This window comes from Streptomyces herbicida, from assembly GCF_032656585.1.
Classification (GTDB): Bacteria; Actinomycetota; Actinomycetes; order Streptomycetales; family Streptomycetaceae; genus Streptomyces; species Streptomyces herbicida.
On sequence record NZ_JAUYWJ010000028.1, the window covers coordinates 56924 to 113339 of the forward strand.

At 70.9% G+C, this 56416-nt stretch carries 54 protein-coding genes, 1 pseudogene and 2 riboswitches (2 of these 57 cut by a window edge); of the genes and pseudogenes, 15 read left to right on the forward strand and 40 right to left on the reverse strand.

Going from position 1 to position 56416, the window contains the following annotated elements; genetic code table 11:
* The 9 genes from gatA to Q8A52_RS41000 form a co-directional block, all read right to left on the reverse strand.
* A protein-coding gene (gatA, locus tag Q8A52_RS40960; RefSeq protein WP_316761689.1) for an Asp-tRNA(Asn)/Glu-tRNA(Gln) amidotransferase subunit GatA crosses the window boundary here: on the reverse strand, positions 1-691 show its start. The gene continues 803 nt to the left of window position 1, outside the view; 691 of the gene's 1494 nt are visible here — the first part of the coding sequence; the start codon lies at positions 689-691; the stop codon falls past the left edge of the window.
* Between the two features lie 4 nt (positions 692-695).
* Positions 696-992 (reverse strand): Asp-tRNA(Asn)/Glu-tRNA(Gln) amidotransferase subunit GatC, encoded by a 297-nt coding sequence (gene gatC / locus Q8A52_RS40965; protein WP_007384860.1) that lies wholly within the window; start codon positions 990-992, stop codon positions 696-698.
* A 95-nt stretch (positions 993-1087) separates the two neighbouring features.
* Complete coding sequence (locus Q8A52_RS40970; protein WP_316761700.1) at positions 1088-1594, reverse strand: cupin domain-containing protein; 507 nt, start codon at positions 1592-1594, stop codon at positions 1088-1090.
* A gap of 131 nt (positions 1595-1725) precedes the next feature.
* Positions 1726-3990 carry a putative bifunctional diguanylate cyclase/phosphodiesterase gene (locus Q8A52_RS40975; RefSeq protein WP_316761703.1) on the reverse strand — a complete coding sequence of 755 codons (2265 nt, stop codon included), beginning with the start codon at positions 3988-3990 and terminating at the stop codon, positions 1726-1728.
* Positions 3991-4249: 259 nt separating this feature from the next.
* Entirely contained in the window at positions 4250-6445 is a 2196-nt protein-coding gene (gene ligA, locus Q8A52_RS40980; protein WP_316761706.1) for an NAD-dependent DNA ligase LigA, read from the reverse strand.
* Positions 6446-6460: 15 nt separating this feature from the next.
* Positions 6461-7468, reverse strand: coding sequence for a methionine synthase (locus Q8A52_RS40985; RefSeq protein WP_316761709.1), 1008 nt, complete (start codon positions 7466-7468; stop codon positions 6461-6463).
* 33 nt (positions 7469-7501) lie between these two features.
* A complete protein-coding gene (locus Q8A52_RS40990) occupies positions 7502-7879 on the reverse strand; it encodes a hypothetical protein (protein ID WP_316761712.1) in 378 nt (125 codons plus the stop codon).
* 25 nt (positions 7880-7904) lie between these two features.
* The gene (locus Q8A52_RS40995) at positions 7905-8603 is read right to left on the reverse strand and encodes an SDR family oxidoreductase (RefSeq protein ID WP_316761715.1); all 699 of its coding nucleotides are present in this window, start codon (positions 8601-8603) and stop codon (positions 7905-7907) included.
* Between the two features lie 7 nt (positions 8604-8610).
* Positions 8611-9150: an LOG family protein gene (locus tag Q8A52_RS41000; RefSeq protein WP_316761718.1), complete on the reverse strand. Its 540-nt coding sequence runs from the start codon at positions 9148-9150 to the stop codon at positions 8611-8613.
* 50 nt (positions 9151-9200) lie between these two features.
* On the opposite strand from Q8A52_RS41000, the gene Q8A52_RS41005 reads away from it, so the two are divergent.
* Both Q8A52_RS41005 and Q8A52_RS41010 read left to right on the forward strand, forming a co-directional pair.
* Positions 9201-9548, forward strand: a complete 348-nt coding sequence (locus Q8A52_RS41005; protein WP_316761719.1) for a DUF427 domain-containing protein — start codon at positions 9201-9203, stop codon at positions 9546-9548.
* Positions 9549-9585: 37 nt separating this feature from the next.
* A complete protein-coding gene (locus tag Q8A52_RS41010; protein ID WP_316761722.1) occupies positions 9586-10380 on the forward strand; it encodes an alpha/beta fold hydrolase in 795 nt (264 codons plus the stop codon).
* On the opposite strand, the gene mnmA is transcribed toward Q8A52_RS41010, so the two are convergent.
* Positions 10381-11511, reverse strand: coding sequence for a tRNA 2-thiouridine(34) synthase MnmA (mnmA, locus tag Q8A52_RS41015; protein ID WP_316761725.1), 1131 nt, complete (start codon positions 11509-11511; stop codon positions 10381-10383).
* Positions 11512-11570: 59 nt separating this feature from the next.
* Here mnmA and Q8A52_RS41020 point away from each other — a divergent pair, with 59 nt between their 5' ends.
* Entirely contained in the window at positions 11571-12230 is a 660-nt protein-coding gene (locus Q8A52_RS41020) for an N-acetylmuramoyl-L-alanine amidase (protein WP_316761727.1), read from the forward strand.
* Between the two features lie 232 nt (positions 12231-12462).
* Here the strand turns inward: Q8A52_RS41020 and Q8A52_RS41025 are convergent, their stop codons facing one another.
* The 3 genes from Q8A52_RS41025 to Q8A52_RS41035 all read right to left on the reverse strand — a co-directional run bounded on the left by Q8A52_RS41025 (position 12463) and on the right by Q8A52_RS41035 (position 14224).
* Complete coding sequence (locus Q8A52_RS41025; RefSeq protein WP_316761729.1) at positions 12463-13626, reverse strand: cysteine desulfurase family protein; 1164 nt, start codon at positions 13624-13626, stop codon at positions 12463-12465.
* A gap of 119 nt (positions 13627-13745) precedes the next feature.
* Positions 13746-14024 carry a DUF4190 domain-containing protein gene (locus tag Q8A52_RS41030; protein WP_316761731.1) on the reverse strand — a complete coding sequence of 93 codons (279 nt, stop codon included), beginning with the start codon at positions 14022-14024 and terminating at the stop codon, positions 13746-13748.
* 32 nt (positions 14025-14056) lie between these two features.
* Positions 14057-14224, reverse strand: coding sequence for a hypothetical protein (locus Q8A52_RS41035; protein ID WP_316761733.1), 168 nt, complete (start codon positions 14222-14224; stop codon positions 14057-14059).
* 122 nt (positions 14225-14346) lie between these two features.
* Between Q8A52_RS41035 and Q8A52_RS41040 the strand changes: the two genes are divergently transcribed.
* Entirely contained in the window at positions 14347-14979 is a 633-nt protein-coding gene (locus Q8A52_RS41040; protein WP_316761734.1) for a TetR family transcriptional regulator, read from the forward strand.
* 70 nt (positions 14980-15049) lie between these two features.
* On the opposite strand, the gene Q8A52_RS41045 is transcribed toward Q8A52_RS41040, so the two are convergent.
* Together Q8A52_RS41045 and Q8A52_RS41050 are read right to left on the reverse strand one after the other, a co-directional pair.
* Positions 15050-15406 carry a hypothetical protein gene (locus Q8A52_RS41045; protein ID WP_316761736.1) on the reverse strand — a complete coding sequence of 119 codons (357 nt, stop codon included), beginning with the start codon at positions 15404-15406 and terminating at the stop codon, positions 15050-15052.
* Positions 15407-15544: 138 nt separating this feature from the next.
* Positions 15545-16522, reverse strand: coding sequence for a helix-turn-helix transcriptional regulator (locus Q8A52_RS41050; RefSeq protein WP_316761737.1), 978 nt, complete (start codon positions 16520-16522; stop codon positions 15545-15547).
* 100 nt (positions 16523-16622) lie between these two features.
* Between Q8A52_RS41050 and Q8A52_RS41055 the strand changes: the two genes are divergently transcribed.
* A complete protein-coding gene (locus Q8A52_RS41055; RefSeq protein ID WP_316761739.1) occupies positions 16623-17225 on the forward strand; it encodes a TIGR03086 family metal-binding protein in 603 nt (200 codons plus the stop codon).
* Here Q8A52_RS41055 and Q8A52_RS41060 read toward each other — a convergent pair.
* The gene (locus Q8A52_RS41060) at positions 17212-18108 is read right to left on the reverse strand and encodes a thioesterase family protein (protein WP_316761741.1); all 897 of its coding nucleotides are present in this window, start codon (positions 18106-18108) and stop codon (positions 17212-17214) included. The genes Q8A52_RS41055 and Q8A52_RS41060 overlap by 14 nt on opposite strands.
* Before the next feature lie 154 nt (positions 18109-18262).
* On the opposite strand from Q8A52_RS41060, the gene Q8A52_RS41065 reads away from it, so the two are divergent.
* Positions 18263-19492, forward strand: a complete 1230-nt coding sequence (locus Q8A52_RS41065) for an alpha/beta hydrolase (RefSeq protein ID WP_316761858.1) — start codon at positions 18263-18265, stop codon at positions 19490-19492.
* Here Q8A52_RS41065 and Q8A52_RS41070 read toward each other — a convergent pair.
* The 10 genes from Q8A52_RS41070 to Q8A52_RS41115 form a co-directional block, all read right to left on the reverse strand.
* Entirely contained in the window at positions 19401-20057 is a 657-nt protein-coding gene (locus Q8A52_RS41070) for a trimeric intracellular cation channel family protein (RefSeq protein ID WP_316761743.1), read from the reverse strand. The two genes, Q8A52_RS41065 and Q8A52_RS41070, sit on opposite strands and share 92 nt — an antisense overlap.
* Before the next feature lie 47 nt (positions 20058-20104).
* Positions 20105-21496: a M1 family metallopeptidase gene (locus tag Q8A52_RS41075; protein WP_316761746.1), complete on the reverse strand. Its 1392-nt coding sequence runs from the start codon at positions 21494-21496 to the stop codon at positions 20105-20107.
* A 99-nt stretch (positions 21497-21595) separates the two neighbouring features.
* On the reverse strand, positions 21596-22855 hold the full coding sequence (locus tag Q8A52_RS41080; RefSeq protein WP_316761749.1) for an ABC transporter ATP-binding protein: 1260 nt from the start codon (positions 22853-22855) through the stop codon (positions 21596-21598).
* A gap of 14 nt (positions 22856-22869) precedes the next feature.
* Positions 22870-23964, reverse strand: coding sequence for an ABC transporter ATP-binding protein (locus Q8A52_RS41085; RefSeq protein ID WP_316761752.1), 1095 nt, complete (start codon positions 23962-23964; stop codon positions 22870-22872).
* Complete coding sequence (locus Q8A52_RS41090; RefSeq protein WP_316761754.1) at positions 23961-24959, reverse strand: ABC transporter permease; 999 nt, start codon at positions 24957-24959, stop codon at positions 23961-23963. Before Q8A52_RS41090 ends, Q8A52_RS41085 begins: the two co-directional genes overlap by 4 nt.
* Before the next feature lie 110 nt (positions 24960-25069).
* Positions 25070-26869, reverse strand: a complete 1800-nt coding sequence (locus Q8A52_RS41095; RefSeq protein WP_316761756.1) for an ABC transporter substrate-binding protein — start codon at positions 26867-26869, stop codon at positions 25070-25072.
* A gap of 70 nt (positions 26870-26939) precedes the next feature.
* Positions 26940-27947: an ABC transporter permease gene (locus Q8A52_RS41100; protein ID WP_316761758.1), complete on the reverse strand. Its 1008-nt coding sequence runs from the start codon at positions 27945-27947 to the stop codon at positions 26940-26942.
* Between the two features lie 503 nt (positions 27948-28450).
* A complete protein-coding gene (locus Q8A52_RS41105) occupies positions 28451-29230 on the reverse strand; it encodes an enhanced serine sensitivity protein SseB C-terminal domain-containing protein (RefSeq protein WP_408649344.1) in 780 nt (259 codons plus the stop codon).
* A 139-nt stretch (positions 29231-29369) separates the two neighbouring features.
* Positions 29370-30161 (reverse strand): enhanced serine sensitivity protein SseB, encoded by a 792-nt coding sequence (locus Q8A52_RS41110; RefSeq protein ID WP_316761763.1) that lies wholly within the window; start codon positions 30159-30161, stop codon positions 29370-29372.
* A gap of 66 nt (positions 30162-30227) precedes the next feature.
* Positions 30228-30896: an AAA family ATPase gene (locus Q8A52_RS41115; RefSeq protein ID WP_316761766.1), complete on the reverse strand. Its 669-nt coding sequence runs from the start codon at positions 30894-30896 to the stop codon at positions 30228-30230.
* Positions 30897-31072: 176 nt separating this feature from the next.
* Positions 31073-31169: riboswitch (glycine riboswitch) on the forward strand.
* A riboswitch (glycine riboswitch) is annotated at positions 31170-31286 on the forward strand.
* A 38-nt stretch (positions 31287-31324) separates the two neighbouring features.
* Here Q8A52_RS41115 and gcvT point away from each other — a divergent pair.
* The 7 genes from gcvT (at position 31325) to Q8A52_RS41150 (ending at position 38312) form a co-directional block, all read left to right on the forward strand.
* Positions 31325-32443, forward strand: coding sequence for a glycine cleavage system aminomethyltransferase GcvT (gene gcvT, locus Q8A52_RS41120; RefSeq protein ID WP_316761769.1), 1119 nt, complete (start codon positions 31325-31327; stop codon positions 32441-32443).
* Positions 32444-32565: 122 nt separating this feature from the next.
* Positions 32566-32943, forward strand: coding sequence for a glycine cleavage system protein GcvH (gene gcvH / locus Q8A52_RS41125; RefSeq protein WP_316761771.1), 378 nt, complete (start codon positions 32566-32568; stop codon positions 32941-32943).
* A 14-nt stretch (positions 32944-32957) separates the two neighbouring features.
* Entirely contained in the window at positions 32958-34220 is a 1263-nt protein-coding gene (gene glyA / locus Q8A52_RS41130; RefSeq protein ID WP_316761773.1) for a serine hydroxymethyltransferase, read from the forward strand.
* Between the two features lie 100 nt (positions 34221-34320).
* Positions 34321-35688, forward strand: coding sequence for an L-serine ammonia-lyase (locus Q8A52_RS41135; RefSeq protein ID WP_316761776.1), 1368 nt, complete (start codon positions 34321-34323; stop codon positions 35686-35688).
* Between the two features lie 164 nt (positions 35689-35852).
* Entirely contained in the window at positions 35853-36833 is a 981-nt protein-coding gene (locus tag Q8A52_RS41140) for a phosphatidylinositol-specific phospholipase C domain-containing protein (RefSeq protein WP_408649345.1), read from the forward strand.
* A gap of 93 nt (positions 36834-36926) precedes the next feature.
* Positions 36927-37484 carry a GH25 family lysozyme gene (locus tag Q8A52_RS41145; RefSeq protein ID WP_316761781.1) on the forward strand — a complete coding sequence of 186 codons (558 nt, stop codon included), beginning with the start codon at positions 36927-36929 and terminating at the stop codon, positions 37482-37484.
* A 150-nt stretch (positions 37485-37634) separates the two neighbouring features.
* On the forward strand, positions 37635-38312 hold the full coding sequence (locus Q8A52_RS41150; protein WP_316761784.1) for a Crp/Fnr family transcriptional regulator: 678 nt from the start codon (positions 37635-37637) through the stop codon (positions 38310-38312).
* 3 nt (positions 38313-38315) lie between these two features.
* On the opposite strand, the gene Q8A52_RS41155 is transcribed toward Q8A52_RS41150, so the two are convergent.
* From Q8A52_RS41155 to Q8A52_RS41180, 6 genes are read right to left on the reverse strand one after another with little or no spacing between them, the layout of a single operon-like run.
* The gene (locus Q8A52_RS41155; RefSeq protein WP_316761787.1) at positions 38316-40001 is read right to left on the reverse strand and encodes a hypothetical protein; all 1686 of its coding nucleotides are present in this window, start codon (positions 39999-40001) and stop codon (positions 38316-38318) included.
* The gene (locus Q8A52_RS41160; protein ID WP_316761790.1) at positions 39998-41134 is read right to left on the reverse strand and encodes a protein phosphatase 2C domain-containing protein; all 1137 of its coding nucleotides are present in this window, start codon (positions 41132-41134) and stop codon (positions 39998-40000) included. Before Q8A52_RS41160 ends, Q8A52_RS41155 begins: the two co-directional genes overlap by 4 nt.
* A gap of 1 nt (position 41135) precedes the next feature.
* Entirely contained in the window at positions 41136-41816 is a 681-nt protein-coding gene (locus Q8A52_RS41165; protein ID WP_316761793.1) for a vWA domain-containing protein, read from the reverse strand.
* 51 nt (positions 41817-41867) lie between these two features.
* A complete protein-coding gene (locus tag Q8A52_RS41170) occupies positions 41868-43715 on the reverse strand; it encodes a vWA domain-containing protein (RefSeq protein ID WP_316761796.1) in 1848 nt (615 codons plus the stop codon).
* Positions 43712-46054, reverse strand: coding sequence for a hypothetical protein (locus tag Q8A52_RS41175; protein WP_316761797.1), 2343 nt, complete (start codon positions 46052-46054; stop codon positions 43712-43714). The genes Q8A52_RS41170 and Q8A52_RS41175 overlap by 4 nt, the downstream gene beginning before the upstream one ends.
* On the reverse strand, positions 46051-46926 hold the full coding sequence (locus Q8A52_RS41180) for a hypothetical protein (RefSeq protein WP_316761800.1): 876 nt from the start codon (positions 46924-46926) through the stop codon (positions 46051-46053). The genes Q8A52_RS41175 and Q8A52_RS41180 overlap by 4 nt, the downstream gene beginning before the upstream one ends.
* Before the next feature lie 276 nt (positions 46927-47202).
* Here Q8A52_RS41180 and Q8A52_RS41185 point away from each other — a divergent pair, with 276 nt between their 5' ends.
* Positions 47203-49140 carry a beta-N-acetylglucosaminidase domain-containing protein gene (locus Q8A52_RS41185; RefSeq protein WP_316761802.1) on the forward strand — a complete coding sequence of 646 codons (1938 nt, stop codon included), beginning with the start codon at positions 47203-47205 and terminating at the stop codon, positions 49138-49140.
* A gap of 16 nt (positions 49141-49156) precedes the next feature.
* Here Q8A52_RS41185 and Q8A52_RS41190 read toward each other — a convergent pair whose 3' ends face one another.
* From Q8A52_RS41190 to Q8A52_RS41200, 3 genes and pseudogenes are all read right to left on the reverse strand, one after another.
* Entirely contained in the window at positions 49157-49819 is a 663-nt protein-coding gene (locus tag Q8A52_RS41190; RefSeq protein WP_316761803.1) for an NADPH-dependent F420 reductase, read from the reverse strand.
* Between the two features lie 218 nt (positions 49820-50037).
* On the reverse strand, positions 50038-50250 hold the full coding sequence (locus Q8A52_RS41195) for an EF-hand domain-containing protein (protein ID WP_316761805.1): 213 nt from the start codon (positions 50248-50250) through the stop codon (positions 50038-50040).
* A gap of 59 nt (positions 50251-50309) precedes the next feature.
* A pseudogene (locus Q8A52_RS41200) lies at positions 50310-51139 on the reverse strand (helix-turn-helix domain-containing protein).
* Between the two features lie 49 nt (positions 51140-51188).
* Between Q8A52_RS41200 and Q8A52_RS41205 the strand changes: the two are divergent.
* Positions 51189-51830 (forward strand): GNAT family N-acetyltransferase, encoded by a 642-nt coding sequence (locus tag Q8A52_RS41205; protein ID WP_316761806.1) that lies wholly within the window; start codon positions 51189-51191, stop codon positions 51828-51830.
* Positions 51831-51850: 20 nt separating this feature from the next.
* Here Q8A52_RS41205 and Q8A52_RS41210 read toward each other — a convergent pair whose 3' ends face one another.
* The 5 genes from Q8A52_RS41210 to Q8A52_RS41230 all read right to left on the reverse strand — a co-directional run.
* On the reverse strand, positions 51851-53035 hold the full coding sequence (locus Q8A52_RS41210; protein ID WP_316761808.1) for a YncE family protein: 1185 nt from the start codon (positions 53033-53035) through the stop codon (positions 51851-51853).
* Complete coding sequence (locus tag Q8A52_RS41215; RefSeq protein ID WP_316761811.1) at positions 53035-53832, reverse strand: polysaccharide deacetylase family protein; 798 nt, start codon at positions 53830-53832, stop codon at positions 53035-53037. The genes Q8A52_RS41210 and Q8A52_RS41215 overlap by 1 nt, the downstream gene beginning before the upstream one ends.
* Positions 53833-53912: 80 nt before the next feature.
* Positions 53913-54416: an ATP-binding protein gene (locus Q8A52_RS41220; RefSeq protein WP_316761813.1), complete on the reverse strand. Its 504-nt coding sequence runs from the start codon at positions 54414-54416 to the stop codon at positions 53913-53915.
* Positions 54417-54719: 303 nt separating this feature from the next.
* Entirely contained in the window at positions 54720-55487 is a 768-nt protein-coding gene (locus tag Q8A52_RS41225; protein ID WP_316761815.1) for an enoyl-CoA hydratase/isomerase family protein, read from the reverse strand.
* A gap of 78 nt (positions 55488-55565) precedes the next feature.
* Positions 55566-56416 carry the 3' portion of a L,D-transpeptidase gene (locus Q8A52_RS41230; RefSeq protein WP_408649343.1) on the reverse strand. Its footprint extends 394 nt past the window's final position, so 851 of the gene's 1245 nt are visible here — the last part of the coding sequence; the start codon falls outside the window, past its right edge; it ends in the stop codon at positions 55566-55568.

A 56416-nucleotide genomic window follows, 5' to 3' on the forward strand; every position in this document is an offset into this window, starting at 1 on the left:
TGACCTCGTGCAGCAGCGCCGCGTCCAGGACCGTACGGGCACAGGGCCCGCCCTGGTCGAGGGAGGACGAGAAGGCGACCATGCCGAAGCGGGAGACCGCGCCGTAGGTCGGCTTCACGCCGACCGTGCCGGTGACGGCGGCCGGCTGGCGGATGGAGCCGCCGGTGTCGGTGCCGATGGCGAGCGGGGCCTGGAAGGAGGCGAGCGCGGCGCTGGAGCCGCCGCCGGAGCCGCCGGGGATCTTGGTGAGGTCCCAGGGATTGCCGGTCGGCCCGAAGGCGCTGTTCTCCGTCGAGGACCCCATGGCGAACTCGTCCATGTTGGTCTTGCCGAGGATGACCACGTCGGCGGCCTTCAGCCGCTTGGTGAGCGTCGCGTCGTACGGCGGGATCCAGCCCTCGAGGATCTTCGAACCGACGGTCGTCGGAACGCCCTCGGTGGTGAAGATGTCCTTGAGCGCGAGGGGAACGCCGGCCAGCGGGCCGAGCTTCTCCCCCCTCGCCCGCTTCTCGTCGACGGCACGGGCCTGTGCCAGGGCGCCCTCGCGGTCGACGTGCAGGAAGGCGTGCACCTTCTCGTCGACGGCCTCGATCCGGGCGAGGTGGGCCTCCGTGACCTGGACCGCCGTCAGCTCGCCGGAGGCGATCTTCTCGGCGGTCTCGGCGGCCGTGAGCTTGATGATGTCCGTCATTGGATCAGTCCTCCCCCAGGATCTGCGGCACCTTGAAACGCTGCTGCTCCTGGGCCGGGGCGCCGGAGAGCGCCTGCTCGGGGGTGAGCGAGGGACGGACCTCGTCCGCGCGCATGACGTTCGTCAGCGGGAGCGGGTGAGAGGTCGGCGGTACGTCTTGGTCGGCGACCTCGCTGACGCGTGCGACCGCGCCGATGATGTCGTCCAGCTGGCCTGCGAAGTGTTCGAGTTCTTCGGGCTTCAGCTCCAGACGCGCCAGCCGGGCGAGGTGGGCGACCTCCTCGCGCGTGATGCCAGGCATGCAGCGTTCCTCTGGGGTGAGATTTTGTGGTTCGGGGCTGTGGCTAATCGTCCCAATCCTATGGGGCGGGGTGCCGTGACCGTGAAACGGTTTGCTCAGTGCTCCGGGCCGCGGCGGTGCGCGTCCCAGGCCGGGCTGCGCAGGAAGTGGTTGTCGTACAGGTCCTGCACCCCCAGAAGGCTCTCCGGGGTGGCCTCGCCGAGGGCGATGCGCCGCAGGTGGCGGAAGTACTCGAAGCGCTCGACGCCCGGCGTGATGACGATGAGCAGGTCGGCGTCGCAGCCGGGGACGGCGGCGAAGGCGTGCGGCCTGCCGGGCGGGACGACGACCAGGTCCCCGGGCCCGGCGGTGACGACCTCCTCGCCGGAGAGCAGCTCGGCGGCGCCGTCGAGCACGAAGAACATCTCGGCCGAGCCGTCGTGGCGGTGCGGGGAGGCGCCGTCGGCGCCCTGGGTGAGGGTGACGCGCTGGGTGGACAGGGCTCCGCCTGTGCTGCTGCTGTCGGCCAGCAGCCTGACCGTGCTGGGAGCTCGGCCGACGACCTCGGCCTCCGCCTCCCGGACGACCACGGTCTCGTCGAATTCCGGAACGATCAGGGACATGGCTGGTGGCATCGTCTTTCTGTGCGGGCCCCGTGCCGGCTCTCGTACTGGTCCCGTGCCGGGCTGGGGCCTCTCGTCACATTCCCGTCGTCGCCCGAAGGACGGGGCAGACGGGAATGTGGCGAATGGCCCTAGCCGATCCGCCCCGTGTCGTCCGTGGCGGCCGCCGGGAGGGCTGCCCTCGGACGCTGCCAGCCCCGGGAGCCACGGGCACGCAGCCACGCCGTGGTCTCCTCCGGCGGCATCGCCGCGGCCACCAGCCAGCCCTGCACGGCGTCGCACCCCAGGTCGCGCAGCCGCTCCCAGGTCTCGTCGTCCTCGACGCCCTCGGCGACGACCAGCAGCCCGAGGGAGTGCGCCAGGTCGACCGTGCACCGCACGATCTCCGCGTCCTCCGTGTCCACGGCCAGCCTGGCGACGAACGACCGGTCGATCTTCAGCTCGCTGACCGGCAGCCGGCGCAGATGCACCAGCGAGGAGTACCCGGTGCCGAAGTCGTCCAGGGACATCTTCACGCCGTGCCCGGTCAGCCCGGCGAGGGTGTCGGCGGCCCGCTGCGGGTCCTCCAGCAGGACGTGCTCCGTTATCTCCAGTTGGAGCGCTCCCGCCGGAACGCCGTGCCGGGCCAGGCGCGCGGCCACCGAGCCCGCGAAACCGGGCGTGTGGACGTCGCGCGGGGAGACATTGACCGCGACCGGCACCCGCAGGCCCTGCGCGCGCCACCGGGCGACCTGCGCGAGCGCCGTCTCCAGCACGTACTCCGTCAGATGGGGCATCAGCCCCGAGGACTCGGCGATCGCTATGAACTCGTCCGGCGGCACCTTGCCGCGCTCCGGATGCACCCAGCGGACCAGCGCCTCGAGCCCGGCGACCTGGCCGTCGAAGCGGACCTTGGGCTGGTAGTGCAGCTGGACCTCGTGCGCGTCCAGGGCCCGGCGCAGATCGCCGAGCAGGCCGAGCCGGTCCGGGGTGTTGGAGTCCCGCTTGGACTCGTACACCTCGACGCCCGTGCGGTCCCGCTTCGCCTGGTACATCGCCACGTCCGCCCGGCGCAGCAGCCCCTCGGCGTCCAGGGCGTGGTCAGGGAAGACGGCGACACCCGCACTGGCCTCCAGGACGAGGGTGAGTCCGTCGAGGTCGAGCGGGGAGCTGAGGGCGGCCACCAGGCCGCGGGCGACCCGGGTCGCCGACGTCGTGGAGTCGGCGACGGGCAGTAATACGGCGAACTCGTCGCCGCCGAGCCGGGCGGCCTCCGCGCCGCGGGGCAGTGCCAGCCGCAGCCGGTCGGCTATCTGCAGCAGCAGCCGGTCGCCGGCGAGATGACCGAGCGTGTCGTTGACCGAGCGGAAGCGATCGAGGTCGATGAGCATCAGGGCGGCCCGGGCGCCTATGCGTTCGGCGTCGTCGAGGGCCGTCCATATCCGCTCCAGGAGCCACTGCCGGTTGGGCAGGCCGGTCAGCGGGTCGCGCAGCTGCTCCTCCGCCCGGGCCCGGGCTATCCACAGGGTGGAGTCGAGGGCGACGAGGGGGATGGAGAACAGCGGGAGCAGGACCGGCTGCGCGTCGGCGACCACACAGACCAGCGGCGCGATGCCGAGCAGCGCGACCGCGACCAGGCCCTGTCTGACCAGGGCCGTCCGGGCGACGGTGGGCAGTCCGCCGCCGCGCGGGGCGTGCAGGTACCAGAGCAGACCGCGGGTGACGGCGAGATAGGCGGCCGCGACGAGGACGACCTCGGGGGCGGTGGTGACGGTCCAGCTGCCGGGGTTCCATGGCGACTCGACGGTCGGTACGCGGCCGAAGGCACTCAGCACCAGGGCGCCGGCGCCGATGCCGAGTATGTCCACCGCGCCCTGCAGCACGCCCTGTCGCCAGCGGTTGCGGCGGGCTATGCCGACCAGGACGACGACGGTGAGGCTGACCATGCCGGCGGGCACCCAGCCGTAGAGCAGGAGCACGGCGAGGGTGAGGGCGGCGCCGGAGCCGGTACCGCCCCACCAGCGGGAGCGGCCGAGCATGACCAGGTGGCCGACGATGATGCCGGTCAGCACGGCAAGCGACCAGCCGACCGCACCGGACGGGAAGAGGGCGTGGTTGCCGGTGAACGCCTGCAGGAAGCCGGCGCCCAGCGTGAACCCGGCGGCCGCGACGACGGCAGCGGGCAGCGCGGGCCAGGACAGAGGGCGGTCCTGGTCCGCGCCCGGGAGCGCCGGGGCGGCCTCGATGGCCAGGGGTACGGGGCTGCGCGGGTCCGTCGCGACATGCGGTCCCGCGGCGCGGACCGTCGCGCCCGCCCGCTCCGCGGCACGTCCCGTCCACCGGCTTCCACGCCATGCGCCCACCCGCAGGCGCAGGCGCAGCCGTGAGTCAGGGGCGGCGCTCTCGGTCGGTTCCATTCCCGTCCCTCTCACAGCCGGCGGTGCCCACGCCACGCGGTCCGATGCCCGACGACCATCAACGGCTCCGCGTTGGAAAACCCTTCCCCGTGCTCATCAAGAGCACGGGGATGCCCCGACCGCAGCTGGGCACGGCAGGCGCACATCTCAACAGTAGGCCGCAGAAGGCTTCCACGGGCAGCGGTCGTCTACGGTTGCCCGAATGCGCCCCGGCCACCCGTATGCATCTGATATGCACCGATCGGGTGGCCTTCAACCGCTACTCCCCGGTCGGAAGGGCGACTTCGGCCGCGGCTTCCGGTCCCTGCTCCAACAGGACGCCGAAGCCGGTCTCGTCGAGCACGGGCACCTTGAGCTGCATGGCCTTGTCGTACTTCGATCCCGGGTTCTCCCCCACGACGACGAAAGACGTCTTCTTCGACACCGAACCGGTCACCTTCGCTCCGCGGCTCTGCAGCGCCTCCTTGGCGCCGTCGCGCGTGTAGTTCTCCAGGGTGCCGGTGACGACGACGGTAAGCCCTTCCAGCGGACGCGGGCCTTCCTCCTCGCCGGACGTCTCGTCCTCGAGCGGAACTCCAGCGGCCTTCCACTTGCGGATGATCTCGCGGTGCCAGTCCTCGGCGAACCACTCCCTGAGGGCGGCGGCGATGGTCGGGCCGACGCCCTCGATGCGCGCCAGCTCCTCCTCGCTTGCCTGTTCGATGCGGTCGATGGAGCGGAACTCGCGCGCGAGGGCCTGCGCCGCGACGGGGCCGACGTGCCGGATCGACAGCCCGTTCAGGAACCGGGCGAGCGGCCGCTGCTTGGCCTCCTCGATGTTGGCCAGCAGCGCGAGGGTGTTCTTCTTCGGCTCGCCCTTCTGGTTGGCGAAGACGGTGACGACCTTCTCCTCGCCGGTCTTGGGGTCCCGCTTGGGCAGCCCGCTGTCCGGGTCGAGGACGTACGCCTTGATGGGCAGCAGCTTGTCCACCGTGAGGTCGAACAGGTCGCCCTCGTCGGCCAAGGGCGGCTCGGCAGGCTCCAGCGGCCGGGTGAGCGCGGCCGCCGCCACCTCGCCGAAGTGCTCGATGTCCAGGCACTCGCGGCCCGCGAGGTAGGAGACGCGCTCCCTCAACTGGGCAGGGCAGGTGCGGGCGTTGGGGCAGCGGAGGTCGATGTCGCCCTCCTTCATGGGCCGCAGGGCCGTCCCGCACTCGGGACACTCGGCGGGCATCACGAACTCGCGCTCGCTGCCGTCGCGCAGGTCGACGACCGGGCCGAGGATCTCCGGGATCACGTCACCGGCCTTGCGGATCACGACGGTGTCGCCGATGAGCACACCCTTGGCCTTGACCACTTCCTGGTTGTGCAGGGTGGCGAACTCGACCTCCGAACCCGCGACCGTGACCGGCTCGACCTGGGCGTAGGGCGTGACACGGCCGGTGCGGCCGACGCCGACCTTGATGTCGATCAGCTTGGTGTTGACCTCTTCCGGCGGGTACTTGTACGCGATCGCCCACCGCGGCGCGCGAGCCGTCGAGCCGAGACGGCCCTGCAGGCGGATCTCGTCGAGCTTCACGACCACGCCGTCGATCTCGTGCTCCACCGAGTGGCGGTTCTCGCCGTAGTACGCGATGAACTCCCGTACGCCGTCGAGGTCGTCGACCACCTTGTTGTGCGCGGAGGTCGGCAGGCCCCAGGTCCTGAGCAGGTCGTAGGCCTGCGAGAGACGGGTGAGGCCCTCGTAGCCCTCCAGCGCGCCGATGCCGTGGACGACCATGTGCAGCGGGCGGGTGGCGGTGACCCGCGGGTCCTTCTGGCGCAGTGAACCGGCCGCCGCGTTGCGCGGGTTGGCGAAGGGCTTGTCACCGGCTGCGACCAGGCGCTCGTTGAGCTCGAGGAACTTCTCCATCGGGAAGTAGACCTCGCCGCGGATCTCCACGAGGTCGGGGACGCGGTCGCCCGTCAGCCGGTCCGGGATCTCCGCGATCGTCCGGACGTTGGGCGTGATGTCCTCGCCGGTGCGGCCGTCGCCGCGGGTCGCCGCGCGCGTGAGGCGGCCGTGCTCGTAGGTGAGGTTGACGGCGAGGCCGTCGACCTTGAGCTCGCACAGGAAGTGGTAGTCGGAGGTGCCGACGTCCTTGGCGACGCGCTCGGCCCAGGCGGCCAGTTCCTCGTCGTTGAAGGCGTTGTCGAGGGAGAGCATGCGCTCGCGGTGCTCGACGGAGGTGAACTCCGTCGCGTACGCCCCCGCGACCTTCTGGGTCGGCGAGTCGGGCGTGCGCAGCTCGGGGTACTCCTCCTCCAGCGCCTCCAGGGTGCGCAGGAGTCTGTCGAACTCCGCGTCGCTGACGACGGGAGCGTCCTTCACGTAGTACCGGAAGCGGTGCTCCTCGATCTGCTCGGCGAGCTGCGCGTGCTGCTCCCGTGCCTCGGCGGGCACTGCCGTCTCCGCTTGCTGCTTGTCGCCGGCCACCGTGTTGTCCTCCCGTTACTCTGGGTTGTCCGCGAGGGATCTCGCCGCCCGGACGCACTGGGCGAGAGCCTTGCGTGCGTACGCGGGGGAAGCGCCCGCGAGGCCGCACGAGGGGGTGATGGTGACCGCCTCCGCGAGAAGCCCCGGATGCAGCCCCAGCCTGCGCCACAGCGTCCTGACACCCATGACGCTACCGGCAGGGTCTGACAACGGACCGTCCGTGCCGGGCACGACACCGGCGAACAGCCGCGTGCCGCCTTCCACAGCCTCGCCGATGACCTCGTCGTCACGCTCGGTGAGGAGCGAGAAGTCGAGGGAGACCGCTGCGGCGCCCGTGCGGCGCAGGAGTGCGACGGGCACGTCCGGGGCGCAGGAGTGGACGACGACCGGGCCGGTGCGGTGCACCGCGACGAGGTCGCGAAGGGTGGCCTCGACGACCTGCCGGTCCACGGCCCGGTGGGTCCGGTAGCCGCTGGCGGTCCTGACCTGGCCGCGCAGTACGGCGGTGAGGGAGGGCTCGTCGAGTTGCAGGACGAGCTGGGCGCCGGGGACGCGGCGCTGCATCTCGGCGAGGTGCAGACGCAGGCCCTCGGCGAGGGAGGCGGCGAGGTCGCGGCAGGCGCCGGGGTCGCAGAGGGCGGCCTCGCCGTTCCTCAGCTCGACGGCGGCGGCCAGCGTCCAGGGGCCGACGGCCTGCACCTTCAGCGGCCCCTCGTACCCCTGGGTGAACTCCTCCAGCGCGTCGAGGTCCTCGCCCAGCCAGGAGCGGGCGCGCTTGGTGTCCCGGCCCGGCCGGTCGCCGATCCGCCAGCCGCTCGGCTCCACGCGCGCGTACAGCTCGACGAGCATTCCGGCGGTACGGCCGATCATGTCCGCGCCGGGGCCGCGGGCCGGCAGCTCGGGCAGGAAAGGGAAGTCCTCGAAGGACCCGGTGACGGTCTTGGCGGCCTCCCGCGCGTCGTCACCGGGCATGGACCCGACACCGGTGGCCGCACCGAACCTGAACTGGCTGTCATCGCTCACCCCAGCAGCCTACGTAACCCACCGAGGGGGGCTTCAACGCCGGTGCGCCCCGTGCCGTTCCAGGAAGGCGAGCAGCCGGTCCGGGTCGGCGAGCTCGAGGTTGTTGCGGAAGCGGCCGCGCTCCCAGGCGATGTCGGTCTGCCCGTGGTGACTGCCGCTGCCGATGAACTCGCCGTAGGCGTCCAGCAGGGCGACGGTCAGGCTGCCGTGGCAGCGGCAGATGCCACCCGTGAAGTCGCCGGTCGTGGTCAGGGCGCGCAGCTCGGCGAGCGCGCCGTCGTCGTAGATCTCGGCCAGGACGGTGCGCCGGGCGAGCGGCCCGGCGTCGTCCCCGCCGCGCAGGATCACCGCGGCCTCGGCGCGATCCCAGACGCCCTCCAGCCAGGCGCGGATCTCGTCAGCGCCGCGCATGCCGCCCCCTCCGGACGTCACCGTGTCACTGACCCGGCCGCACCGTCAGGTCGTTGACCTCCGCGTCCCTGGGCAAGTCGATGGCCATCAGGATCGTCGTCGCCACCGACTCGGGGTCGATCCAGCGGGAGGCGTCGTAGTCCTTGCCCTCCTGCTGGTGGACCTTGGCCTGCATGGGGCTGGCCGTGCGGCCGGGGTAGACGGAGGTGACGCGGACGCCGTTGCCGTGCTCCTCGTGGCGCAGGGAGTCGGCCAGGGCCCTGAGGCCGTGCTTGGAGGCGGCGTACGCGGACCAGCCGGCGTGGGCGCTCAGACCCGCGCCGGAGTTCACGAAGACCACGTGGCCGCGGGCGGCGCGGAGCTGGGGCAGGAAGTGGCGGGTCAGCTCGGCCGGGGCGACCAGGTTGACGTTGAGCTGGTGGCGCCAGGACTTGGGGGTGAGGTCCCCGACCTCGCCCAGGTCGACGACTCCGGCGATGTGCAGCAGCGAGTCCACGCGGTCCGGGAGCGTCTGGTGGGAGAAGGCCCAGGAGAGCTTGTCCGGGTCGGAGAGGTCGCCGACCAGGGTGCGCGCCCCCGGGTACTCGGCCGCCAGTTCCTTCGCACGGCCCGCGTCGCGCGCGTGCAGCACGAGTTCGTCGCCGCGCGCGTGCAGACGGCGGGCCACGGCCGCGCCGATGCCGGAACCCGCGCCGGTGATCACATGAGTAGCCATGTGCGCCATGCTCGCATCACTGGACGCCCAGGCTCTCCTCCAGGTACGCCAGCGCGCCCACGGGCTCGTCCGCGAAGAGCACCAGGTCGGTGAGCGGGCGGGGCAGGAAGCCCTCGTCCTCCATCCTGCGGAACTGTTCCTTCAGGCCGTCGTAGAAGCCCTCGGTGTTGAGCAGGACGACCGGCTTGTCCGTGTGCCCGTGCTTCTTCAGTTCCAGGATCTCGGTGGCCTCGTCGAGCGTCCCGGTGCCGCCCACCATGACCACCACCGCGTCGGCCTTCTCCAGCAGCAGCCGCTTGCGCTCGGCGAGGTCCTTGGCGATCACCATCTCGTCCGCGCCGGGCCGCGCCTTCGCCTCGAGGAACTCGACGGAGACGCCGAGCAGCCTGCCGCCCGCCTCCTGGACGCCGTCGGCGACGACCTTCATCAGACCGACGTCGGAGCCGCCCCACACGAGCGTGTGGCCCCCCTTGCCGATCAGTTTCGCGAACTCGCGCGCGGGGCGGGTGTAACGGTCGTCGAGGTCGGCGGCGGAGAGAAAGACACAGATGCGCATGTGGTCAGCCTAGGCGGGAAGAACTCGGGGCCCACGAGTGCTTTCCCGGTATGGCCGATGGACACACGATCACGATCGAGCAGGGCGACCGGCACGTACGCGTGGTGCACGGGGACCTGGTACTGGCGGAGACCCGCCGCCCCCTGGTGCTGCGCGAGACCGGCTGTCCCGTGCGCTACTACATCCCGGCCGAGGACGTGCGCCTCGACCTTCTCACCCCTTCCGACACCCACACCCACTGCCCTTTCAAGGGGACGGCGTCCTACTGGTCCCTGCCGGACGCGCCCGACCTCGTATGGTCCTATCCCGAGCCCAAGGACGGGGTCGCGCAGATCAAGGACCACCTGTGCTTCTACGAAGTGGAGGTCCCCGAGGAGACACGCGCAGCGGTGTCGTGACCGATTAGTCGCGTGCCCGGTGGCAGTCTCCTCTGACATGGACAAGCAGATCATTTCGCGCGACGGCACCCGGATCGCTTACGAGCGCAGCGGGCACGGTCCGGCGGTCGTCCTTGTCAGCGGCGCGATGTCCACGGGCGCCACGGTGGCCCCGCTGGCCGCACGGCTCGCCGGCCGTTGCACCGTCGTCCCGTACGACCGGCGAGGACGCGGCGGAAGCGGGGACACGGAGCCGTACGCCGTCGCCCGCGAGGTGGAGGACCTGGCGGCGCTGATCGAGGCCGTGGGCGGGGACGCGGCGCTCTACGGCATCTCGTCGGGCGGCGCGCTGGCGCTGGAGGCGGCGGCGAGCGGGCTGCCGGTCCGTCAGGTGGCCGTGTACGAGCCGCCGTTCGCCGTCTACGAGGGCGGCGTCGAGGAGCGGGCGGAGTACACGCGGAACCTGACCGAGGCGCTCGCGCAGGGCCGCAAGGGAGACGCGGTGGAGCACTTCCTGCGGCTGACGGGTCTGGCCGAGGAGATGATCCGGGGCGCCCGCCAGTCCCCGATGTGGGCCGACATGGAGGCGATCGCCCCGACGCTGGCGTACGACGACGCGGCGATGGGCGACGGTCTGGTGCCCCGGGAGCGGCTCGCCGCGATCACCGTCCCGGTGCTGGCCCTCGCGGGCGGCGCGAGCCCTTCCTGGCTGCGCGAGGCGGCGCGGGCGGTGGCGGCAGCGGTCCCCGAGGGGACGTACCGCACCCTGGAGGGCCAGACGCACATGGTCGACCCGGACGTCCTGGCGCCGGTGCTGGCCGAGTTCCTGGCCGGTGACCGGACCGACGACTAGCTAGACCGACGCGGCCGCGGCCCTGACCGTCGACGCGATCGTCGCCGAGCCCACCACGCGCGTGCCGTCGTACAGCACGATCGCCTGGCCGGGGGCGACGCCGCGGACCGGCTCGGTGAAGGTGACCCGCAGCTCACCGCCGACCGGCTCCGCCGTCACCCCGGTCTCGCCGCCGTGCGCCCGGAGCTGGGCGGTGTAGGTGCCGGGCCCATCCGGGGCCGCGCCGCACCAGCGGGGCTTGATCGCGGTCAGGGCGGTGACGTCCAGGGCGGCGGCCGGGCCGACCGTCACCGTGTTGGTCACCGGGGAGATGTCGAGGACGTAGCGGGGCTTGCCGTCGGCGGCCGGGGTGCCGATCCGCAGGCCCTTGCGCTGACCGATGGTGAAGCCGTACGCGCCCTCGTGCGTGCCCACCTTGGCGCCGGACTCGTCGACGATGTCGCCCTCGGCCTTGCCGAGGCGGGAGGAGAGGAAGCCCTGGGTGTCGCCGTCGGCGATGAAGCAGATGTCGTGCGAGTCGGGCTTCTTGGCGACCGCGAGGCCACGGCGCTCGGCCTCGGCGCGGATCTCGTCCTTGGTCGTCACCGTGTCGCCCAGCGGGAACAGCGCGTGCGCGAGCTGCTTCTCGTCCAGCACGCCGAGGACGTACGACTGGTCCTTCGCCATGTCGGAGGCGCGGTGCAGCTCGCGGCCGCCGTCCTCGTTCACGATCACCTTGGCGTAGTGGCCGGTGCAGACGGCGTCGAAGCCGAGGGCCAGCGCCTTGTCCAGGAGCGCGGCGAACTTGATCTTCTCGTTGCAGCGCAGGCACGGGTTCGGGGTGCGGCCGGCCTCGTACTCGGCGATGAAGTCCTCGACGACGTCCTCGCGGAAGCGCTCGGCGAGGTCCCAGACGTAGAACGGGATGCCGATGACGTCGGCGGCGCGGCGGGCGTCGCGGGAGTCCTCGATGGTGCAGCAGCCCCGCGCTCCGGTGCGGAACGACTGCGGGTTCGCGGAGAGAGCGAGGTGGACGCCGGTCACGTCGTGGCCCGCTTCGGCCGCGCGGGCGGCGGCGACGGCGGAGTCCACGCCGCCCGACATGGCGGCGAGGACGCGGAGGGGACGGGTGCGCTGCGGGGTGTCAGTCATAGCCCTTCCAGAGTACGGGGCGCGGGAACCGGAGCCCGCGAGTATCCGTTGACGACCACATGGGGGCGACACAGGCGGGTGCGGCGAGCGGCGACTCGGATCGGCGGCCGGGGCGGCGGGCCCTGCTCGTCGGGGGTCTTGCGGCAGCCGTCGGGACTGCCGCGCTGGCCCGGGACGAGCTCTCCCATCTGTGGTGGCGGCTGCCGGGCGTGGAGAAGTCACGGGTCGAGGGCGCGGTGGACTTCCGGGGCGCGCGGTGGGTGGCCGCCTCCCCGGCGAACTACCGACGGGCGGACCGGCCGGACGACTACCCGGTCGACCGGGTGGTCGTCCATGTCACGCAGGGCGACTACAGGACCGCGGTGAAGGTCTTCCAGGACCCGGCGCACAAGGCGGCGGCGCACTACATCGTGCGCAAGGACGGGCGGGTCACCCAGCTGATCCGCGAGCTGGACGTGGCGTTCCACGCGGGGAACCGGGAGTACAACGAGCGGAGCGTCGGCATCGAGCACGAGGGGTTCGTGGAGCATGCCTCGTCCTTCACGGACGCGATGTACGCGTCCTCCGCGAGCCTGACGGCCGCGGTATGCCGTCGGTACGGCATACCGGTGGACCGGGAGCACATCATCGGGCATGTGGAGGTACCGGGGACGGACCACACGGATCCGGGGCGGTACTGGGACTGGGACCGGTACCTGAGGCTGGTGCGGCGGGCTTGAGTCCGTGTGGCGCACATCACACGGGGCCGAGCGGGCTCCGCGCCTCATGTGTCCGTTGCGTCCCTCACCCCGGCCGCAACCTGCGGCACGTCAACTTGGCTTTCTTTCCAGACAGTCGAGCAAGATCACCGCTCACGGCGGCTCCACAGCCCGCCCGGCTCTTCCTCAGGTTCGGCCCAGATTCCACACAGCGCCGGCGCAAGTTCCTCGGCGGCGCGGTCGGACGACACCCCTAGGTCAGGCCCGCCGCCCGCGCCCGTTCCACCACCGGGCCGATCGCCCTTGCCACCGCCTCGACGTCCGCCTCGGTGGAGGTGTGGCCGAGGGAGAAGCGCAGGGTGCCACGGGCCAGGTCCGGGTCGGTGCCGGTGGCTAGGAGGACATGGCTGGGCTGGGCCACGCCGGCCGTGCAGGCGGAGCCGGTGGAGCACTCGATGCCCTGGGCGTCCAGCAGCAGGAGCAGGGAGTCGCCCTCGCAGCCCGGGAAGGTGAAGTGGGCGTTGGCCGGGAGGCGGTCCACCGGGTCGCCGCCGAGGATCGCGTCCGGAACCGCCGTACGGACTGCCTCGATCAGGTCGTCCCGCAGGGCGCCGATCTCCCGGGCGAACCACTCGCGCTGCTCGGCGGCGAGCCGGGCGGCGACCGCGAAGGAGGCGATCGCCGGGACGTCGAGGGTGCCGGAGCGGACGTGGCGCTCCTGACCGCCGCCGTGCAGGACGGGGACGGGGGTGTACTCACGGCCGAGAAGGAGGGCCCCGATGCCGTACGGGCCGCCGATCTTGTGGCCGGAGACCGTCATCGCGGCGAGGCCGGAGGCGGCGAAGTCGACGGGGACCTGGCCGACGGCCTGGACCGCGTCCGCGTGCAACGGGACAGCGGACTCGGCGGCGACATCGGCGAGTTCACGGACCGGCATGACCGTGCCGATCTCGTTGTTGGCCCACATGACCGTCGCCAGGGCGACGTCGTCGGGGTTGCGGTCGATCGCCTCGCGCAGGGCATCCGGGTGCACCCGGCCGTAGGGGTCGACAGGGAGGTACTCGACGGTGGCGCCCTCGTGTTCACCGAGCCAGTGCACGGCGTCGAGAACCGCGTGGTGTTCGACGGGGCTGGCGAGGACACGGGTTCTGGCCGGGTCGGCGTCGCGGCGGGACCAGTACAGGCCCTTGACCGCGAGGTTGTCGGCCTCGGTGCCGCCGGAGGTGAAGACGACCTCGCTGGGGCGGGCGCCGAGCGCTTCGGCGAGCGTCTCGCGGGACTCCTCGACCGCACGGCGGGCCTTGCGGCCGGACGCGTGGAGGGAGGAGGCGTTGCCGGTGACGCTCAGCGCGGCGGTCAGTGCCTCTGCCGCCTCCGGGAGCATCGGGGTCGTCGCGGCGTGGTCGAGGTAAGCCATGGTGAGCCCGATTCTACGGGCCCCTTGATGGCGGCCCGGCGGGCAGGCCGGGCGATGTCAGCGGCCGTGCCCCGTCGTCCTCGGGGCGTCAGCCGTTGGTCAAGGTGCGTTCTCCGGGCTCACAGGCTCCACGAAACCGTGTTGGACACCTCCATGGCGACCACCAGGACCACGAGGTCGGCCACGCCCAGCGCGAGGCCGAGATACGCGCGGCCGCGACGGGCCGTGCCGCGCCACAGGGCGACGCCCGCCAGGACGAGGGCGATGGGGCCGAGGAAGACGTTGAGGACGAGAAGGCCGAGGAGGCCCAGGATGAAGGACGCCACGGCCATGCCGTCGGCGTCGCGCGTGCCGGAACGGGTGTCGGGGCGACCCGTGGCCGGTGCGGTGAGTTGCATGATGCTCAGCTCCTGCAGGTCGGTGCGGACGGTCAGTTGGCCGATGAGTGACGACGTCGGCCGTGGCGCTCGCGCAGCGCGAAGATGCCGAGCCAGACGGCGATGCCGGCGGCCACGGCGAGGCTGAGGGTCAGCGGTGCGTGGGCCACGGTGCCCAGCACCACACCGAACAGCATGAGCGCGGCGACAAGGAACAGCATGGGATTCGATCCCCCCTCCATGAAGTTTCGGTGAACGGTTGTAGTAACAGTTGTTCACTGACTTTGAGTCTAGCGCGTCCTACGGCTTTTCAATTCCAGAGAACAGTTGTTAACTGGATGACATGAGTCACACCCTCGGCATCCGGCAGGCCCAGAAACAGAAGACCCGGCAGGCACTCCTGGACGCTGCGTTGGGCCTGTTGGAGGGGCAGAGCCTGAGCAGCCTGGGCCTGCGCGAGGTCACCCGGGCCGTCGGCGTCGCCCCGACCGCCTTCTACCGGCACTTCCGCTCCACCGCGGACCTCGGCGTGGCCCTCGTCGACGAGGCGCTGGGCAGCCTGCACCCGATGGTGCGGACCACGGTGTCCACGGCCGGTGACAGCGACGAGCGCATCATCCGCGCCATCCGTCTGATCGCCCGGCACGTGGAGACGCACCCCGCCCACGTCCGCTTCATCGCCCGCGAGCGGCACGGCGGCGTCCAGCCGGTGCGGGAGGCCATCCGGGCCCAGCTGACCAGGTTCGCCGAGGAAGTGCGGACCGAGCTGGCCAAGGACCCGGAGGCGGTCGGCTGGACCGACGACGACCTGCTGATGCTCGCGCACCTCTACGTCGACCAGATGCTCATCACGGCCTCCCTGTTCCTGGAGGCCCTGGAGGCCTCGGCCTCGCAGGAGGAGCAGGAGCGCGTCGCCCAGGTCGCGGCCCGGCAGCTGCGGCTGATCAGCCTCGGCCGGCGCCACTGGCTGGACTGACCCCGGCACAGCGGCAGGGGCGGCGCGCCCCTTCACCGAGCGCGCCGCCCCTGCCGTACGGAATCCCGTCTCAGCCCTGCTGGGCCTGCTGCCCCTGGCCCGGCCGAGCGCCGCCCGGACCGCCGCAGCCGCCCTGGCCGCCACCCGGTACGCCCTGACCGCCGCCCGGGCCACCGCTCGGCATGCCCGAGGGGAGGCCGGTCGGGGTGCCGCTGGGAAGGCCGGTCGGCCTGCCCGAGGGTGCGCCGGACGGGGCGCCGCTCGGGCGCCCCGACGCACCGCCGGAGGGCATGCCGGACGGCGCCTGGCAACCCTGCTGCCCGGAGGTACCGTTCGAGGACGACGAGTCGCCCGAACCGCACGCGGTCAGCAGCAGCGGGGACAGCGCCAGCAGGGCGACGGCGGGGACGAGGCGTGCACGCTTCATGAGACAGCTCCACGGATGCTGAGGAAGTCTTGGGGCGGGCACTCAATCAACGGCGCTTGGGCCGTTCTTGGGCCCGCCCTGTCGATGGCCTGTCAATCGGGTAAAGCGCACCCCAAGTCACCGTGCTGACCTGGTCCCTCAGTCGTGCCCCCGGGCTGCCGCCCGGTACAGGTCCGTGACAGAACGGGCCGCGGACGCGAGCTCCGCGCGCACCTCGGGCGGGGAGAGCACCTCCACCGAGTCCGAGAACGCGAGGAGTTGGCGGGCAGCAGGGACGAACGGGTACGACAGCCGCGCGGTCACCCACTCCTCGTCACCCTCGACGTCGGGGAGTTCGGTGAGCGAGGAGGCGGTCATGCGCTGGAACATGTCGAGGCGGTCCCTGCGGACCCGCACCGTGACGTCGATCCCGGCCGGGCGCTCCTCGACCTGGCGCCGCAGCACCTCCCAGACGTCGGCGAGTTCGACACCGGGCCGGCGCCGCACCGGGTCGTCCAGCAGCCGCGCGGAGCGCACCCGGTCGGCCCGGAACAGCTGCGGCTTCGCCCGCCGGTCCGCGGCCAGGTACCAGACGCCCGCCTTGGCGACGAGGCCGTACGGGTCGACGGTGTACGTCCGCACCTCCCGCTCCCCGCTGTGCCGGTACCACAGCCTCAGACGCCGGTCGGCGAACACCGCGTCCTGCAGCACCTCCAGGTCGACGGCCTTCTGCGGGCCGCCCTTCCAGCGCGTGGCGTCGACCAGGATGCGCCGCGACGCGAGCTCAGCGGCAGGGCGGTACGGCGCCGGCAGGGCCGCCATCACCTTGCGCAGCGCCGAGCCGAGCGCCGCGTCCAGACCGAGCGCGGCGTGCGCGCCCTGGGCGGCCAGGATGAACAGGGCCCGGGACTCGTCGGCGGTCAGGCCGGTGACGTCCGTGCGGAATCCGGCGAGGAGTTCGATGCCGCCGTGCCGGCCGCGCTCGGCGTACACGGGGACGCCGGAGGCCGACAGGGCCTCGATGTCACGGTAGATGGTGCGCACCGACACCTCGAGGCGGTCGGCGAGTTCATGCGCCGGGACACGGCCCCGGGTCTGCAGGAGCAGCAGGATCGACAGCAGGCGGTCGGACTTCACCCGACCACGATCGCGCCGCTCGCGGCCCGGACGCAAATGTTGACGGAAACTGTCAGGTTATCCGCCGATCCTCGACGCACCGACCCAAGGAGAGGCTCGCATGAACGCCACGAACGCCCTGCCCATGGACCCCCGTCCGCTCTACGCCCGCGCCACCGAACAGGCGGCCGCCCTCATCAAGACCGTCCGGCCCGAGCAGCTGGACGGACCGACGCCCTGCACCGAGTTCGACGTCCGCACCCTGCTGAGCCACGTCGTCGGCGGCTCCCGGCGGATCGCGGTGGTCGGCGAGGGCGGCGACGGCATGGCCGTGCACCCGTTCGCGGACGGCGTCGAGGACGATGCGTGGGCCGCCGCGTACGACGAGATCCGGGAGCGGGTCCTGAAGGCCTGGGCTCCCGACGAGCGCATGGCGGCGATGGTCCGCGTGCCCTGGGGCGAGGCCCCCGGCCACGCGGCCCTGTCCGGATACCTGATGGAACTGGTGACCCACACCTGGGACCTCGCCGAGTCCCTCGGCCACCCGCACGAGCTCGACCCGGAGCTCGCCGAGGTCGCGCTCGCCACGGCCCGGCGTGTACTGCCCGACCCCGAACGCGACTCGGAGACCCCCTTCGCCGCGGCCCGGCCGGCCCCCGAAGGCGCCGACTCCTACGGGCGGCTGGCGGCCTGGCTGGGGCGTGCGCCGATCAGGGCAGCCTGACGCGGGCCAGCTGGCGGGACTGGGCGACCAGGCGGTCCTTGCTGTCCCAGACCTCGGCGTCCTCCTCCAGGAAGCCGCCCGCCAGATTGCGGGTGGTGATCGACACCCGCAGGGGGCCCGGGGCCGGGCGGTGGCGCACATGGACGGTGAGTTCGACCGTGGGGACCCAGCCCTTGAGGCCGATCTCGAACGCGGTGGGCGGCAGGGCGTCCACCGCGAGGAGGAGGGAGAAGGGGTCGGCGTCGCGGCCGTCCGCGAGGCCGAACCAGGCGCGCATCTCCCCCTTGCCGGAGGGCGCGCCCAGGGCCCAGCCCAGGGTGGAGGGGTCGAGCTTGAGCATCAGACGGTCGACGATGGCGGAGCTGCCGTCGACCGGGGCGGGACCGTCAGCGGGACCGAAGCACTGGTCCAAGGGTGGGATCGCGGGCGGCGTCGCCGTCGTACGGACGTCGTCGGGGAGGCTGTCGAGGTCGCCGTAGGAGGCGAGGACGCGGATGCGCTCGACCTCGTTGCCCTGCTCGTCGTACTGGAAGAGGGAGGCCTGGCCGGTGGAGAGGCCGCGGCCGGAGCGCACGGTCTCGGTGCGCACCACCGCGGGACCCGGCTGGGACGCCGTCAGGTAGTGCGCGGAGATGGTGAAGGGGTCCGGGTGCGGAAGGGCGTCCGCGAGGGCCCGGCCCAGGACGGCCAGCAGATAGCCGCCGTTGACGGCGCTGATGATCGTCCAGCCGGCCGAGAGGTCGATGTCGTAGACGCCGGGCTCGCGCCGGGTGACCGCGGTGTCGCGGTCGAACTCGCTGTCGCCGATCACGGCCCGCGACGGGGGTCCCCCGGCTCGAGCGAAGCCGAGAGCGGGGGAGGGTGCGGTAGCTGCTTCTGGCATGCTCGAACGGTACAACAAGAAATTACTAAGCGGTAGCTTTGGAGGATGCGCGGATGACCTGATGATCGTCCTGTCAGGTGAGGTTCCGGCAATTTCTCGGTAAGTGTCAGGACACGTCCACAACCCGGAGTCGCTCAATCCCCTCTATGAGGACATGAGCCTCACCGGGACTCCGTTCCTCTACACGACCGTCGTGTTGTCCGTCGTCGCCCTCATACTGCCGCTCGTCCTGTGGTCGAGGATGCGGGGACCCAAGGTCCTGCGCGCCACGGCCCGGGTCCTGATGCTGCTGTTCGCCCAGGGCACGGCCGTCACCCTGGTCTTCGTCCTGGTCAACAACCAGAACAACCTGTACGACAACTGGGCCGACCTGTTCGGCACCGGCAACCACGTCCAGCAGGCCGCCGACCTCGGCCGGGACGGCACCGGCGGGATAGCAGTGAAGAAGCTGCCCAAAGTGAAGCAGACGTTCAAGGCGGCCGAGGGACCGGGCATGCGCCAGGCCGGCGGCGTGCGCGTCACCCAGCTCAAGGGCCGGGTGTCCGGCGTGGACGCCGAGGTCTACGTCTGGCTGCCGCCGCAGTACAACGAACCCGCCTACCGGCACAAGAAGTTCCCGGTGGTGGAGGTGCTGCCCGGCTACCCCGGCTCGGCGAAGGCCTGGTTCGGGGCGCTGAAGGCGCACGAGCAGCTGCTGCCGCTGATGAAGAGCGGCCAGGTGGCGCCGTTCATCATGGTGGCGCCCCGCACCACTCTGCTGGCCGGCGTGGACACCGGCTGCGCGAACACCCCCGGCGAGGTGAACGCCGACAGCTGGCTCAGCATCGACGTGCCGAAGATGGTCATGGACAACTTCCGGGCCGACCCCGCCCCGGGTGGCTGGGCGGTCGCCGGGTACTCGGCGGGCGCGCACTGTGCGGTCAAGCTGGCGGTCGCCCACCCCGACCGCTATCGGGCCGCGGTCGGCATGTCCGGCTACAACGACCCGATCGGCGAGCGCAACTCGCTGGCCGCGCAGAACCCGAGGGTGCGGGCCGAGAACAATCCTTACCTGATCCTCAAGAAGGCCGCCGTTCCGCCCAGGATCGCCCTCTACATCTCCGGCCAGCCCCGCGATGGCTACGAGGCGGGCGTGGCCCTCGAATCGGTCGCCAAGGCGCCGACGACCGTGCACGTGGCGTTCGTGCCGCGCAGCGCGGGCGGCCACACCATGGCGCTGTGGAAACCGCAGGTGACGACGGTCTTCCGCTGGCTGACCCTGCAGATGGGCCAGAGCCACGTCAGGACCGGGACTACTCCTCGGTCACCGTCGACCGTCGATTCCACGCACGCGGCGCTCGCCAGTGGAACCGCATCGCGAGCAGGCGCAGGACGAAAGCGGTGACGACCGCGAGCCCGCTGGTGAACGGGGTCAGCGCGTCGTAGTGGATGCACAGCACGACCATGGTGGCGCCGACGATCGCCGGGACCGCGTACAGGTCGCGGTCCCAGCGCAGCAGCGAGGGCACCTCGTTGGCCAGCACGTCCCTGAGCACACCGCCGCCGACCGCGGTGGCCAGGCCCAGGGTCGCCGACGCGGTGAGGTTGAGGCCGTAGTCGTACGCCTTCGTCGTGCCGGCCACGCAGAACAGGCCGAGGCCGGCCGCGTCGAAGACATTGACCGCGACCTGGATGCGCTCCACATGCGGGTGCAGGAAGAAGACCAGGAGCGCGGCGAGCAGCGGAGTCAGGAAGTACCCCGTGTCCGTGAAGGCGGCCGGGGGCACGGCCCCGATGACCAGGTCCCGGAACAGCCCTCCGCCCAGCGCGGTGACCTCGGCGAGGACGGCGATGCCGAACACGTCGAAGTTCTTGCGGACGGCCAGCAGCGCGCCGGAGATGGCGAACACGAAGATGCCGACCAGGTCGAGCGTGTGCTGGACGGAGGGACTGAAGAGTTGCTGGAGCACCCTTCTATTCTTACCCAGAGAATGGGGTGCACCTTGCAATGTAAGGATCAAACGACAGGTTTACCTGTCGTGAACAGCCACGACTGGAACAGATCGTCCAGCTGCCGTCCGCTGATCCGCTCCGCGAGCCGGATGAAGTCGTCCGTGTCCGCGTTGCCGTAGCGGTGCAGCCGGGTCCACGCGGGCAGCAGCCTGAAGAAGGCCGCGTCACCGATCCGCTCCCGCAGCATCTGGAGCGTCATCGCACCGCGCTGGTAGACGGCGGAGGCGAACATGGTGTCGCGCTGCGGGTCGCCGACCACGATCTGCCAGAAGGCCGAGTCGGCGGGGCGGACGTTGTAGGCGGCGAGGAAGGAGTCGTGTGCCGAGCGGGTGCCCTGGTGTTCCGCCCACAGCCACTGGGCGTAGGTGGCGAAGCCCTCGTTGAGCCAGATGTCCTTCCACCGGGCCACGCTGACCGAGTCGCCGAACCACTGGTGGGCCAGCTCGTGCACGATCGTCGTCTCGCTGCGCACGGCCGAGTAGGCGGGCTTGGACTGCACCTCGAGCGAGAAGCCCGCCTCGGGCATGTCGTCGACGATCGCGCCGGTCTCCTCGAAGGGGTACGGCCCGAAGACCTGGGACCAGTAGTCGGTGGCGGCCGCGGTGACGGCGTACACGTCCACGGCGTTGCCGCCCACGAGGGCCGGGTCGATGGCGACGTAGATCGGGATGCCACCGGGGGTCCGCCCCGTCCGCACGTCGAACTTCCCGATGGTGGCGGTGACGAGGTAGGTCGCCATGGGCCTGCTCTCGCGCCAGTGGGTGTACGTCGAGTCGCCCTTGTCGTACGTGGAGACGAGCCGGCCGTTGGACACGGCGGTCAGGCCCTTGGGGGCCTTGATCCGGATGTCGTAGGCGGCCTTGTCGGAGGGGTGGTCGCTGGACGGGAACCAGGTGGAGGCCGCGTTGGGTTCGCAGGCGACGAAGACCCCGTCACCGGTCTTCATCCAGCCGTAGTCGGAACCGAAGACGATGGGGCCGCCGAGGGGTTGGGGGACGCCGCCGTAGGTGACGGTGACGGTGAAGTCCCGGCCCCTCGGCAGGGTGCCGCGCGGGGTGACGGTCAGCTCGTCGCCGTCGCGCGTGAACTCGGCTCGTCTGCCGTTCACCGCGATCCTCGTGACCTCCAGTTTCTGCAGGTCGAGGTCGAAGGAGGAGAGCTTCTGGGTGGCGCGGGCGGTGAGGGTCGTACGGCCGTCGAGGCGGCCGGTGGCCGGGTCGTACGCGATGTCGAGGGCGTAGTGCCGGGCGTCGAAGCCGCCGTTGCCGAGCTGCGGGAAGTACGGGTCACCGATGCCGGGGGCGCCCGGGGTGGGGGCGGAGGAGGCGGCGATGACCAGGAAGGAGGCCGCCGCGGTGGCGACGGCGCCTAAACGTGCCGAACGGGAGAGTGCCATGAGTCGTCCCTTCGAGCGTGTGTCTGTCAGTGGACGGACACGGTCGACTCTGCGCTCTCCCGTTCGGGCATGTACATGACTTTGCCCAGTTGTCATGCGTTACTTGTCGGTTGACTCCTGGGAGTCGGCCGCGGCGGGCGCCTCGTCGTCCTCGGCGGGAGCCTCGGCAGCGGCCTCGGCCTCGACCGCGGGCTTGTCCTCCACGGCCTCCGACTCCGCGACCGCTGCCGCCACCGCGGCCGACGTCTCGGCCGAGTCCTCCAGGACGGCGTCCGGCACCAGCTCCGACGCCTCCTTGGCGGCGGAGATGAGGACCGTGTCCTGGGGGGCCTGGTCGGCGAAGTTCTCCGGGTGGTGGCAGGCGACCCGCTGGCCGGGCCTCAGCTCGATGAGCTGCGGCTCGGTCGTCTTGCAGATCTCCGTCGCCTTCCAGCAGCGGGTGTGGAACCGGCAGCCGGAGGGAGGCGAGATGGGAGACGGCACATCGCCCTTGAGCAGGATGCGCTCGCTCTTCGCGGACTTCCGCTTCGGGTCCGGGATCGGCACGGCCGACATCAGCGCCTTGGTGTACGGGTGCATCGGCGCCTTGTACAGCGACTCCCGGTCCGCCAGCTCGACGATCTTGCCGAGGTACATCACCGCGATCCGGTCCGACACGTGCCGGACGACCGAGAGGTCGTGCGCGATGATCACGTACGTCAGGCCGAGCTCCTCCTGGAGGTCGTCCATCAGGTTGACGACCTGCGCCTGGATCGACACGTCCAGGGCGGAGACCGGCTCGTCGGCGACCACCAGCTTGGGCTTCAGGGCCAGCGCGCGGGCGATGCCGATGCGCTGACGCTGACCGCCGGAGAACTCGTGCGGATAGCGGTTGTAGTGCTCGGGGTTGAGACCGACCACCGACAGCAGCCGCTGGACCTCCTTCTTGATGCCGCCCTCGGGCTCGACGCCCTGCAGCCGGAAGGGGGCGCCGACGATCGTGCCGATCGTGTGGCGCGGGTTCAGCGAGGAGTACGGATCCTGGAAGATCATCTGGACATCGCGGCGCAGCGGGCGCATGCCCCCCACACCGAGGTGCGTGATGTCCTTGCCCTCGAACTCGACCGTGCCGCCGGTCGGTTCGAGCAGCCGGGTGATCAGTCGGCCCATCGTGGACTTGCCGCAGCCCGACTCGCCCACGACGCCCAGGGTCTCACCGGCCCGGACCTCGAAGTCGATGCCGTCGACCGCGTGCACCGCGCCGACCTGCCGCTGCAGCAGCCCCTTCTTGATCGGGAAGTGCTTCTGCAGGCCGGTGACCTTCAGCAGGACCTCGCCGTCGGCGCGGTCGGCGCCTTTGCTCTGCGCAGGAATCGTCACTGCTTTCTTGTCACTCACAGCTTCGGCGCAATCTCTTCGGTCCAGATACGCTCCCGCTGCTCCTTGCTCATGTGGCAGGCGGCCCAGTGCTTGCTGCCGACCTCGGTCAGCTCGGGGCGGACCGTGCGGGTGACGTCGTCCTTCGGGATGTCCGCGTACGGGCAGCGGGGGTTGAAGGCGCAGCCGGACGGGATGTTGATCAGTGAGGGCGGGGAGCCCTTGACCGGGATCAGGCGGTCCTGCTGCTCGCGGTCGAGGCGCGGCATCGAGCCGAGCAGGCCCCAGGTGTAGGGGTGCCGGGGCTCGTAGAACACCTTGTCCGCCGGTCCCCGCTCGACGCAGCGGCCGCCATACATCACCAGGATGTCGTCGGCCAGCTCGGCGACGACGCCCAGGTCGTGGGTGATGATGATGACCGCGGAGCCGAACTCCTTCTGCAGATCACGGATCAGGTCGAGGATCTGCGCCTGGACGGTCACGTCCAGGGCGGTGGTCGGCTCGTCCGCGATGAGCAGCTCGGGGTTGTTGACCAGCGACATCGCGATCATCGCGCGCTGACGCATACCGCCGGAGAACTCGTGCGGGTAGTTGTCGACGCGCTTGTCGGGCTGCGGAATGCCCACCCGGTCGAGCATCTCGACCGCCCGCCTGCGAGCGGTCTTCTTGTCGACGTTGTGGTGGGTCCGGTACGCCTCCACGATCTGCTGGCCGATCGTGTAGTACGGGTGCAGGGCCGACAGCGGATCCTGGAAGATCATCGCCATCTCGCGGCCACGCAGCTTGCGCACATGGTCGGGGTCCGCGGACAGCAGCTCGGTGCCGTCCAGCCAGATCTCACCGGAGATCCGCGCCTTGCGCTTGCCGTACTGGCCGGCGGTGTGCAGGCCCATGATGCCGAGCGAGGTCACCGACTTGCCGGAGCCGGACTCGCCCACGATGCCGAGGGTCTTGCCCTTCTCCAGCGTGAAGCTGAGCCCGTCCACGGACTTGACCAGGCCGTCGTCGGTCGGGAAGTGCACCTTCAGGTCGCGCACTTCGAGGAAGGCGGTCGGGGTGTGCGCGGAGGTGGGCTCGCCCACGGCGGCTCCGGTCTTGCTGAGTTCGGTCATGACAGCCTCACGCGGGGGTCGATCACGGCGTACAGGATGTCCACCAGCAGGTTGGCGATGAGCACCGCGAGAGAAGTGATCAGGGTGACGCCCAGAATGATGGGCAGGTCCTGGTTCTTGATGGCGTCGAGGACGGCACGGCCGAGACCGGGCAGGTTGAACGTCGACTCCGTCAGGATGGCGCCGCCGATGAGGGCGCCGAGGTCCATGCCGAGCATCGTCAGGATCGGCGTCATCGTGGAGCGCATGGCGTGCTTGCCGATGACGACCTGCTCCTTGAGGCCCTTCGCGCGTGCCGTGCGGATGTAGTCCTCACCGAGGATCTCCATCATGGTGGCGCGGGTGATCCGGGCGTACATCGCCGCGTAGAGGAAAGCGAGGGTGATCCAGGGGAGGATCATGCCGCCGAACCAGCCGCCGAAGCTCTGGTCGAGGGGCACGTACTTCGCGTCGATCCACTTCAGACCGAACGCGAAGACCGCCAGGGAGAGCATGCCGGTGAAGTAGATGGGCAGAGAGACACCCGACAGCGCCACGAGCATCGCGCCGCGGTCCCAGAGGCTGCCCCGCTTGAGCGCGGAGAGCACACCCGCCGCGACACCGAAGACCAGCCACAGTACGGCGGCACCGAGCGCGAGACCCAGGGTCACCGGGAAGCGGTCGGTCAGCACCGGCCAGACGGCCTGCTCGCTGCGGAAGGAGTAGCCGAAGCACGGCGCGGCACAGTGGGTGACGTCACCGCCGGCCGCGTAGGTGCGGCCCGCGAAGATGCCCTTGAAGAAGTGCCAGACCTGGGTGTAGATCGGGTCGCCGAGTCCCAGCTTCACGCGTACCGCTTCGACGGCGGCCGGGTCGGCCTGCTTGCCCACGAAGCTCGTGGCGATGTCCACGCCCGCCCACTTGGGGACGAGGAAGAAGATGCCGAAGACCACCATGACGATGACCACGAGCATCACTGCGGCGGCGAACAGCCGCCTGATGAGGTAAGCGAGCACAGCTCTCGGCCCGCCGCGGACCGCGGGCCACCGGAGGTCGTCCGGTGGCCCGCGATCACGCGTCGCCGGCCTTCACCTGCCTTTCGTGCCGTTCGGCGGGTGTGCCGGGTTTACTTCGCTGACTTCAGGCCGAGGTTGACGAAGTCGTACATACCGCTGTAGCCGTCGGTGGTGTACACGTTCGCCAGGTTGTCCCCGCGCCAGTTGATGAACTTCTCGAAGACGAAGGGCAGGTAGTACGCGCCCTCCATGACCTTGTGGTTGATCTCCGTGGAGATCTTGGTCTTGCCCGCGTCGTCCAGCGTGTTGACGTACTGGTCGAACAGGCCGTCGATCGCCTTGTCCTTGATCAGCGCGTAGTTCGAGTTACCGCTCTGCAGGATGTACTTGCTGTCCCACAGCGGCAGACCGAAGCCCTGGACGGACGGGAAGTCCGGACCCCAGCCCATGATGATGATGCCGTAGCCCTTCTTCTTCACGTTCGAAGGGCTGCCGATGATGCCGGTGGTCTGCGAACCGTCGTACTGGTCGATCTCGGCGGTGATGCCGATCTTCTTCAGCGACGCCTGCAGGGACTGGGCGGTGGCCACCTCGACCGGCTTGTTGTTGCGGACGGCGATGGTGGTCTTGAAGCCGTTCGGCTTGCCACAGGCCTTCAGCGCAGCCTTGGCGTCGGCCTCGTTGCCGCTCTTGTTGTCGCCCGCGAGCTTGTACGGGTCGTACTTCTGGCCCTCGGCACCCGCGACGGACGGCGGGAGCATGTTGGTGCCGATGTCGCCACCGGCGACCGGGCCACCACGGGCGGTCTGCAGCGACACGTGGTCGGCGCCGAGGATGACGGCCTTGCGGCACTCGATGTTGTCGAACGGCTTCACGCTCTGCGGGAAGACCGCGTAGCGGATGTAGCCGGAGACCGGGTTGTCCAGGTTGGCCTTGTGCTCCTTCAGGGCGGTGGTGCGGCCCTGCGGCGACATGCCGGTCTGGTTGATGTCCAGGTCCAGGTCACCGTTGAGCAGACGCTGGTCCAGCTGGTTGGCGTCCGAGAAGAACTGAACGGTGATCTTGTCCGGGTAGGCCTTGCGGATCGGGTCCGAGGCCTGGCTCCACTTGTCGTTGCGGACCAGGGTGAGGTCCTTGCCCGGGCTGTACGAGGCGAACTTGTACGGGCCGGAGGAGAACGGGTGCAGACCGTACTTGGACTTGGTGTCCATGTCCTGGCGGACCGGGGACGCCGAGACCAGGGCCAGCATCTCCTCGAAGTCCGAGTTGGCCTTCGGGAGGTGGAAGACGATGGTCTTGTCGTCCGGCGTGTCGATCGCCTTCAGACCGAGCTTGTCCTTGGCGGAGTCCTTGTACGGGCCCTTGTACGCGCCCTTGGGGTCGAGGACGTCCTTCAGGTACACCGGACCACCGGACAGCACGTCCTGCGCCCAGACGCGCTCGATGCCGTACTTGATGTCCTTGGACGTGATCGGCTTGCCGTCTTCCCAGGCGACGCCGTCACGCAGGGTGTACGTGTAGGTCTTGCCGCCGTCGGAGACCTTGGCGAGACCGGTGGCGAGGTCCGGGGTCAGCGTGGCGCCGTCCTTGCCGGGCTCCGTCTTGTTCGTGACGAGCTGACGGCTGTAGTAGCGCGCGAAGTTCCACATGAAGCCGTAGTAGCCGCGCGTGGTGTCCCACGAGTCGGCGTCCTGGGCACCACCGAAGCGCAGCGTGCCGCCCTTCTTGGCGAGGTCGGCCTGGGCAACCTTGTTGTTGGCCGCGTCGAAACCGGCCGCGCCCGTCTTCGAGCCCTTGTCGCCGTCATCGCTGTTGCCGCCGCCGCACGCCGCCGTGGTCAGCAGCGCGGTGACCGCGGCAGCAGCGGCCAACGCCTGCTTCCGCCGCCCTGAGGTGCGTTGGGTAGTCACGATCTCGGATCCTCCGGATATTGATGAGAGACCCCGTGGCAGTGCCACGGGACGCTTGGGGTAAGGCGGTTCAGCGGGAGCCCTTCGGGTCCAGCGCGTCCCGCACGCCGTCGCCGAAGAGGTTGAAGGCAAGAACGGTCACGAAGATCGCCACACCAGGGACCACCATGTACATGGGGTCCGACTCGTAGTAGTCGATCGCGCTCGAAAGCATCTGCCCCCAGGAGGCGGTAGGCGGCTTGACGCCTACGCCAAGGAAGCTGAGTGCCGCCTCGGTGAGGATGTTGGTCGGGATCATCATCGTCGTGTACACGACGATGGGCGCGACGAGGTTGGGCAGGAGTTCCTTGAAGAGGATGTAGAACCGCCCGGCGCCCAGCGACCGGGCAGCCTCGACGTACTCGCGCTCACGCAGTGAGAGTGTCTGTCCGCGCACCACGCGTCCGATGTACGGCCAGCCGAAGAACCCGATGACCAGGATCATCACGAACACCCGCACGCTGGAACCGGTCAGGCCGAGCATGTCGTTCGGCATGACGGAGACCAGGGCGATGGTGAACAGGAGCTGCGGGAAGGCCAGCAGACCGTCCATGACGCGGCTGATGACGGAGTCGACCCAGCCGCCGAAGAAGCCGGCCAGGATGCCCAGCACGGTGCCGAGAACGACGGCGACCATGGCGGACAGGAAGCCGACCAGGAGCGAGACCCGAGCACCGTAGAGGATGCGGGCGAAGATGTCGCGGCCGTTGACCGGCTCGACACCCAGCAGGTGGTCTCCACTGATGCCCCCCAGCGACCCCTTGGGGGTGCCGAACAGCGGGTCGATCAGGTTCTCGTGGTAGGCGTCCGGGTCCTGCCCGAGCAGGTTGGTGATCACCGGCGCGAGCAGGGCGAGCGCGATGAGGGCAAGCACGACCACGCCACCCGTGAGGGCGAGCTTGTCCCGCTTGAGGCGCTCCCAGGCGATGCGGCCCAGGGAACGTCCCTGTACGGCCTTGTCGCCGGCAGCGGCAGCCGCCGCTTCCTCGGCCGCGCTCGGGGCCGCTTCCGCAGTCGGCTCGTGCAATGGTGCCGTCATCTGGCAGGGACCCCTCTCAACCGGCGGTAGCCGGCCCGCACTTGCCGCTGGTAGCGGCCTCATTCAGTCCGTCGTACACAGGGGCGAACCCCTTGAAGTGGGAGTCTTCAACGCTTCGGCGATCAGTTGCCAGCCTTGACCGTGAATGGATGCGCAACCGTGATGCAGGCTGTGGTTACCCGTTATGCGGACGGGGAGTTACGGGGATCGAACGCCGACAAGTAGCGTTCTTCCATCGCAAAACATCCCAACTCGCACCATCCCGCGCCATCCAACGCCATCCGGCGCCATCCACCCGGCTGTGACGGCAATCACACAAGAGGGTCGAGGTGTCACCCTTGTGTCGCTTAAGGAACTACCGTGTGTTCCACGCCGTGACCGCGAAGCTCTTCTACTCCACGTGCGTCTCGAAGCACGCGTGCACGCCGAAGCCGTGACCGGGTGACAGCTACCGAGTGACATGACTGTGCCCGTCTCTCGACCGAGAGGCGGGCACAGTGCTGTCAGTGGACGCCGGGTGCGGGCGGGTAACCGTAATTGGCGGCCGGGGCCGGGTGCTGGGCCTGCAGTTGGTGCTGGGGCACGGCCGCGTGCGCCTCGCGGTCGTAGAACGGGCGGGCGCCGGCCCGCATCCACATCACGACCGGGTCGTACTCGTCCGTCATCGCCACCGTCGACACCGGCAGCCCGTCCGGGACCGCGCCGATGGACTGCTGCATCATCGCGCGCACCGAGTCGACCGCCGGCGGGGAGGTGTCGTACACGTCCAGGCCGATGGCCAGGTACGGCGCCCCCAGCGCCGGCTGCACCCAGGCCCGGCGCAGCGAGCGGACCGCCGGGGTGCGGTGGGCGTTCTGCGCCAGCAGGGCGTAGAACTGCGGGATCTCGATGGCCGGTTCGGACAGGTGCAGCGGACCGGCGGGCTGGCGGTCCAGTCCGGTGGCGATACGGCGCAGGTCGAGCCAGGGGATGCCCACGCCGCCGCCGGGCGCATGCGGGTTCAGCCAGAGGCCGTACTGGTCGGGGTAGAGGGTGCGGGCCACGTCGAGGCCGTCGACGACCTCGTACGACCGGTTCCAGCCGCTGGCCGACAGCTCCTGGGCGGAGGTGACGCAGGGGGCGTAGCCGTACCCGTCGACCTCCATGTTTCCGTACTGGGCGTCCGGGGAGCCGGCCTGGCCGTGCCACAGGAGCATCCAGACCTGGCCGGAGGACGGCGTCGCGAGTGCGCGCAACAGCGCCTCGTAGGCGTCGTAACGCCCGGGCGTGACTTGCCGCAGCATGTGCTCGACCTGTCCGGTCGCGGTGCCGCTGCCGCTCGCGCTCACCTGGTTTACCGCCCCTTCGAGAAGTTGCCCCGCGTATGGAAACAGCTTAAGCGCCCGATGGCCCGGGACCCGGTGCGCGTGGGCGAAGCGCGCTTCAGTGGCCGTACTGGTAGAAGGGCCTGACGTTTTCCCTCATCCAGTGGCCCACCGGGTCCTCCGCCACGTCGAGCAGTACGAGGTTGACCGGCCACGGCACCGGGACCTTCCCCAGGGCCTTGCCCAGTGCTTCCAGCGGGAGTGCGCGCAGGTCGCCCTCCCACTGGGACAGTTCGACGCCCACGAACATCACCGGGTCCGCGGTCTCGATCACGGCGAGGCAGCGGCGGGCCGTGGCGACCACGCCCGTCTCGGCGAACTCCGCCGAGGCCGCGGCGAGGAAGTCGACCGGGTCGTCCTGCCAGTCGGGTTCGTAGAGGCGGACGCGACCGCCGGTCGAAGGGCCGTCGAGCTCGGTGCGCCCCGCCCGGCACAGCTCGGCGACCGCGTCCGGCGGGAGCGGGACGCCGACCACGCCGTCCGGGTTGACCGCAAGGCCGACCTGCGGGGGCAGACCGCGGGCGAACTCCACGGCGGGGGCGATGGTGTACGACATGTGGGAGCCGACGACCTGGCGGAACTGCTCCTCCGAGCTGAACACCGGGACGTACACCTGGCCGTGGATCTCCATCGTGGGCAGATCGAGGGGACCGCTGTGCGGGCCGCCGCCGCTGGGCAGCGGGATCCACACGAAACTGCGGCTCAGGACCTCGACGATCCGGGCGCCGGCCGACGGCACGCCGAGGGACGCCGACAGCACCTCCTCCAGCTCGTTGCCGGGCCATCCGCCGTGCGGATGGGGGTGTGCCTGTGCCGGGAAGTCCGTGGGGAAGTCCGCCGGGAAGTCCATCTGCCTACCGCCTGCTGGGAACCACTGGTATGGCTGGAAAGGCTAGCGGGTACCGGTACCCCGGCTTCACCCCGCGAAGCCGATCCGGTGCAGGACGTCCGCCGCGGCCCGGTCCAGCAGCACCGCCGAGCCGCAGCCCGCGGGCAGCTCGCCCCGCTCCACCGCGCGCAGGAGGCGGGCGGCTGCCGTGCGGTGGCGCAGGAAGGCGTAGCGGGAGACGCCGCGGCCGCGCTCGCGCTGGCCCTCCAGCGCGGTGTCCGGGGTGACGTCGAGCAGCAGCAGGTGCAGGGTGCCTCCGCGGCGGCGGGCCTCGCGGGCCAGCCAGTCGCGCACCCAGGTCTGGGTGCCGCAGTCGTGCACGACGACCCCCTCGCCGGAGCGCAGGGCGCGGCGCAGCCCGGCGTAATGGGCGAGGCGGACCAGGGGGCGGTAGAGCGCGTACGGCAGGAGGCGGGGCATACGGGCGTCCCAGCGGTCACGGGTGTCCTGGGAGTCGATGCGCGCGCCCCGGACCGCACGCTGCATCAGGGTGGACTTGCCGCTGCCCGGCAGGCCGGTGATGACGACCAGGTCGCGGGGCCCGAAGAGCAGGCCGTGCGGGCTGTGGCCGACGCGCTCGCGCAGATCGCGGACGACCGGTGCCGGGCGCTCGTCGCAGCGCCCGCGGGCCGGGGCGGCCGGCCGCTTCGGCAGTGCCATGCCCGTGGTCGTGGCGTACGCCGTGGTCCTGTTCACCGTGATCGTCCTCCCCTTGGGCTCGGAAATCCCCTGCCCGTCGAGCGTAAAGAGAAGGTAATGCCCGGTGCCTCGCGTTTTCATGCGCGTACTGCCACAGCCCGGTTACAGAAGCCGACCTGCCGTGCGCGGGCGAGGCGTGCAATGATGTGGCCGCCAACTGCATACCGGCCGTTTGAATCCGCGCGGGAGAGTCCTCGGCAGCACTGCCGGGGCGCCGAAGGAGCAAGTCCCTCCCTTGAATCTCTCAGGCCCCGTTACCGCGCGGGCGAGGCACATCTGAAAAGCGGGCCGCCGTGACGGCGGCTCCACCCAAGGTGCAAGCCGTGTCCGTCCCTGATAGGGGTGGTCATGGCGAACCTCTCAGGTTCCGATGACAGATGGGGAGGAACGACCTCGCCTGTCATGCCTTGGGAGACAACCGACCGATGAGCAGTACCGAACTCCGTCATACCGCGCTCGATGCGCTGCATCGTTCGCTCGGTGCGACCATGACCGACTTCGCCGGCTGGGACATGCCGCTGCGCTACGGCTCCGAGCGCGACGAGCACATCGCCGTGCGTACGAAGGCCGGACTCTTCGACCTCTCGCACATGGGCGAGATCACCGTGACCGGCGCGGAGGCGGCGAAGTTCCTGAACTTCGCGCTCGTCGGCAACATCGCCTCCGTCGGGGTGGGCCGCGCCCGCTACACGATGATCTGCCAGGCCGACGGCGGCATCCTGGACGACCTGATCGTCTACCGGCTGGCCGAGACCGAGTACATGGTCGTGGCCAACGCCTCCAACGCCCAGGTGGTCCTCGACGCGCTGGCGGAACGTTCGTCCGGCTTCGACGCCGAGGTCCGCGACGACCGCGACGCCTACGCCCTGATCGCCGTCCAGGGCCCCGAGTCCCCCGGCATCCTGAAGTCCCTCACCGATGCCGACCTGGACGGCCTGAAGTACTACGCGGGCCTGCCCGGCACCGTCGCCGGCGTCCCCGCGCTGATCGCCCGCACCGGCTACACCGGCGAGGACGGCTTCGAGCTGTTCGTGAAGCCGGAGCACGCCGTGGAACTGTGGCAGGCGCTGACCAAGGCCGGCGAGGGCGTCGGCCTGGTCCCCTGCGGCCTGTCCTGCCGCGACACGCTGCGCCTGGAGGCGGGCATGCCGCTGTACGGGCACGAGCTGACGACCTCCCTGACGCCCTTCGACGCCGGCCTCGGCCGGGTGGTGAAGTTCGACAAGGAGGGTGACTTCGTGGGGCGCGAGGCGCTGACCGAGGCCGCGGCCCGCGCCGAGCAGAACCCGCCGCGCGTCCTGGTCGGCCTGGTCGCCGAGGGGCGTCGGGTCCCCCGCGCGGGGTACGCGGTCGTCGTCGGCGGCGCGGTGATCGGCGAGGTCACCTCGGGTGCCCCCTCCCCCACGCTGGGCAAGCCCGTCGCCATCGCCTACGTCGACGCGGCGCACTCCGCGCCCGGTACGGCGGGTGTCGGCGTGGACATCCGCGGCAGCCACGAACCGTACGAGGTCGTGGCCCTGCCCTTCTACAAGCGCCAGAAGTAAAGACCGATCAGCCAGGCCCTGCGCCCGCCCGCTGTGATGCCGGGCACATCACCCCTGCTCACCTGCGGTTTCAGTACTCCCCCAGTCATCAGCACATTCCCGCGTACAGGAGAATTCAGGCCATGAGCAACCCCCAGCAGCTGCGCTACAGCAAGGAGCACGAGTGGCTGTCGGTCGCCGAGGACGGCGTCTCGACGGTCGGTATCACCGAGTTCGCGGCCAACGCGCTCGGCGATGTCGTCTACGCCCAGCTCCCCGAGGTCGGCTCCACGGTGACCGCGGGCGAGTCCTGCGGCGAGCTGGAGTCCACGAAGTCGGTCTCCGACCTGTACTCGCCGGTCACGGGTGAGATCACCGAGATCAACGAGGACGTCGTCAACGACCCCTCCCTGGTGAACTCGGCCCCCTTCGAGGGCGGCTGGCTGTTCAAGGTACGCGTCACGGACGAGCCGGCCGACCTGCTCTCCGCCGACGAGTACGCCGCCCACACCGCCGGCTGAGGAGTCGTAGACGTATGTCCGTCCTGAACACGCCCCTGCACGAGCTCGACCCGGACGTGGCCGCCGCGGTCGACGCCGAGCTGCTCCGCCAGCAGTCCACCCTCGAGATGATCGCCTCGGAGAACTTCGCTCCGGCCGCGGTCATGGAGGCCCAGGGTTCGGTCCTCACCAACAAGTACGCCGAGGGCTACCCGGGCCGCCGCTACTACGGCGGCTGCGAGCACGTCGACGTCGCCGAGCAGATCGCCATCGACCGGGTCAAGGAGCTGTTCGGCGCCGAGTACGCCAATGTGCAGCCGCACTCGGGTGCCTCGGCCAACCAGGCCGCGCTCTTCGCGCTGGCCCAGCCCGGCGACACCATTCTCGGTCTGGACCTGGCCCACGGCGGTCACCTGACCCACGGCATGCGGCTGAACTTCTCCGGCAAGCAGTTCAACGTGGTCGCCTACCACGTGGACGAGGCCGGCCTGGTCGACATGGCCGAGGTCGAGCGGCTCGCCAAGGAGCACCGCCCGAAGGTGATCATCGCCGGCTGGTCGGCGTACCCGCGGCAGCTGGACTTCGCCGGGTTCCGCCGGATCGCCGACGAGGTCGAGGCGTATCTGTGGGTCGACATGGCGCACTTCGCCGGTCTGGTCGCGGCGGGTCTGCACCCGAACCCGGTCGAGTACGCCGATGTCGTCACCTCCACCACCCACAAGACGCTGGGCGGCCCTCGCGGCGGCATCATCCTCGCCAAGAAGGACTTCGCGAAGAAGCTGAACTCCTCCGTCTTCCCGGGCTTCCAGGGCGGTCCCCTGGAGCACGTGATCGCGGCCAAGGCGGTCTCCTTCAAGGTCGCCGCCTCGGAGGACTTCAAGGAGCGCCAGCGCCGTACGGTCGAGGGCGCGCAGCTCCTGGCCGAGCGGCTCACCGCGGCCGACGCCCGCGAAGCCGGGGTCAACGTCCTGACCGGCGGCACCGATGTGCACCTGATCCTGGTCGACCTGCGCGAGTCCGCGCTGGACGGCCAGCAGGCCGAGGACCGCCTCCACGAGGTCGGCATCACGGTCAACCGGAACGCGGTCCCGAACGACCCGCGTCCGCCGATGGTGACCTCCGGCCTGCGGATCGGTACGCCGGCCCTGGCGACCCGCGGCTTCACGGCCGAGGACTTCGCCGAGGTCGCGGATGTGATCGCGCAGGCGCTGAAGCCGTCCTACGACGCCGAGGCCCTGAAGGCCCGGGTCAAGGCCCTGGCCGACAAGCACCCGCTGTACCCGGGGCTCTCCAAGTAGTTCACCCCGGCGCAGGCACCGCGCACACTGGAGGCGCACGTTTCTTCCGTGGGCGCGGTGCCCCACCCCTTCGCACCACCCCCCGTACTGAGGAGTCACCGTGGCCATCTCGGTCTTCGACCTGTTCTCGATCGGCATCGGCCCGTCCAGCTCCCACACGGTGGGGCCGATGCGCGCGGCAGGCATGTTCGCCCGCCGGCTGCGCAACGAGGGACTGCTGGAGTCCGTCGCCTCCATACGTTCCGAGCTGTACGGCTCCCTCGGCGCCACGGGCCACGGCCACGGCACGCCCAAGGCGGTGCTGCTGGGCCTGGAGGGCGAGTCTCCGCGGACGGTGGACGTGGAGACGGCGGACGAGCGGGTGGAGGAGATCAAGTCGGGCCGGCGGATCCGTCTCCTCGGCGAGCACGAGATCGCGTTCTCCTTCGACGACGACCTGAAGCTGCACCGCCGCAAGACGCTGCCGTACCACGCGAACGGCATGACCCTGTGGGCGTACGACGCCGAGGGCACGGAGCTGCTCTCGAAGACGTACTACTCGGTGGGCGGCGGCTTCGTCGTCGACGAGGAAGCGGTCGGCGCCGACCGGATCAAGCTGGACGACACGGTTCTGAAGTACCCCTTCCGCACGGGCGACGAGCTGCTGCGCCTGACGAAGGAGACGGGTCTGTCGATCTCCTCGCTGATGCTGGAGAACGAGCGGGCCTGGCGCACCGAGAAGGAGATCCGCGAGGGCCTGCTGGACATCTGGCGCGTGATGCAGGCGTGCGTGTCCCGCGGCATGTCCCGCGAGGGCATCCTGCCGGGCGGGCTGCGGGTCAAGCGCCGGGCGGCCGTCACCGCCCGCCAGCTGCGCGCCGAGGGCGACCCGCTGGCCCACGCGATGGAGTGGATCACGCTCTACGCGATGGCGGTGAACGAGGAGAACGCGGCCGGCGGCCGTGTGGTGACCGCCCCCACGAACGGCGCGGCGGGCATCATCCCCGCGGTCCTGCACTACTACATCAACTTCGTCCCCGGCGCCGACGAGGACGGTGTGGTCCGCTTCCTGCTGGCCGCCGGCGCCATCGGCATGCTCTTCAAGGAGAACGCCTCCATCTCCGGTGCCGAGGTCGGCTGCCAGGGCGAGGTCGGCTCCGCGTGCTCGATGGCCGCGGGCGCCCTCGCCGAGGTCCTCGGAGGCAGCCCCGAGCAGGTCGAGAACGCGGCCGAGATCGGTATGGAGCACAACCTCGGCCTGACCTGTGACCCGGTCGGCGGACTGGTCCAGATCCCGTGCATCGAGCGCAACGGCATGGCCGCGGTGAAGGCGGTCACGGCCGCCCGTATGGCCATGCGCGGCGACGGCTCCCACAAGGTGTCCCTGGACAAGGTCATCAAGACCATGAAGGACACCGGCGCGGACATGTCCGTCAAGTACAAGGAGACGGCCCGCGGCGGACTGGCCGTGAACATCATCGAGTGCTGACCGGCCGGCTCTCCTCTTTTTGATGTTCCTCCCGGGGCTACCGGGCAGTAATCGCATTCCCCTACGCTGCCGCCAACTCGGCGACAACGAAGGGGAGTTGACACGTGCGCTCGGTTGGTGTGGTGAGACGGGCGGCGGCGCTGCTGGGTGCCGCCGCCCTGCTGATGGCGGTTCCGGCGAACGCCCACGCGGCGTCGCCCAAGTTCTCCGAGACGACGGCGATCGGCACGCACAACGCGTACGACAAGGCCAAGTACACGTACTTCGCACAGGCGTTGGACTCCGGCGCCTCGCTGCTCGAACTCGACGTCTACGTCGACAGCCTCACGCACCGCTGGCGGGTCAGTCACAGCAACCCGCTGGGGAACAACAACAACTGCGAGGCCGCGAAGACCCCGGGCGAGCTGTACAGCAAGGCCCGCAACCAGGACTTCGGCTCCTGCCTGGACAACATCGCGGCCTGGAACCAGCTCCACCCGGACCACCCGCCCATCGTGTTCAAGGTCGAGATGAAGGTGGGCTTCAACGGCAAGGCGGGCATGGGCCCGGACGAGTTCGACACGCTGGTGTCGCAGAAGCTGGGCGGCAGCGTCTACAAGCCGTCCGACCTGCTGGGCTCGAGCTACTCCACGCTCGACGCGGCGTCGAGGGCGAACGCCTGGCCCACTCGTGACGCGCTCAGGGGCAAGTTCCTCTTCGAGCTGATCCCGGGCACGGTCGAGCAGGCCAACCCCTTCGACAGCTACTGGACGGACGAGGAGTACGGCGACCATCTGCGCGACCTGTACGCGGCCGGGCGCATCTCGGCGGCCCAGGCCTTCCCTGCGGTGCTCGGCGCGGCGAACGGCGACCCGCGCACCGGCCGCTACGACGCCTCGATCCGCCCCTGGTTCGTGTTCTTCGACGGTGACGCGGCGACCTATGTGAACAGCGCCTACGACACGTCCTTCTACTCCACGAACCACTACTTCCTGATCACGACGGGAGCGGACGGCGTGTCCCCGGCGATCTCGTCGACCGCCCCCACGGACGCGGAGGTCGCCGCCCGGCTGTCGCTGCTGGCGGGGGACCACGCGAGCATGATCACCTCCGACTGGTCGGCCAAGTCGGCGTCGGTACTGGGATCGGTGACATCCCGAAGCTGACGAATCCCGGCGCGCGTACGGATCACACGTGCAAAGGTGGGACTGACAACACATCAGCTCCTGTCCCCCCACTGGCACTTCAGGGAGTCCCGCATGCTGCACGGCATCGACGTGAGCGCGTTCCAGTCCTCCTCGTACGACACGGACGGCCTCTCCTTCGCCTTCATCAAGGCGACGGAGGGGCGTTCGTACGTCAACCCGAGACTCGCCGCCCAGACCAAGACCGCCCGTGACGCCGGACTGGTCGTCGGCTTCTACCACTTCCTGTGGCCCGGCCATCTCACCGCGCAGGCCGAGTACTTCGTCGGGCACGCCCCCGAGCGGGCGGGCGACATCCTCGCCGTCGACTGGGAGACGACGAGCGACGGAACGCATGCGAGCAACGCGGAGAAGGACCTGTTCATCCGGAAGGTCAAGGAACTCCGGCCGGACAACAAGGTCGTGCTGTACGCCAACCGGAACTACTGGCTGGACGTCGACGTCACCTCGTACGCCGGTGACGGCCTCTGGATCGCCGACTACGTCACCGCGGGCAAGCCCCGTATCAAGGCCAAGTGGCTCTTCCACCAGTACACCAGCGATCCGCACGACAAGGACGTCGCCGCCTTCGAGAGCAGGGCCGAGCTCCGGGAGTGGGCCGCCGACGCCTGATCGGGTCACACTGGTGCGGTCCCGGTACGGTGGCCCGACGACGGGAGGGTGGGGCATGACGAAGACGGGTTCGATACGGGTCGTGGGGCGGTGGGCGCGGCGCTCGTCCGCACTCGGACCCCTGCCCCCGCGGCCATTGGGCTGACCGCCGTGGCTCTTCGCCCCGCGCCCTTCTGGGAGGCACTCGACGCCGATGACCGGACCGCGTTGCTCCGGGCGGCGACCCGGGTCGTGGTGGAGGCCGAGCGGCAGTTTCTGACGCAGGGCGAGGACTCGGACCATCTGGTCGTGCTGGTGCACGGCTGGGTCAAGGTGGTCGCCCAGTCGCACGCCGGCTACCGGGCCCTGCTCGCGCTGCGTGGTCCCGGCGAACTCCTCGGCGAGCAGGCCTCGGTGGAGAGCGGGCGGCGCTCGGCCTCGCTCGTCGCGGCGACCCCGGCCGATCTGCTGCAGCTGCCCGCCGTCCGCTTCCACATCCTCGCCCGCGCCAGGCCCGGCATCGCCGCCGCCCTGGAACAGACCCTGTCGCGGCGGCTGCGCGAGGCCGACCTCCAGCGCGTCGGCATCACCGAGCCGGTGCCCGCCCGGCTCGCCGCCCTCCTGCTCGACCTCGTGGAGCGGTGCGGCATGCCGGAGCCGGACGGCACCGGCCGCCGTCTCGCCCTTGCCCTGTCCCAGGACGACCTGGCCGGCCTGCTGCTGACCTCCCGGCGCACGGTGAGCCGCGTGCTGGAACAATGGCGGGCCAGGGGCTGGATAGTGACGGGGCGTCAGTCGCTCTCGATCCGGTCGGTGGATCAGCTGAAGGCGCAGGCCTTCGGTGGGTGAGGGTCAGCAGGAGGTGTAACTCACCCCGTCCCTGGGCGCCTTGTAGATCCGATAGCCGTTCGAGTCGGTCAGCTGGTAGGTGATCGTCCACTGGTCACAGGTGTCGGACGGGCTTGAGGCGGGGCCGTATCCGGCGTCCTGATGGCTGGTGAAGTTCAAGGTGGCCAGCGTGTAGGTGCCGTCCGAGGACAGGTCGCTCAGCACGAAGTCGCTGTCCTGAGTGGTGGACATGACGTCCTTCCACTGGTTCCGGGCGGACGTGGAGCCGAGGTTCACCACCGAGGTGTTCGGGTCGTAGTGGCTCAGGGCCGTGTCGTAGTCGTGCTTGTTGATCGCGCCGAAGAAGCGTGCGAACAGGGCGGCCACGTCCTCGGCCTCGGGGTCGTCCGCGACCTGGGAGTAGTCGACGGTGGCTCCGGGGGCCGCGGCCCGGTCGGACGGGGTGTCCTCGCCGGCGTCCGGGGTGTTGACGCCGTCGTCCGAGTCACCGCTGGTGTGGATGTCATCGGTGGCCGTCGCCGAGGGCCCGCTCGAGGGCGGGGTCGCCGAGGCACCCGTGGAGTCCATGTGGGTCGCGGCGTAGCCGACGAGGCCGCCCACCAGGACCGCGCCCAGCAGCCAGCCGGCCACCCTGTTGCCCATCGAGCCGCTCTGGGCCGGGCGGCGGGTCTGCGGCTGCGTGGGAAAGGTGAACCCCTGGGGAGGGGACACCGGCTGCTGCTGGGACCGGTACGGGTTGACGGGCGTCGGGTTCGGGGCCGGCGGCCGAGTGGTGTGCGCCGTGGCGCGGCGCGTTCGTTTGACCCGGTTGTGCACCAGTTCCAGCGTGGTCAGCCACTCGGACATCGGCGGCCGTCGCTGTGGGTCGCGGTTCTGGCCGAGGCTGGCGAGCTGGGCGAGCTCGGTGGAGACGGCCCGCAGCGGGCCGAGGTCGGGACTGTCCTGGTCCCGGTTGAAGACCCGCGCGGCGAGCAGAGCGAACTTCCAGGAGTCGGAGGCGACCGTGGCCTTCTCCGGCTCCGGCACCTCCCAGCCGGTGGTCTCCACCTGCTTGAGCACGTTCTTGCCGGTGTAGCGCATCGAGTCGCAGTCGATGAACCGGCAGCGGGCCTGGCCCCGCAGGGTGAACAGCACGTTCTTCGGCGAGAGGTCGCCCACCGCCACCCCACGCCGGTGCAGCCAGTCGAGCGTGCGGGCCAGGTCGAGCAGGAGCTCCACGCGGTGCGCGTCGTCGACGTACAGGCCGACCCGGGTCATATAGCCGTCCGGGTTGAGCAGGAACTCCAGCGCCTGCAGCTTCACCTCGCCGCTCGGCATGCGCAGCTCGTAGTCCTGGGTCACGCGCCGCATCAGAAAGCCGACCACCCTGGTGCGCGGGTTCCGCGACGGGCGGGGGTCCGTCGGGGTGTCGCCCAGATACACCAGGGCGAGCGGCCAGGTCAGCCGCTCGTCCAGGAAGGCGCGGTCGGCCGGGGACAGCAGCCGGCGGAAGCAGACCATGTCGTACAGGACGTCGCTGTCGTACGCCTCCGTCGGCCGGTACTCCTTGTACGCCAGATACTCGCCGGCGAACTTGCCCGGCGGGTCGGGCACCCCGTACACGATGCCCTGGCCGCCGTCGCCCAGCTTGTGCCCGGTGTATCTGCCCAGCTTGTCCGGCAGTACCCAGGGCACCGTGACCCCGCTCATCGCGGACCCCCCGGCGCGCCCCCGCGCGGCCACAGGGCCACCAGCGTGCGGTCGTCGTCGAAGGTCTCCCGGTAGAAGTCGAGCAGATGGGCGAAGCCCAACGGCGGTACCGGGCGCTCCAGTTCACGGCAGAGCAGCTGGGCCACCACACCCCGCCCGTCGCCGACCGGGTCGCCGAATCCGTCCGTGCCGATCAGCAGCACGCCGGTGGGCTCCAGGACGTACTCGAACGGGACGACCTCGGCGGGAACGTACGGCATGGGCCGTACGGCGGAGGAGACCAGGCCGTCCGCCCCGACCGCCTTGCCGCCCTGGAGCGGATACAGACCCCGGTTCTTGATCAGCCACACCCCGGAGTCGCCGACCGACACCAGCGCCACCCGTACTCCCGCCGGGGTGGGCGTGGCCGCCCCGGCGACCAGGGTCGTGGCCAGCAGGTCGGCCGTCTCGTCGACGGTGGCGTCCTCCTGGTGCAGCAGCCGGCGGGCCTGCACACGGAGCTGCCAGTGGACGGTGCTCAGCAGCTTGGGCCAGTCGGTGACGAACCCGCCGCTCGCACGCACCTGGCCGAGCATCTCGTCGACCGCGCTGCGGCAGGCGAGCTGGGAGCCGATGTGCGGCTGGCGGGCGTCGGAGACACCGTCGGCGACGGCGAACACCACGGTGCGGGTGCGCTCGTCCCAGGCCGCCGCCGCGTCGTCCTCACGAGGCCGGCCCTCGGCCCGGTGGGCGTAGCCGCGCACCGAGGCGAGCCGCAGGTCGAGCGCGTCGGTGGACCAGCCGTCGCAGACGGTGTCGGGGCGGTACGACAGAGCGCCGATCGGCGGTTTCGGGTCGAACTCGGGAACGGCGCCGTCCACGCTGATCGTCTGCCATCCCTCGGCGAAGGCGTCGGACCGGGCGGCGGAAGCCGGCGCCGGGTCGGGGGGCTGGGGCGGCTGGGCGGGCTGTCCGACGGGCGGCCAGGGCCGGCCCGGCTGCCAGTCGTGGGAGTAGGAGCCCGCCGGCTCCGGCCGGTCGTAGGACTCGGCCGGCTGCTGCGGGTACAGGTCGGGAGCGGGGCGGGGAGGCGGCGGTACGGCCCGCTGCCCGTCCCGGTCGTCGTCGGGGTGCCGGTTGGGGAACCACGTCACGTCAGATCACATCGATCGCGACGGTGAAGCCTTCCGGCTTGTCGACCACCAGCTGCGGGGACGTCGAGCCCAGCGAACGGCCCGAGGAGATCACGCTCTTGGTGAGGGCGGTGCAGAACTTCGCGATGGCCCCGCCCACGTCGACGCCCTTGTTGGCGACGAACCCGAACTGCGGTTCCGTGGCCACCTGGTTGATGGTCTGCGCGTCGGCGTCCACGATGCCGCACGCGATGATGTTCGGCGCGCCGAGCGTGACCGAGCGGTCGGTGAGCCTGCGGTGGGCGTCCTGCCAGTCCTCGCCGTGGTTGGGCAGTCCGTCGCTGAGGAAGAACACCGCGGGCCGGTGCACCTGGTAGCCCTCGCTCTTGAGGGCGTTGACATCGCCCGGGATGCGGTTGATCAGGTCCTCGAAGGCAGCGAGGTAGCTGGTCATGCCGCGGGTGCGCAGCAGCGGGAACTCATTGGCGCTGCGCAGGTCGACCAGGTGGACCCGCTCGACCACGTCGTCCGAGAAGCCCAGGACCGAGAAGCGCACCTTGGCCGCGGCCATCGGCTCGCCGAGCAGCGCCTGGTGCAGTGAGCGCAGGCCGTCGTTGAGGTCGTCTATGTGCTCGGTCATCGAGCCCGACTCGTCGGCCAGGACGTAGATGGGGAGCAAGTGCCCCCGGTTGCTTTCCATCATCGTCTTTCCGTTCTTGCGTGGTGGGACTGACTGCGTGGGAGGTGGCGTGGGTCAGTAGGCGTCCTCGGCCCGCCGGAAGCCGTCGGGCGGGTTGACCGAGAACTGCGGGTCGCCGGAGGCCAGGCGCCGGGCGTAGCCGACGACGCTGTCGCGCAGGAACGCGGCACAGCTGTGGGCGGCCGACACGGCGTCCTGGTTCGGCGGTGCCATGAAGCCGAACTCGGGCCGGGTGGCGACGGCACGGACGGCGAAGGCGTCGGCCCGGCCCAGGCCGAGGGCGATCACATTCGGCGCGGCCGGGTTGCCGCCGGTGTCGGTCAGCCGCTCATGGGCCTCGCGCCAGCCGTTGCCCTCGTCGGGGACGCCGCCGGTGAGGAAGTACACGATCGGCCGCAGCACCTGGACGCCCTCGCCCTTGACGACGGCGACGTCCTGCCCGACCACGGTCTTCAGCAGCTGGAAGGCACTGCTGTACGACAGCCCCGGGCGGCCGGTGAGGATGGGCGTCCGGGTGCCGTGGGTGACGGTCTCCAGCTGGAGCCGCGGCTCGGCGGTGGCGGCCATGCCGAGGACGGACAGGCGTACGGACCTGGCGACCTCCGGTGCGCCGGAGAGCGCGGAGTGCAGGTCGTTCAGGCCCCGGTTGAGCTCCTGCAGGCTGTCGCGGTCGAGGGACTCGTCGAGCACCAGATAGATCAGGGCGGCGTAGGTGGGGACGGCGGGCCGTCCGGCGTACGGAGGAAGGGGGTCGCCCACGACGGTGGATCCGGGGCCTTGGACGGTTGACCCGGGGCCTTGGACGGTGAACCCGGGGCCTTGGCCCGCGGGACGAGACGGCGGCGGCTGGGCCTGGGTCTGTGTCTGGGCGGATCCGGCGGTGGACGCCGAGGGGAGCTGGGCGGCCGGGGCGTCCCAGGGCCGGGCGCCGGGCAGCTGCGGGGTGGTGGCGGCGGGGAGCTGGGTCGCGCCGCCGGTGGCGCGGCCGACCACGTCGGTCAGCAGTTGCCGCATCACCTCCAGGTCGCCCGCCTGGACCAGGTTCTTGTCGGCCATCGCCTGGAAGAGGGCCAGCGCGCGCTGGTTCTGCAGCTCGGCGGTGGCGAAGCGGGCCTCCTCCAGCTTGCGCAGCATGTCGAACGCGCCCGCGGCGTCCTCCGGATGCGTGTTCATGTACTGCCGGATCAGGCCCTCGCTGTCCATGGCGACATGCCTGAGGGCCTCGGCCTGCCGGGCGGCGGCCTCCATCCCCTGTTCCTGCTTCTTGGCCGCGATCTGGCCCTCGCGCAGCACATCGCCCATGTTGGGCACGTGTTCGGCCTGGCCCAGCGTCTCCCGGCGGCCCGCCTCGATCAGGGACTCCAGGTAGGCCTTGGACTTGGCGTCGGGCTGCACCGACACCTGGCAGCCGTATATGACCAGCCCTTCGGCGAGGGTCACCTGCTGCCCGCACCGCTGGCCGAGGTAGTGCTGGAGGCCGAAGGAGTCCTCGATGGCAAAGCGCTGTCCGGCGCCGTGGAACAGGCTGATGAGGTAGTTGTGCACCAGGGGCAGCGGGTTGTCGATGCCGGAGCGGACCAGGTTCTTGGCGCCGTCCCAGCCGTCGACGCGGAAGCCGAAGTCGACCTTCACCTCGAAGGCGTGCACGCCGTCCCGGGAGACCAGCGGGTTCCTGCCGAGGACGGCGCTGCGCCGGTAGCCGCGCAGGTCGACCTCGTAGCGGGTGCGGTACTTGGAGAAGACCTGCTGCGAGGGGGTCATCGGGCGGCCCTCGAAGCACTCCACCTCGCCCGAGGCGGTGGCGTACACGACCGCCAGGTGCGGCTGGGTCGCCTTGGTGGGCCCCACCGCCATGCGGGGCACCGGACTCCGGTTGACGATCAATGAGACCGGCTCGGTCACCGGCCACCTCCTGGCTGAGTGGGTCTGGCGGGTGGGGCGCCTCGCAGGCGGGCGCCGAGGACCATGGCGGAGCGGGGCAGCGGACGGAAACGGTCGCGGTCGGTCCAGTGCCGGGCGTAGCGCTCCAGGAGCATTCCGGCCCGGGGACTGCGCGCCGCCACGTCCTCCACGAGGGTGCGGACCAGGTCGTCGAGGAGCTGGGGGTCGGCCTCGGCCTGGGCGGCCCAGGCCTCCAGCACGGTCCCGGCCTGGTCGGCGAAGAGTTCGCCGCTGATCACCTCGGACCACAGATAGCCGAGCAGGCGTCGCAGTTCGCCGCCGGGCGGGGTCTGTGCGGCCAGCCGCAGCAGGGTGGGGCGGCTGCGCGGAGGGGCGCCGCCCGCCGCCGGCTCGTCGGTGGCCAGGGCGTCGGCGAGGATGAGGAACGCGAGGTGGCCGGAGGGGCGGCTGGCGGGCTCGTGCGACATCTCGGCGATGGCGCGCAGCACCACGGGGGCGTGGGCGTCGACGTCCTCCTCCATCAGGTCGGCGAAGGCGTCGCCGACCTCGATGGCGACCTGGATGTGGTCGACGGTGCCGAGCCGGGTGAGGGTCTGTACGGCCGTCGGGAGGTCGGCGCCGCCGAGGCACAGGCCGTACGCGCGGGCGGCCGCGGCCTGGAACTGCCAGGTGCCGCTCATGTACCAGCCGTCGACGAGGTTGCGCACGCCGGTGCGCAGCGCGGGGTCGCGGGCACATACGCGCAGGGCATAGGCGACGGCCTCGCGGCGCAGCGAGCCGGCGTCCTCGTCCATGACCCAGCCGGGGAAGATCTGGGTGGCGATGTGATCGAAGGACTCGGTGGCGATCAGGCCGAGCGCGGTACCGGTGAAGCTGCGCACCTGTTGCGAGGGCCGGTCAACCAACTCGCCGAGCCAGGCGATGAGTTCCTGCTGGATGCGGTACTCGGACCAGACGTGCCGGATGATCCGCGCCGGGTAGTCGAGGTTGCGGTACTCGGCGACGGTGCACGGCAGCCAGCCGAAGTCGCCCCGGGTGACGGCGGAGTAGGTGCGCGCCCGGAGTTTCTCGGCGAACTGCCGGCGGGACTGGCTGAAGGGGTCCTGGCGCAGCGGTACGGGTCCTTGCTCGACGCTGGCGGCGAGGACGCCGCGGTCGCTGCGGAACCGGTTGAGAAGCGAGCTCGCGGCCAGGGACACGTACTCCTGGGGCAGTCCGCCGAGGACGGCGAGGGCGATGGCCTGGGTGCGCAGCCCCATGTCGCCGAGTCCCTCGAACCACTCCTCGGGGCCCTCCCCGCCGGTCTGTTCCATGCGGGAGCGGATCCGCCGCGGGTCGACGGCGCCGGCGCGGTGCTCCTGTTCGAGGATCCAGGCCAGCTGGGCGGCGATCCGGCAGGCGGCGCCCTGGTCCAGCAGTTCGGTGGCGAGTTCGGTGACGCCGTCCGCGGCGAGGACGAGTTCGGCCTGCGATTCGCCGATCCGGTGGGAGAGATGGGCGGCGAGGACGGCGTCCAGCCCCTCGGGCGGGGCGATGCGCTGCACGTACTCGCCGAGGTCGCGGTCGAGTTCGGCCTCCGGCCCCGCTGTCACCACGACATGGGCGTCGGCGTCCCGCAGGAGGCTCTCCAGGCCGGCCAGCTGGGGGCCGCGCAGCAGGCCGAGGTCGACGGGCCGGTCCAGCAGCAGGCCGGCGCCGGAGATCTGTCTGAGGTCGGTCAGCCGGGTCAGTTCGGCCACCGAGTCGATCAGATAGAAGGCCTTGGCCTGGGCGGATATCAGCAGGCGCACGGCGGCCGCGGTCTTGCCCGCGCCGCCGGGACCGCGCAGCACCACCGAGCGGCGCTGCCAGGCGTCGACGACGACGTCGTCCCAGCGGGGCGGGGCCCGGAAGGTGTGCTGGACGGCTTCCACGTCCGCGGCGGCCAGGGTGCGCAGCACGACACGGTGTTCGCCCCCGGCATGGATGACGATCTTGTCACCCTCGACCCGGTCGCCGCCGATGTGGGTCCAGGCGGTGCGCAGCAGCCCGGCGCGCAGACTTCCCTGTCCGGTACGGGCGGTGGCCTGGCTGGCGCTGTCGCTGCCGCCGACCGTGTTGTCGGGGGCCGGCGGTTGTGGTGCGCCACCCGGCTGGGGCGTTCCGCCGTCCGCGCCGCCTGCGGTGCCGGACGGTGGCGAGCCGCTGTTGCCGCCGCTGCCCCCGGCGCCGCCCTGCGCGGGTGTGCCGCCGCCGGGTGGCGGTGCTCCCTGCGGGGGCGGCGCCCCTCCCCCGGTGGGCGCCGTCGTCGTGGGCGTGGGGGCGGCGGCCGGGGCCCCGCCGGCGGGCGGTGTGGTCATGAGCCGTCCGCCGAGGTGCCGCGGTGGGGCACGTCGTGGGAGCCGTGGTGGTGCTCGATCTTGTTGCCGTTCACATAGTCACCGCCCACGGCCATCGCCCCGTCCCCCACGACGACCTGAGCGTTCGTCACGTCCTGGATGCGGAGCGAGGGCGGCAGGACCGGGCTCCCCGGTTCGGTCCCACCGCCCGCTCCTCCCGCGGTACCGCCCGTGCCGGGGTCCGCCCCCGGTCTCGTGCTGTCACGCGGCGGCTCCCCCGAGTCCGCGGGAAGTCCCGGTGGCGCCGGATAGCCGGGTACGGTGACCCAGCCCCGGCGCGGTTCGCCGTGCTTGGTGACGAAGTCGGCGGGCAGATACGCCGCCGGGTCGATGCCCGGGTAGCGGCCCAGCACCACCTTGCGGTGGATCTCCTCGGAGACGACCACCACCAGATGGGCCCGGCCGGCCCGGGCCAGCACCTGCTTGACGGGGCCGGCGTCGACCAGCCGGGAGAGGTCGTTGACGGCGTTGCTGGTCCACCGCTCACCACGGCGGCTGACCAGCCCCTGCTCGAACCCGACCCGCAGCCGCATCCGGTGGTCGTGGTTGTAGGTGGCCCGGTGGTGGACCAGCGCGTCCTCCAGGCCCCGTACCAACTCCCTGAGCAGCAGGGTGGGTTTGGTGTCCGGCGGGGCCAGCAGCAGCATGCCGTCCCCGCGGTCCTGCACCTCGCATCCGTCCAGGCCGAGCCCGGCCCGCCGTAACCCGAACTCGACCACGTGGTACAGGTCGTCGTGCAGGGTCGCCTGGGTGGTCTCCGCGCGCAGACTGAAGTCCTCGATGTCGAGGAGCACGATCCAGTGGCTCTGCGGATCTTCCGGAACCACCACCATGTGCGACCTCCCCGTGCCTGTAGCAGGGGCCGCGTCCGCCCCACGCATATCTGGATAGAACCTGCTGTCGGCAGTGTCTACGCCAACTGGCGCACAGTGCCCTCTTGCCGACGTCTTCGCCGCCGTTTCCGACGGAACGTCACACGGCTGCGCAACATGCCTCGACGACGTTCACGTAACCCCCCGAACGGAAACTGGCGTTCCGTCATAATCAATGCGACAGATGGTAGTTGACTGCCTACCGCACGCGCAGACGGATGGTGGAGGGGGCCCCGGGTGCGCCAGTTCCGCGTCCCGCCGCAGCTGCTGATCGGCTTCGTCCTCGGGCTGGTGGTCGTGGTGTTCGCCCGCTCCTGCGGGGACGGCCCCGGCGGCCCGGACGGCGCCGAGGCGGCGGCCCCCTCGGCGGCCGACGGCAAGGCGCGGACCACCCGCGCCGGGAGTGCTCCGCCGGATGTGCCCGCCCTGTGGCCCGCGCCGCGCAGCGTGCGCCGTGACGCGGGTTCGGTGCGGATCGGGCGCAGTGTGGCCGTGCGCGCGGACGCGGGGACGGACGCGGCCACCCTGGACGCCGTCACCCGGGCGCTGCGCGCGGGCGGTGCGGGAGAGATACGCCTGGGGGACGCGCCGAAGTCCGGCGAGCTGCTGGTCACGCTGGCGTCGGGCGGCACGTCGACCGCCCTGGATCCGCTGCGTGCCGCCCCGCCCACGGGTCTCGCCGCGGGCGGCTACGTGCTCGCCGTCGGCACCGACCACGGGCAGCCCCGGGCCGTCCTCGCCGGGGTCGATCCGGACGGTGCCTTCCACGCCGCGCAGACCCTCGCCCAGCTGGTGCGTCCCGTCGGCTCCCGGGCCGCCCGCACCTCGCTGCCCGCCGTCCGCATCCGGGACTGGCCGGCCACCGCCGCCCGCGGGATCGTCGAGGGCTTCTACGGCACACCCTGGTCCCGGCAGGAACGCCTGGAGCAACTGGACTTCGCGGCACGCTGGAAGCTCGACACGTACATGTACAGCCCGAAGGACGACCCCTATCTGCGCAGCCGCTGGCGCGACCCGTACCCCGGGGCCCGGCTCGCCGAACTGCGCGCCGTGGCCGGGCGGGCCGCGGCCGACCACGTCTCCTTCGTGTACGCGCTCTCCCCCGGCCCTTCCATCTGCTACTCCTCGGCCTCGGACATCGCCGCGCTGGTGCGCAAGTTCCGGCAGTTGTGGGACGGCGCCGGGGTGCGGGCCTTCGCCGTGCCGCTCGACGACATCGAGATCGACCGCTGGAACTGCGCGCGCGACGCCGCCGTGTACGGCAGCGGGCGGGGCGCGGTCGGGCGGGCGCAGGCGGATCTGCTGAACAGGGTGCAGCGCGAGTTCCTCGACCCCCGCACCGGTGCCGCTGCGTTGATCACCGTGCCCACCGAGTACGACGGGGCGCGGGCGAGCACGTACAAGACCGCGCTGGCCGGGCGCCTGGACCGGGACGTCCGGGTCATGTGGACCGGGCCGCTGGTCGTCTCGCCCGCGCTGCGCACCGAGCAGGCCCGCGAGGCCGCGCGGCTGTACGGGCACCCGCTGCTGGTGTGGGACAACTACCCGGTCAACGACTACACGGCGGACCATCTGCTGCTCGGCCCCTACACGGGCCGCGAGGACAGCCTGCCCGGCACGGTCGCGGGCCTCCTGGCCAATCCGATGAACCAGGCCGCCGCCTCCGACCCGGCGCTGTTCTCGATGGCCGCCTACGCCTGGAACCCCACCGCGTACCGGCCGGCCGCGGCACTCGACGCGGGCCTGTCCGCGCTGGCCGGCGGCGACCGGCGGGCGCTCACCGCCCTGCGCGCCTTTGCCGACGTCAACCGCGCCTCCCGGCTGAACACCGCACAGGCACCGCAGCTCGCGACGCTGACGGCGGCCTACTGGCGGGGCGGACCGAAGGCCGAACCGGCCCTGCGGGAGCGGCTCACCGTGCTGGCCGGGGTACCGGACGCGGTCCCCGCGTCCCTGCGCACGTCGGCCGCTCCCTGGCTGGCGTCCACCCGGGACTGGGCCCGCGCCGCCCTCGCCGCCCTCGACCTGCGGGACGGCAAGGGGACGCGGGCCCGGGTCCGGTCGCTGCGCACGGCGGCGCGCTCCCACACGATCGTCGACTGGCAGGGGCGCACCCGTGCGGTCGAGGTGGGGGCCGGGGTCCTGGACACGTTCGTGGCAAGGGCGCTCGGTTGAGGACCGGACCCCGCCCTTACCCCCGGAAGTCCGCCGACCTGTCCTTCGACGCCTTCGCCAGCGCCTCGGTCACCCCGTCGACGCCCGTGCGCAGGCCGTACACCGGGGTGCCGGGCTGCTGGCGCCAGGAGTCGTCGATACCGCCCGCGTCCACCGTGTCGAAGCCGAGCTCGTCGATCAGGTCGCGTACGACCCGCTTGGCGGCCTCGTCGTCGCCGGCCACCGGGAGGGCCAGCCGGTCGGGGTCACCGGCCGGACGGGGGCGCTCCAGGATGTCCTGGGCGTAGGTGCCGTTGAAGGCCTTGATCACGGAGTGCCCGATGTGCCGCTCGCTCCAGCGGCTCTCGGTGAGGCCCTCGTCCTCGATCCCCGCGATCCTGCCGTCGCGCTGCTGGGGGTAGTAGTTGCCGGTGTCGATCACGGCGACGCCTTCGGCCGCGCCGTCCAGCAGTCCGGACGGAAGGTTCGGAACCGCCTTCAGCGGGACCGTGACCACGACGACCTGCGCGCCGCGCGCCGCCTCCTCGACCGGGACGGGGGTCGCGCCCGTCTCCTCGGCGAGTCCGGTGAGCGTGTGCGGGCCACGGGAGTTGGCGACCGAGACGTCGTGACCGAGGGTGGTGAGCCGCCGGGTGAGGTTGCCGCCGATGTTGCCCGCGCCGATGATGCCGATCTTCATGACAGGCCCTTCCGGGAGGAATACGGATGAATATGAATGAATGCGGATGAATACAATCGATGCACATGCATACGTCTGGCGTCCGCATCAACCCCGGGGCTCCGTGGACTATTCCGGCGGCTGCGGCAACGGGGTGACCGCGCTCGGACCCGCGGTTGCCGCCGGGTACGCGAAAGGGGGCACCCGAACCGGGTGCCCCCTTCCTTCTCTTCCGCGCGTTACTTGTTCAGGTAGGCCCAGAACTCGTCGAACGACAGGACCTTGTCGCCATTCAGGTCGCGGGTCTTGATGATGGCCTCGGCCACCGTCTCGGTGACGTTCCAGTCACCCTCCTGAGCCAGGGCGGACTTGAACTCGGCGGCGGTGATGAAACCGTCACCGTCCGCATCGATCCGCTGGAACTGCTTGCGTGCTTCCTCGATGTCCGCCACCGATCCGCCCCTTTTTGTCGCGTTTTCTAGGTCGTACAGGCGTACTGCCGCAGGTCAGACTAACGGCCCGGGCGAAACTCCAGTGCGGCGACCACCCAGGCGAAGTCCTCCTCGTGGGCGGGCTGGGCCGTCCCCCTTGAGAATGCCGAGCAGGTCCCGCAGTACCGGCTCGGCCTCCGGCGACTCCGGGGCGATGCCACCCCCGGGCCCGCCCCACCAGCTCGACGAGCCGCTTGAAGAACCACATCGACGCCCCGGCACGCGAGTCGTGGCCCCGGTCGGCGGCGTTGAACTCGGCCGCGCCGCGCATCAGCGCCCGGAACTCGGGGTCCTGGATCAGCTCGGCCGGCTCCACCCAGGCGCCGACCTGCTCCGGCGTCGGATCGTCCGGCAGCGAGACCGTGGTGTTCCACATCCGTTCGCGGATGTCCGGGTACGCCGTGTCCAGTCCGTGGAACATCTCGTCCACGAACTCCTCCAGGATCCGCCTCCGCTCCGCCGCCGACAGCCGCGCCGGCTTGTTCATCAGGGTCGTCTCCGCTGCGGTCGAACCGCGTCGCGCCACGGTCGACAGCACCGCACGGGTCAGCCTCAGCGAACTGAACTGTGCGTCCAGCGCGATCACATGCGCGGCCGCCACCTGCGCCACCGTCGTCTCGCCCGCCGGCACCGCGCGCACGTCGTCCAGGCCGAGGCCCAGCTCGCGCAGGTTGCGGATCAGCTCCAGGCGGGCGACGGACTCGGCGTCGTACTGGCGATAGCAGCCCGCGGAGCGGGCCACGGGGGACAGCACCCCCTCGTCGGACCAGTACCGGATGGTGCGGACCGTGAGTCCGGTGCTCCGGGCCGGCTCGCCGGTGGTGAAAAGCCCGGTGCCGTCGTCGATCACGTCTGCGAGTCTGGGGCTTCCAGCCGGTGGAGACTCAAGGGGTGCGGTCGTGGCGAAGACCCTGCGGGACATTCTCGACGCGGCCGCGCGCGGTGTCTTCCCGCCGGACGACGGCGGTACGACGGTCGTGCCCCAGCACACGCACCGGGACGCCGGGGTCATCGCCTTCACGGCACACTCGGTCGTCTTCACGGACGAGGATCCGAGGTGGGTGCGCGAGACACTGCGGGCGGTGGCGGTCGACTGCGACGCGCTCGCCGCGACGATGAACGCGCGGTTCCTCACGGCCTTCATGGAGCGCACGGGCCGTACGGCCGACACCATCGACGCCCTCGTGGTGGCCTCGCCCCTGCCGGTCCGGCCGCCGCTCCCGCTCACGGAGATCGTCGACCCCGGCCATCCACGCGCCGTGCGGGCGCGGGCGCACCGTGACGACGTGCGGCTGTGGGAGGCGGACGGCGGTGTGGTTCTCCTGGGACGCGGGGTCGCGGGGCGGCTGGAGGTGGCGGTCGAGGTGGACGAGGGGGTACGGCACCGGGGGCTGGGACGCCGGCTGGTGACGGCCGCCCGGCACCTCGCCGAGGAGCCGGTGTGGGCTCAGGTCTCCCCGGGAAACGCCCGCAGCCTGCGGGCGTTCCAGGCGGCCGGATACCTGCCGGTGGGGGCGGAGGCGCTGCTCCTCGCCCCCTGACGACCGGCTGGCGACCGGACCTAGCGGAAGATGCCGGTGTGGCCCAGCGAATAGCGCCCCGGCTGCGGATAGACGGCGAGACCGTGCGGGCCGCTGCCGACCTTGATACGGGCCAGTTCGGCCCCGGTGCCGGTGTCGATGGCGTAGACCTCGGAGTTGTATCGGCCGGACAGCCACAGGACCTTGCCGTCGGCCGAGACGCCGCCCATGTCGGGGCTGCCGCCGCCCGGCAGGTGCCACTTCTTGGTGAGCCCGTTCTGGGTGAAGTCGAAGATGGAGATGGTGCCCTCGCCCCGGTTGGAGATGTACATCTCGCGGGAGTCGCGGCTGACGTACAGGCCGTGGGCCCCCTTGCCGGTGGGGAGGAGGGAGGGCCTGGTGAACCTGTCGCCGTCCAGGATCCACACGCCGTCGGCCATCATGTCGGCGATGTAGAACCTCTTGCCGTCGGGCGACACCTTGACGTCCTGCGGCATCGCGCCCTGGAACGGCAGCGTCTCCTGGCCGATCACCTTCATCCTCGCGGTGTCGACCTTGAGCAGCTCGCCGCTGAACTCGCAGGAGACGATGAAGTAGCGCCCGTCGAGGGAGAAGTCGGCGTGGTTGACGCCGTAACAGCTGACGGGCACGGTCTTCACGCGCTTCATGGTGTGCGCGTCACGGAAGACGAGTTCGCGGTCGAGGGAGGCCATGACGACGGCGTACTTGCCGTCGGGCGTGAAGTAGAGGTTGTACGGGTCGTGGACGGAGACCGTCCTGCCCGCCTTCCCGGTCCTCGGGTCGATGGGGGTGAGGGTGTTGCCCCTGTCGTTGTTGACCCACAGCGTCTTCAGGTCCCAGGAGGGCACGACGTGCTGGGGCTGCCAGCCGACCGGGATCGTCTCGATGACGCGGTACGTGTTCGGATCGATCACGGAGACGGTGTTGGAGTTGGTGTTGGGGACGTAGACCCGGGACGGGAAGTCCTTCACCGCCGGGGAGAACTGGTTGGGGCGGTCGGCGGCGTAGACGTCGGTGGGGTCGAGCACGGGCGGCATCCCGGGCAGTCCGTCGACCAGTTGCTTCTTCTGGGGCGGTACGGGCGCCCTGCTGCCGAGGGCCTCGTTCTCACGGTGCTCGGACCCGCTGCTGCACGCGGGCAGCAGCGTCAGGGCGGCGAGGGCGGCGCCGGCGGCCAGGACGCGGACGGCTTTGGTGGGACGCATCAGCTCAGCAGCTCCGTGGTGGTGACCGCGTGCAGTCCGCGGCTGTCGAGTTCTTGGAGTACGGCGGGAAGGGCGGCGACCGTGTCCGGGTATCCGAAGTGCATGCTCACCACGGACCCGTTCCGGACCTCCGCCAGGACCTTCCGGGTGACGGCGGGGGCGCCCGGCCGGGTGTAGTCGAGTGAGTCGACGTCGTACGACAGCACATGGGGGTAGCCCGCGGCGCGGGCCAGCCGGACAACGAGCGGGGAGGCGGTCGGGGCACGGGAGGGGCGGAACCAGGTGCCGATCGAACCGGTGAGCCGGCTCAGCCGGTCCGCGCACTCGGTGATCTCGGCGCGGGCACCGGCCTCCGACATGGTGTTGACGGCCGCGTGCCGCTGGGTGTGGTTGCCCAGGTCGTGGCCGCCGTCGAGGATCCGGCGGGCGATGTCCGGTTGCTCGTCCAGCCAGGTGCCCACGGCGAGCACGGTGATCCGGGCGCCGTGCCGCTCGGCCTCGGTGAGCAGGGCGTGGGCCAGCGCGGGGTCGCCCTGGCCGTGGAAGGTGAGCGCGACGCGCGGGTGGTCGCGGGGGCCGTGGATGATCTGCGCGGGCTGCCGGGGGAAGGCGCGCGGGGCGGGGGCGGCGAGGGGGGCGGGTTTCGCGGGGGTGCGCGAGGGCGTGGCTCGCGCGGGGGTGGGCTGCGCGACGGAGCCGGTGGCGGATGAGCATCCGCCGGCGAGGGCGCCCCCGGCGACGAGCCCGGCCCCCGCCCGCAACGCCCCGCGGCGGTCGGTCGTGGTCACCCGCACCATTTAAGGGCGATTGGGTAAGAAAACGGCCGATTGACCCGATGGGTGGATCCGTACGGGTCGTCACCTCCGCGAACGCCCGCTCAGCGGTCGGCGACCCTCATCTCGAACCAGGTCGTCTTGCCCCGGGGCAGCAGATCGACGCCCCATCGGTCGGCCAGCTTGTCCACCAGGAACAGCCCCCGGCCGCTGATGTCCAGCTCCTGAACCGGCATCAGACAGGGCAGCCCGCGGGAGGGGTCGCGGACCTCGACCCGGATCCAGCCGCGGCGGCGGCGCATACGGAGTCCGAAGACGCGGGCGCCGGTGTGCCGTACGGCGTTGCCGACGAGTTCGGAGACGAGCAGGACCGCGTCCTCCGTCATCTTCGGGGTGAGTCCCCACTGGCGCAGAACGACGACCTGGGCGAGCCGGCGCGCGGTGGCCGCGGACTCGGGCCGGGACGGCAGGGGGACTTCGGCCTCCGTCGGATTGCCGAACAGTTCCAGTGCCTTGAGTGCCCGTTCGTCCTCGACCGCGGGCGACCAGCGCGCCGCGGCCGCACGGCTGTGTCCCCGCGGCTGTTCGATGCCCTCCAGCCCCGCCATGCCCCCCATCATGGCCGCCCAGAGCGCCCGCCGTGGGCGTTCCTGAGGAATACGCCCCCCGGAAACCCCTGTTCCAGGCCATCCGGTCGGCATATGCCGGTGGCATTTCGGCGCCGACGGCGGCCCGCTCGACCTGCGGAGACGGTCCGAATCCGGGCATGGGACGGGCCGCCTCGACAAGGCAGGCTTAAGGTTGCCTTAAGGCTTCCATAAACCGCCCCATCGAGGGACCCGGGTGAGACATCACGTCAATTGCAAGGGGTTCCGTGGAAAACCTGGCGAAGTACGGGAACCCGGGGGAACTCAGAGGAACTTGGCCTTGCCGGGCCCTTCCTCCACAAAGCTCTTCATGCCCCGCTCGCGGTCCTCCGTGGCGAACAGCCCCGCGAACCAGTTCCGTTCGACGGCGAGGCCGGTGTCGAGGTCCGTCTCCACTCCCGTGTCGATCGACTCCTTCGCCGCGCGCAGCGCGATCGCCGGCCCCTGCGCCAGCCTGGCCGCCCAGGCATGCGCCTCGGTGTACACGTCGGCGGCCGGGACGACCCGGTCCACCATGCCGATCGCCAGGGCCTCGTCGGCCTTCGCCATCCGGCCCGTGAAGATCAGGTCCTTGGCCTTGGAGGGACCGACGAGACGGGGCAGCCGCTGGGTGCCGCCCGCGCCCGGGATGAGGCCGAGCAGGATCTCCGGCTGGCCCAGCTTGGCGTTGTCGGCGGCGATGCGGTAGTCGGCACACAGGGCCAGTTCGCAGCCCCCGCCCAGCGCGTAGCCGGTGACGGCGGCGACGACCGGCTTGGGGATGCGGGCCACGGCGGTGAAGGAGTCCTGCAGGGCGCGGGCGCGCAGGACCATCGCGGTGTGGTCCATGGCCTGCATCTCCTTGATGTCCGCGCCCGCCGCGAACACCTTCTCACCGCCGTAGATCACCACGGCGCGCACGTCGTCGCGCCGCGTGGCCTCCTCGGCCAGTTCCTTGAGCCGGTCCTGGGTGGCGACGTCCAGCGCGTTCATGGGCGGCCGGTCCAGGCGCAGCGTACCGACGCCTTCGGCGACTTCGAGAGAGACGGTCATGCAGAGCAGGTTAACGGGCACTAACGAAGAACGGCCCGGTGCCGTCCGTCACAGCACCGGGCCCTTGGTCGGACAGTCCTACGACTTCCACTTCTCCCAGGACATGTTCCAGCCGTTGAGGCCGTTGCCCGGCGCCACGGTGTCGTCGTGGGAGTTCTTGACGACCACCACGTCGCCGATCATCGAGTGGTTGAAGAACCAGGCCGCCGGGACGCTCTTGCTCCAGCCGCCGCGCACGTCGCGCAGGCCCACGCAGCCGTGGCTGGCGTTGAAGTTGCCGAAGGCGCCGCCGCCCCAGTAGTTGCCGTGGACGAAGGTGCCCGAGTCGGTCAGGCGGATGGCGTGCGGGACGTCCTTGATGTCGTACTCGCCGCCGTAGCCGACGGTCTCGCCGTTCATCCGGGTCACCGTGAGCTTCTCGCTCATGACCATCTGGCCGTTCCAGGTGTCGTAGCCGGGCTTGCCGGTGGTGACGGGGATGGTCTTGATGACCTTGCCGTCCTGGGTGACCTTCATCGTGTGCTTCTTGGCGTCCACGATGGAGACCTGGTTGCGGCCGATGGTGAACTTCACCGTCTTGGCCTGCTTGCCGTAGACCCCGGGGCGGCCCTCGACGCCGTCGAGGTTGAGGTCGACGGTGACCTTCGTGCCTTCCGCCCAGTACTTCTCGGGACGGAAGTCCAGGCGGTCGTTGCCGAACCAGTGGCCCTCGACGTCGACGGCCGGCTCGGTCTTGACGGTGATGGCCTTCTCGACGTCCTCGGGGTGCGTGATGCCCCGGGTGAAGCGGATGGAGAACGGCATACCGACACCGACGGTGGAGCCGTCCTCGGGAGTGAAGGAGCCGGCAAAGGTGTTCTGCGGCGTCAGGGTGGTGAAGCTGGAGTCCTCGGCCGCCTCGCGGCCCGCGGAGTCCTTGGCGACCGCGT

Excerpts from the sequence above, each read along its gene's own strand:
- Q8A52_RS40970 (WP_316761700.1), bottom strand. The coding sequence starts at position 1,594 with ATGTCCCTGATCGTTCCGGAATTCGACGAGACCGTGGTCGTCCGGGAG.
- Q8A52_RS41045 (WP_316761736.1), bottom strand. The coding sequence starts at position 15,406 with ATGAAGCGTGCACGCCTCGTCCCCGCCGTCGCCCTGCTGGCGCTGTCC.
- Q8A52_RS41065 (WP_316761858.1), top strand. The coding sequence starts at position 18,263 with ATGAGCCTCACCGGGACTCCGTTCCTCTACACGACCGTCGTGTTGTCC.
- Q8A52_RS41220 (WP_316761813.1), bottom strand. The coding sequence starts at position 54,416 with ATGGCGGGGCTGGAGGGCATCGAACAGCCGCGGGGACACAGCCGTGCG.
- Q8A52_RS40975 (WP_316761703.1), bottom strand. The coding sequence starts at position 3,990 with ATGGAACCGACCGAGAGCGCCGCCCCTGACTCACGGCTGCGCCTGCGC.
- gcvH (WP_316761771.1), top strand. The coding sequence starts at position 32,566 with ATGAGCAACCCCCAGCAGCTGCGCTACAGCAAGGAGCACGAGTGGCTG.
- Q8A52_RS41010 (WP_316761722.1), top strand. The coding sequence starts at position 9,586 with ATGGACAAGCAGATCATTTCGCGCGACGGCACCCGGATCGCTTACGAG.
- Q8A52_RS41055 (WP_316761739.1), top strand. The coding sequence starts at position 16,623 with ATGAACGCCACGAACGCCCTGCCCATGGACCCCCGTCCGCTCTACGCC.
- Q8A52_RS41060 (WP_316761741.1), bottom strand. The coding sequence starts at position 18,108 with ATGCCAGAAGCAGCTACCGCACCCTCCCCCGCTCTCGGCTTCGCTCGA.
- Q8A52_RS41225 (WP_316761815.1), bottom strand. The coding sequence starts at position 55,487 with ATGACCGTCTCTCTCGAAGTCGCCGAAGGCGTCGGTACGCTGCGCCTG.
- Q8A52_RS41025 (WP_316761729.1), bottom strand. The coding sequence starts at position 13,626 with ATGGCTTACCTCGACCACGCCGCGACGACCCCGATGCTCCCGGAGGCG.
- Q8A52_RS41140 (WP_408649345.1), top strand. The coding sequence starts at position 35,853 with ATGGCGGTTCCGGCGAACGCCCACGCGGCGTCGCCCAAGTTCTCCGAG.
- Q8A52_RS41110 (WP_316761763.1), bottom strand. The coding sequence starts at position 30,161 with ATGGACTTCCCGGCGGACTTCCCCACGGACTTCCCGGCACAGGCACAC.
- Q8A52_RS41155 (WP_316761787.1), bottom strand. The coding sequence starts at position 40,001 with ATGAGCGGGGTCACGGTGCCCTGGGTACTGCCGGACAAGCTGGGCAGA.
- Q8A52_RS41180 (WP_316761800.1), bottom strand. The coding sequence starts at position 46,926 with ATGGTGGTGGTTCCGGAAGATCCGCAGAGCCACTGGATCGTGCTCCTC.
- mnmA (WP_316761725.1), bottom strand. The coding sequence starts at position 11,511 with ATGACTGACACCCCGCAGCGCACCCGTCCCCTCCGCGTCCTCGCCGCC.
- Q8A52_RS41085 (WP_316761752.1), bottom strand. The coding sequence starts at position 23,964 with ATGACCGAACTCAGCAAGACCGGAGCCGCCGTGGGCGAGCCCACCTCC.
- gatC (WP_007384860.1), bottom strand. The coding sequence starts at position 992 with ATGCCTGGCATCACGCGCGAGGAGGTCGCCCACCTCGCCCGGCTGGCG.
- Q8A52_RS41100 (WP_316761758.1), bottom strand. The coding sequence starts at position 27,947 with ATGACGGCACCATTGCACGAGCCGACTGCGGAAGCGGCCCCGAGCGCG.
- Q8A52_RS41005 (WP_316761719.1), top strand. The coding sequence starts at position 9,201 with ATGGCCGATGGACACACGATCACGATCGAGCAGGGCGACCGGCACGTA.
- Q8A52_RS41035 (WP_316761733.1), bottom strand. The coding sequence starts at position 14,224 with ATGCTGTTCCTTGTCGCCGCGCTCATGCTGTTCGGTGTGGTGCTGGGC.
- Q8A52_RS41030 (WP_316761731.1), bottom strand. The coding sequence starts at position 14,024 with ATGCAACTCACCGCACCGGCCACGGGTCGCCCCGACACCCGTTCCGGC.
- Q8A52_RS41105 (WP_408649344.1), bottom strand. The coding sequence starts at position 29,230 with ATGCTGCGGCAAGTCACGCCCGGGCGTTACGACGCCTACGAGGCGCTG.
- Q8A52_RS41165 (WP_316761793.1), bottom strand. The coding sequence starts at position 41,816 with ATGATGGAAAGCAACCGGGGGCACTTGCTCCCCATCTACGTCCTGGCC.
- Q8A52_RS41040 (WP_316761734.1), top strand. The coding sequence starts at position 14,347 with ATGAGTCACACCCTCGGCATCCGGCAGGCCCAGAAACAGAAGACCCGG.
- Q8A52_RS41210 (WP_316761808.1), bottom strand. The coding sequence starts at position 53,035 with ATGCGTCCCACCAAAGCCGTCCGCGTCCTGGCCGCCGGCGCCGCCCTC.
- Q8A52_RS41215 (WP_316761811.1), bottom strand. The coding sequence starts at position 53,832 with ATGGTGCGGGTGACCACGACCGACCGCCGCGGGGCGTTGCGGGCGGGG.
- Q8A52_RS40990 (WP_316761712.1), bottom strand. The coding sequence starts at position 7,879 with ATGCGCGGCGCTGACGAGATCCGCGCCTGGCTGGAGGGCGTCTGGGAT.
- Q8A52_RS40995 (WP_316761715.1), bottom strand. The coding sequence starts at position 8,603 with ATGGCGCACATGGCTACTCATGTGATCACCGGCGCGGGTTCCGGCATC.
- Q8A52_RS41145 (WP_316761781.1), top strand. The coding sequence starts at position 36,927 with ATGCTGCACGGCATCGACGTGAGCGCGTTCCAGTCCTCCTCGTACGAC.
- Q8A52_RS41075 (WP_316761746.1), bottom strand. The coding sequence starts at position 21,496 with ATGGCACTCTCCCGTTCGGCACGTTTAGGCGCCGTCGCCACCGCGGCG.
- Q8A52_RS41175 (WP_316761797.1), bottom strand. The coding sequence starts at position 46,054 with ATGACCACACCGCCCGCCGGCGGGGCCCCGGCCGCCGCCCCCACGCCC.
- Q8A52_RS41190 (WP_316761803.1), bottom strand. The coding sequence starts at position 49,819 with ATGAAGATCGGCATCATCGGCGCGGGCAACATCGGCGGCAACCTCACC.
- Q8A52_RS41000 (WP_316761718.1), bottom strand. The coding sequence starts at position 9,150 with ATGCGCATCTGTGTCTTTCTCTCCGCCGCCGACCTCGACGACCGTTAC.
- glyA (WP_316761773.1), top strand. The coding sequence starts at position 32,958 with ATGTCCGTCCTGAACACGCCCCTGCACGAGCTCGACCCGGACGTGGCC.
- gcvT (WP_316761769.1), top strand. The coding sequence starts at position 31,325 with ATGAGCAGTACCGAACTCCGTCATACCGCGCTCGATGCGCTGCATCGT.
- Q8A52_RS41020 (WP_316761727.1), top strand. The coding sequence starts at position 11,571 with ATGGGGGCGACACAGGCGGGTGCGGCGAGCGGCGACTCGGATCGGCGG.